Annotated in this window: 53 protein-coding genes (2 of these 53 running past the window's edge); 23 read left to right on the plus strand and 30 right to left on the minus strand. The window is 72.5% G+C overall.

The features are described from left to right. Window positions 1-1,308 carry the 3' portion of a putative bifunctional diguanylate cyclase/phosphodiesterase gene (locus ACIRU3_RS07940; RefSeq protein ID WP_404052910.1) on the plus strand. The gene continues 837 nt to the left of window position 1, outside the view, so the window shows 1,308 of its 2,145 coding nt (coding positions 838-2,145); the start codon falls outside the window, past its left edge; the stop codon is at window positions 1,306-1,308. A 131-nt stretch (window positions 1,309-1,439) separates the two neighbouring features. Here the strand turns inward: ACIRU3_RS07940 and ACIRU3_RS07945 are convergent, their stop codons facing one another. Beyond that, the gene (locus ACIRU3_RS07945; protein ID WP_404052913.1) at window positions 1,440-2,333 is read right to left on the minus strand and encodes a LysR family transcriptional regulator; all 894 of its coding nucleotides are present in this window, start codon (window positions 2,331-2,333) and stop codon (window positions 1,440-1,442) included. Between the two features lie 120 nt (window positions 2,334-2,453). On the opposite strand from ACIRU3_RS07945, the gene ACIRU3_RS07950 reads away from it, so the two are divergent. From ACIRU3_RS07950 to ACIRU3_RS07970, 5 genes are all read left to right on the plus strand, one after another. After that, on the plus strand, window positions 2,454-3,125 hold the full coding sequence (locus ACIRU3_RS07950) for a succinate dehydrogenase (RefSeq protein ID WP_404053211.1): 672 nt from the start codon (window positions 2,454-2,456) through the stop codon (window positions 3,123-3,125). Window positions 3,126-3,127: 2 nt separating this feature from the next. Continuing rightward, window positions 3,128-5,074 (plus strand): fumarate reductase/succinate dehydrogenase flavoprotein subunit, encoded by a 1,947-nt coding sequence (locus ACIRU3_RS07955; RefSeq protein WP_404052915.1) that lies wholly within the window; start codon window positions 3,128-3,130, stop codon window positions 5,072-5,074. After that, window positions 5,071-5,820: a succinate dehydrogenase/fumarate reductase iron-sulfur subunit gene (locus ACIRU3_RS07960; RefSeq protein WP_404052918.1), complete on the plus strand. Its 750-nt coding sequence runs from the start codon at window positions 5,071-5,073 to the stop codon at window positions 5,818-5,820. The genes ACIRU3_RS07955 and ACIRU3_RS07960 overlap by 4 nt, the downstream gene beginning before the upstream one ends. A gap of 235 nt (window positions 5,821-6,055) precedes the next feature. Beyond that, entirely contained in the window at window positions 6,056-6,850 is a 795-nt protein-coding gene (locus tag ACIRU3_RS07965) for a GNAT family N-acetyltransferase (protein ID WP_404052920.1), read from the plus strand. Continuing rightward, on the plus strand, window positions 6,850-7,719 hold the full coding sequence (locus ACIRU3_RS07970; RefSeq protein ID WP_404052923.1) for a lysophospholipid acyltransferase family protein: 870 nt from the start codon (window positions 6,850-6,852) through the stop codon (window positions 7,717-7,719). Before ACIRU3_RS07965 ends, ACIRU3_RS07970 begins: the two co-directional genes overlap by 1 nt. Here ACIRU3_RS07970 and ACIRU3_RS07975 read toward each other — a convergent pair. Then, window positions 7,695-10,034 carry an ATP-binding cassette domain-containing protein gene (locus ACIRU3_RS07975; RefSeq protein ID WP_404052925.1) on the minus strand — a complete coding sequence of 780 codons (2,340 nt, stop codon included), beginning with the start codon at window positions 10,032-10,034 and terminating at the stop codon, window positions 7,695-7,697. The genes ACIRU3_RS07970 and ACIRU3_RS07975 overlap by 25 nt on opposite strands. A 69-nt stretch (window positions 10,035-10,103) precedes the next feature. Next, window positions 10,104-10,295 (minus strand): antitoxin, encoded by a 192-nt coding sequence (locus ACIRU3_RS07980; protein ID WP_404052928.1) that lies wholly within the window; start codon window positions 10,293-10,295, stop codon window positions 10,104-10,106. A gap of 181 nt (window positions 10,296-10,476) precedes the next feature. Between ACIRU3_RS07980 and ACIRU3_RS07985 the strand changes: the two genes are divergently transcribed. Continuing rightward, window positions 10,477-12,951, plus strand: coding sequence for an ATP-dependent Clp protease ATP-binding subunit (locus ACIRU3_RS07985; protein ID WP_404052931.1), 2,475 nt, complete (start codon window positions 10,477-10,479; stop codon window positions 12,949-12,951). A gap of 4 nt (window positions 12,952-12,955) precedes the next feature. Here ACIRU3_RS07985 and ACIRU3_RS07990 read toward each other — a convergent pair whose 3' ends face one another. The 4 genes from ACIRU3_RS07990 to ACIRU3_RS08005 form a co-directional block, all read right to left on the minus strand. Next, on the minus strand, window positions 12,956-13,960 hold the full coding sequence (locus ACIRU3_RS07990; RefSeq protein ID WP_404052934.1) for an MsnO8 family LLM class oxidoreductase: 1,005 nt from the start codon (window positions 13,958-13,960) through the stop codon (window positions 12,956-12,958). Between the two features lie 34 nt (window positions 13,961-13,994). Continuing rightward, window positions 13,995-15,380, minus strand: coding sequence for an FAD-binding oxidoreductase (locus tag ACIRU3_RS07995; protein ID WP_404052937.1), 1,386 nt, complete (start codon window positions 15,378-15,380; stop codon window positions 13,995-13,997). A gap of 135 nt (window positions 15,381-15,515) precedes the next feature. After that, complete coding sequence (locus ACIRU3_RS08000) at window positions 15,516-17,186, minus strand: LuxR C-terminal-related transcriptional regulator (protein ID WP_404052939.1); 1,671 nt, start codon at window positions 17,184-17,186, stop codon at window positions 15,516-15,518. A gap of 52 nt (window positions 17,187-17,238) precedes the next feature. Beyond that, entirely contained in the window at window positions 17,239-17,598 is a 360-nt protein-coding gene (locus ACIRU3_RS08005) for a hypothetical protein (RefSeq protein ID WP_404052941.1), read from the minus strand. Window positions 17,599-17,727: 129 nt separating this feature from the next. Between ACIRU3_RS08005 and ACIRU3_RS08010 the strand changes: the two genes are divergently transcribed. After that, window positions 17,728-18,219 (plus strand): hypothetical protein, encoded by a 492-nt coding sequence (locus ACIRU3_RS08010; protein ID WP_404052944.1) that lies wholly within the window; start codon window positions 17,728-17,730, stop codon window positions 18,217-18,219. Between the two features lie 12 nt (window positions 18,220-18,231). On the opposite strand, the gene ACIRU3_RS08015 is transcribed toward ACIRU3_RS08010, so the two are convergent. Then, entirely contained in the window at window positions 18,232-18,447 is a 216-nt protein-coding gene (locus ACIRU3_RS08015) for a dodecin (protein WP_404052946.1), read from the minus strand. 262 nt (window positions 18,448-18,709) lie between these two features. Between ACIRU3_RS08015 and ACIRU3_RS08020 the strand changes: the two genes are divergently transcribed. After that, window positions 18,710-19,966 carry an extracellular solute-binding protein gene (locus tag ACIRU3_RS08020; RefSeq protein WP_404052949.1) on the plus strand — a complete coding sequence of 419 codons (1,257 nt, stop codon included), beginning with the start codon at window positions 18,710-18,712 and terminating at the stop codon, window positions 19,964-19,966. A 1-nt stretch (window position 19,967) separates the two neighbouring features. Here ACIRU3_RS08020 and egtD read toward each other — a convergent pair whose 3' ends face one another. The 4 genes from egtD to egtA are packed head-to-tail and all read right to left on the minus strand — an operon-like array spanning window position 19,968 to window position 24,389. After that, entirely contained in the window at window positions 19,968-20,930 is a 963-nt protein-coding gene (egtD, locus tag ACIRU3_RS08025; protein WP_404052952.1) for an L-histidine N(alpha)-methyltransferase, read from the minus strand. Beyond that, window positions 20,927-21,742: an ergothioneine biosynthesis protein EgtC gene (egtC, locus tag ACIRU3_RS08030; protein WP_404052955.1), complete on the minus strand. Its 816-nt coding sequence runs from the start codon at window positions 21,740-21,742 to the stop codon at window positions 20,927-20,929. Before egtC ends, egtD begins: the two co-directional genes overlap by 4 nt. Then, window positions 21,742-23,079, minus strand: a complete 1,338-nt coding sequence (egtB, locus tag ACIRU3_RS08035) for an ergothioneine biosynthesis protein EgtB (RefSeq protein WP_404052958.1) — start codon at window positions 23,077-23,079, stop codon at window positions 21,742-21,744. Before egtB ends, egtC begins: the two co-directional genes overlap by 1 nt. Then, window positions 23,076-24,389 (minus strand): ergothioneine biosynthesis glutamate--cysteine ligase EgtA, encoded by a 1,314-nt coding sequence (gene egtA, locus ACIRU3_RS08040; protein ID WP_404052960.1) that lies wholly within the window; start codon window positions 24,387-24,389, stop codon window positions 23,076-23,078. The genes egtB and egtA overlap by 4 nt, the downstream gene beginning before the upstream one ends. Before the next feature lie 276 nt (window positions 24,390-24,665). Here egtA and ACIRU3_RS08045 point away from each other — a divergent pair, with 276 nt between their 5' ends. Then, entirely contained in the window at window positions 24,666-25,496 is an 831-nt protein-coding gene (locus ACIRU3_RS08045) for a TIGR02452 family protein (RefSeq protein ID WP_404052963.1), read from the plus strand. 22 nt (window positions 25,497-25,518) lie between these two features. Here ACIRU3_RS08045 and ACIRU3_RS08050 read toward each other — a convergent pair whose 3' ends face one another. Beyond that, a complete protein-coding gene (locus ACIRU3_RS08050; protein WP_404052966.1) occupies window positions 25,519-25,965 on the minus strand; it encodes a type II toxin-antitoxin system PemK/MazF family toxin in 447 nt (148 codons plus the stop codon). 80 nt (window positions 25,966-26,045) lie between these two features. On the opposite strand from ACIRU3_RS08050, the gene ACIRU3_RS08055 reads away from it, so the two are divergent. After that, window positions 26,046-26,213, plus strand: coding sequence for a hypothetical protein (locus ACIRU3_RS08055; protein ID WP_404052968.1), 168 nt, complete (start codon window positions 26,046-26,048; stop codon window positions 26,211-26,213). A 75-nt stretch (window positions 26,214-26,288) separates the two neighbouring features. On the opposite strand, the gene ACIRU3_RS08060 is transcribed toward ACIRU3_RS08055, so the two are convergent. The 3 genes from ACIRU3_RS08060 to ACIRU3_RS08070 all read right to left on the minus strand — a co-directional run bounded on the left by ACIRU3_RS08060 (window position 26,289) and on the right by ACIRU3_RS08070 (window position 29,623). Continuing rightward, complete coding sequence (locus ACIRU3_RS08060; RefSeq protein WP_404052970.1) at window positions 26,289-27,776, minus strand: SPFH domain-containing protein; 1,488 nt, start codon at window positions 27,774-27,776, stop codon at window positions 26,289-26,291. Window positions 27,777-27,909: 133 nt separating this feature from the next. After that, entirely contained in the window at window positions 27,910-28,128 is a 219-nt protein-coding gene (locus ACIRU3_RS08065; protein WP_404052971.1) for a hypothetical protein, read from the minus strand. A gap of 73 nt (window positions 28,129-28,201) precedes the next feature. Next, a complete protein-coding gene (locus ACIRU3_RS08070) occupies window positions 28,202-29,623 on the minus strand; it encodes an amidase (protein WP_404052973.1) in 1,422 nt (473 codons plus the stop codon). 235 nt (window positions 29,624-29,858) lie between these two features. Between ACIRU3_RS08070 and ACIRU3_RS08075 the strand changes: the two genes are divergently transcribed. After that, window positions 29,859-31,097, plus strand: a complete 1,239-nt coding sequence (locus tag ACIRU3_RS08075; protein WP_404052976.1) for a hypothetical protein — start codon at window positions 29,859-29,861, stop codon at window positions 31,095-31,097. On the opposite strand, the gene ACIRU3_RS08080 is transcribed toward ACIRU3_RS08075, so the two are convergent. Continuing rightward, a complete protein-coding gene (locus ACIRU3_RS08080; RefSeq protein WP_404052979.1) occupies window positions 31,081-32,862 on the minus strand; it encodes an asparagine synthase-related protein in 1,782 nt (593 codons plus the stop codon). The genes ACIRU3_RS08075 and ACIRU3_RS08080 overlap by 17 nt on opposite strands. Window position 32,863: 1 nt before the next feature. Further along, complete coding sequence (locus ACIRU3_RS08085) at window positions 32,864-33,487, minus strand: lasso peptide biosynthesis B2 protein (RefSeq protein ID WP_404052981.1); 624 nt, start codon at window positions 33,485-33,487, stop codon at window positions 32,864-32,866. Between the two features lie 539 nt (window positions 33,488-34,026). Between ACIRU3_RS08085 and ACIRU3_RS08090 the strand changes: the two genes are divergently transcribed. After that, window positions 34,027-36,099, plus strand: a complete 2,073-nt coding sequence (locus tag ACIRU3_RS08090; protein ID WP_404053214.1) for a molybdopterin cofactor-binding domain-containing protein — start codon at window positions 34,027-34,029, stop codon at window positions 36,097-36,099. A gap of 63 nt (window positions 36,100-36,162) precedes the next feature. Beyond that, complete coding sequence (locus ACIRU3_RS08095) at window positions 36,163-36,621, plus strand: (2Fe-2S)-binding protein (RefSeq protein WP_404052984.1); 459 nt, start codon at window positions 36,163-36,165, stop codon at window positions 36,619-36,621. On the opposite strand, the gene ACIRU3_RS08100 is transcribed toward ACIRU3_RS08095, so the two are convergent. Together ACIRU3_RS08100 and ACIRU3_RS08105 are read right to left on the minus strand one after the other, a co-directional pair. After that, the gene (locus ACIRU3_RS08100; protein WP_404052986.1) at window positions 36,606-37,610 is read right to left on the minus strand and encodes an alpha/beta hydrolase; all 1,005 of its coding nucleotides are present in this window, start codon (window positions 37,608-37,610) and stop codon (window positions 36,606-36,608) included. The two genes, ACIRU3_RS08095 and ACIRU3_RS08100, sit on opposite strands and share 16 nt — an antisense overlap. Window positions 37,611-37,628: 18 nt before the next feature. Then, window positions 37,629-38,372, minus strand: a complete 744-nt coding sequence (locus tag ACIRU3_RS08105; RefSeq protein ID WP_404052989.1) for a hypothetical protein — start codon at window positions 38,370-38,372, stop codon at window positions 37,629-37,631. Window positions 38,373-38,406: 34 nt separating this feature from the next. On the opposite strand from ACIRU3_RS08105, the gene ACIRU3_RS08110 reads away from it, so the two are divergent. Then, on the plus strand, window positions 38,407-38,694 hold the full coding sequence (locus tag ACIRU3_RS08110) for an ArsR/SmtB family transcription factor (protein WP_404052991.1): 288 nt from the start codon (window positions 38,407-38,409) through the stop codon (window positions 38,692-38,694). Between the two features lie 102 nt (window positions 38,695-38,796). On the opposite strand, the gene ACIRU3_RS08115 is transcribed toward ACIRU3_RS08110, so the two are convergent. Continuing rightward, window positions 38,797-39,360 (minus strand): NAD(P)H-dependent oxidoreductase, encoded by a 564-nt coding sequence (locus ACIRU3_RS08115; protein ID WP_404052993.1) that lies wholly within the window; start codon window positions 39,358-39,360, stop codon window positions 38,797-38,799. 101 nt (window positions 39,361-39,461) lie between these two features. Between ACIRU3_RS08115 and ACIRU3_RS08120 the strand changes: the two genes are divergently transcribed. Continuing rightward, window positions 39,462-40,142, plus strand: a complete 681-nt coding sequence (locus ACIRU3_RS08120) for a TetR/AcrR family transcriptional regulator (RefSeq protein ID WP_404052996.1) — start codon at window positions 39,462-39,464, stop codon at window positions 40,140-40,142. 7 nt (window positions 40,143-40,149) lie between these two features. Here ACIRU3_RS08120 and ACIRU3_RS08125 read toward each other — a convergent pair whose 3' ends face one another. Beyond that, complete coding sequence (locus ACIRU3_RS08125; RefSeq protein ID WP_404052999.1) at window positions 40,150-41,304, minus strand: FAD-dependent oxidoreductase; 1,155 nt, start codon at window positions 41,302-41,304, stop codon at window positions 40,150-40,152. A 34-nt stretch (window positions 41,305-41,338) separates the two neighbouring features. Beyond that, complete coding sequence (locus ACIRU3_RS08130; RefSeq protein ID WP_404053002.1) at window positions 41,339-42,001, minus strand: TetR/AcrR family transcriptional regulator; 663 nt, start codon at window positions 41,999-42,001, stop codon at window positions 41,339-41,341. A 142-nt stretch (window positions 42,002-42,143) separates the two neighbouring features. On the opposite strand from ACIRU3_RS08130, the gene ACIRU3_RS08135 reads away from it, so the two are divergent. After that, window positions 42,144-43,190: a LacI family DNA-binding transcriptional regulator gene (locus ACIRU3_RS08135; RefSeq protein ID WP_404053005.1), complete on the plus strand. Its 1,047-nt coding sequence runs from the start codon at window positions 42,144-42,146 to the stop codon at window positions 43,188-43,190. Between the two features lie 150 nt (window positions 43,191-43,340). Then, on the plus strand, window positions 43,341-44,777 hold the full coding sequence (locus tag ACIRU3_RS08140) for an aldehyde dehydrogenase family protein (protein WP_404053217.1): 1,437 nt from the start codon (window positions 43,341-43,343) through the stop codon (window positions 44,775-44,777). 93 nt (window positions 44,778-44,870) lie between these two features. Here ACIRU3_RS08140 and trxA read toward each other — a convergent pair whose 3' ends face one another. Next, window positions 44,871-45,245: a thioredoxin gene (trxA, locus tag ACIRU3_RS08145; protein WP_404053008.1), complete on the minus strand. Its 375-nt coding sequence runs from the start codon at window positions 45,243-45,245 to the stop codon at window positions 44,871-44,873. Window positions 45,246-45,399: 154 nt separating this feature from the next. On the opposite strand from trxA, the gene ACIRU3_RS08150 reads away from it, so the two are divergent. After that, window positions 45,400-46,830, plus strand: a complete 1,431-nt coding sequence (locus ACIRU3_RS08150) for a dihydrolipoyl dehydrogenase family protein (protein ID WP_404053011.1) — start codon at window positions 45,400-45,402, stop codon at window positions 46,828-46,830. A 9-nt stretch (window positions 46,831-46,839) separates the two neighbouring features. On the opposite strand, the gene ACIRU3_RS08155 is transcribed toward ACIRU3_RS08150, so the two are convergent. Beyond that, on the minus strand, window positions 46,840-47,484 hold the full coding sequence (locus tag ACIRU3_RS08155) for a peptide deformylase (protein WP_404053014.1): 645 nt from the start codon (window positions 47,482-47,484) through the stop codon (window positions 46,840-46,842). 268 nt (window positions 47,485-47,752) lie between these two features. On the opposite strand from ACIRU3_RS08155, the gene ACIRU3_RS08160 reads away from it, so the two are divergent. Continuing rightward, window positions 47,753-48,184, plus strand: a complete 432-nt coding sequence (locus tag ACIRU3_RS08160) for a BlaI/MecI/CopY family transcriptional regulator (protein ID WP_404053017.1) — start codon at window positions 47,753-47,755, stop codon at window positions 48,182-48,184. Between the two features lie 6 nt (window positions 48,185-48,190). After that, window positions 48,191-49,333 (plus strand): M56 family metallopeptidase, encoded by a 1,143-nt coding sequence (locus ACIRU3_RS08165; RefSeq protein ID WP_404053020.1) that lies wholly within the window; start codon window positions 48,191-48,193, stop codon window positions 49,331-49,333. A 68-nt stretch (window positions 49,334-49,401) separates the two neighbouring features. Here the strand turns inward: ACIRU3_RS08165 and ACIRU3_RS08170 are convergent, their stop codons facing one another. Further along, the gene (locus ACIRU3_RS08170) at window positions 49,402-49,941 is read right to left on the minus strand and encodes a hypothetical protein (RefSeq protein WP_404053023.1); all 540 of its coding nucleotides are present in this window, start codon (window positions 49,939-49,941) and stop codon (window positions 49,402-49,404) included. Between the two features lie 571 nt (window positions 49,942-50,512). Here ACIRU3_RS08170 and ACIRU3_RS08175 point away from each other — a divergent pair. Beyond that, complete coding sequence (locus ACIRU3_RS08175; protein ID WP_404053026.1) at window positions 50,513-50,779, plus strand: hypothetical protein; 267 nt, start codon at window positions 50,513-50,515, stop codon at window positions 50,777-50,779. A 363-nt stretch (window positions 50,780-51,142) separates the two neighbouring features. Here the strand turns inward: ACIRU3_RS08175 and ACIRU3_RS08180 are convergent, their stop codons facing one another. Then, complete coding sequence (locus ACIRU3_RS08180) at window positions 51,143-51,490, minus strand: tetratricopeptide repeat protein (RefSeq protein ID WP_404053220.1); 348 nt, start codon at window positions 51,488-51,490, stop codon at window positions 51,143-51,145. A gap of 62 nt (window positions 51,491-51,552) precedes the next feature. Continuing rightward, a complete protein-coding gene (locus ACIRU3_RS08185) occupies window positions 51,553-52,032 on the minus strand; it encodes a MarR family winged helix-turn-helix transcriptional regulator (RefSeq protein ID WP_404053029.1) in 480 nt (159 codons plus the stop codon). 261 nt (window positions 52,033-52,293) lie between these two features. Between ACIRU3_RS08185 and ACIRU3_RS08190 the strand changes: the two genes are divergently transcribed. Next, entirely contained in the window at window positions 52,294-52,500 is a 207-nt protein-coding gene (locus ACIRU3_RS08190; RefSeq protein WP_404053032.1) for a hypothetical protein, read from the plus strand. Between the two features lie 437 nt (window positions 52,501-52,937). Here ACIRU3_RS08190 and ACIRU3_RS08195 read toward each other — a convergent pair whose 3' ends face one another. Further along, window positions 52,938-54,149, minus strand: a complete 1,212-nt coding sequence (locus ACIRU3_RS08195) for a bifunctional class I SAM-dependent methyltransferase/NUDIX hydrolase (protein ID WP_404053035.1) — start codon at window positions 54,147-54,149, stop codon at window positions 52,938-52,940. A gap of 142 nt (window positions 54,150-54,291) precedes the next feature. Then, window positions 54,292-54,769, minus strand: partial view of an ABC transporter ATP-binding protein gene (locus tag ACIRU3_RS08200; protein WP_404053038.1) — the final stretch only. The gene runs 1,511 nt beyond the window's last position; only the last 478 of its 1,989 coding nucleotides appear in the window; its start codon lies off the right edge, out of view; it ends in the stop codon at window positions 54,292-54,294.

The raw sequence follows: 54,769 nt of genomic DNA on the forward strand, positions 1-54,769 counted from the left end.
ACGCACGACGCGCTCACCGGTCTGCCCAACCGCACCCTGTTCTTCGAACGCCTGGAGAAGGTGCTCGGCGCGGGCACGGGACAGCGGTTCGGCCTGTGCTATCTCGACCTGGACGGCTTCAAGACCATCAACGACAGCCTCGGCCACGCGGCCGGCGACCGGCTGCTGGTGGAGGTCGCCGACCGGCTGCAGTCCTGCGCGACCGCGCCCGGCGAGATGGTCGCCCGGCTCGGCGGCGACGAGTTCGTGGCGCTGACCACCGGACCCGGCACCGAGCGCGAGGTCGACGAACTGGCCGAACGCATCATGAACGCGCTCATCAGCCCCATCAGCATCGACGGGCGTGACCTGCTGGTGCGCGGCAGCCTCGGCATCGTGGAGGGCCCGGCGAGCGAGCGCACCGCGGCGGAGGTCCTGCGCAGCGCGGACATCACCATGTACCGGGCCAAGTCGGCGGGCGGCAACCGCTCCGAACTGGCCGATCCGGAGGCCGACGCCCGCGCGATCACCCGGCACGGCCTCACCACCGCCCTGCCGACGGCCCTGGAACGCGGCGAGTTCTTCATCGAGTACCAGCCCCTGGTCCACCTCGGCGACGGCAGTGTCCGCGGTGCCGAGGCGCTCGTCCGCTGGCTGCATCCGCAGCACGGTGTCCTCGGCCCCGACCGTTTCATCCCGCTCGCCGAGCACACGGGCCTGATCGTCCCGCTCGGCCGCTGGGTCCTGGAGGAGTCCATCCGGCAGGCCCGCGAATGGCGAGAACGGTACGGCGAAAAGACGCCCGCGGGCCCCCTGCGCATCAACGTCAACCTCTCCCCGTGCCAGCTCAGCCATCCCGGCCTGGTCCAGGACACGGTGGACATCCTCGAACGGACGGGCGTCACTCCGGACGCCCTCTGCCTCGAGGTCACCGAGTCGGCGCTGATCGGCGCCGACGACGACCTCCTCAAGCCCCTGCGACGGCTCGCCGAGATGGGCGTCGACATCGCCCTCGACGACTTCGGCACGGGCTACTCCAACCTCGCCAACCTGCGCCGCCTCCCGGTGAGCATCCTCAAACTGGACCGCTCGTTCACCCAGGGCATGCAGCAGTTCCCGGCCGACCCCGTCGACCTGAAGATCGTCGAGGGCATCGTCTCCCTGGCGCACAGCCTCGACCTCGCGGTCACCGTCGAGGGCGTGGAAACCGGCGCCCAGGCCGAACAACTCCGGATACTGGGCTGCGACACGGCCCAGGGCTGGTACTACGCCAGGCCGGGCCCACCGGAGCGGCTGCACGACCTGGCGCTGGTGGACGCGACGGGCTGAGCCGACGCCGCGGGGGTGTGGGGGGGGCGCACAGCCCCCCACAAAGGGGCGCGGGGAACTGCGCGACCAGCCGCAGCGCACCCGCACCCCCGAACGGCGTCGGCGGGGCAGTCGCACCGAGCACCGGCCCCTCACCGCTCCAGCAGCATCCGCTGCAGCTCGCGAGCGGCCCGAGGCGGAGCCACATCGCTCCGGTGGGCCAGCGCAATGGTCCGATGCAGCCCCGGCCGGGCCAACGGAGTGACCCGCAGTCCCCGTCCGGCCCGGGTGGCCACCATCCGCGGCACCACAGCCATCCCCAGCCCTGCCCGCACGAACCCCAACACCGCGTCCATCTCGCCCCCTTCCACCGCGAAATCCGGCTCGAAGCCCTCCGCCCGGCACGCGGCGACGGTCAACTCCCTGAGGTCGTAGCCGTGCCGGAACATCACCAGACGCTCGCCCTCCAGGTCCGCGATGCGCACGACCCGCCCGCCCTCACCCGAGATGCCCGGCGCCGGCACCTCCGGTGAGGACACCACCACGAGATCCTCGCGCAGCAGCTCCACCGTGGTCAGGGCCGGCGCGGGCGTCGGCAGCGGCAGCACGACCAGGGCGAGGTCGAGAGCGCCCCGGGCCAGCTCCCGCACCAGGTCGTGCGAGCCGCCCTCCTCGATCAGCAGCTGGATGCCCGGGTAGCGGTCGTGGAAGGCGCGCAGGACGTCCGGCAGCAGGCCCGTGCAGAGGCTCGGCGTGGCGCCGAGGCGCACCCGCCCCCGGCGCAGCTGCACCAACTCCTGCACCTCGTGCCGGGCGGTGTCCGCGTCCGCGAGGATCCGCCGGGCCAGCGGCAGCAGCGCCTCGCCCGCGTCGGTCAGGGTGATGTTGCCCCGGGCGCGCAGGAACAGGTCGGCGCCCAGCTCCCGCTCCAGCGCCTTGATCTGCTGCGACAGCGACGGCTGGGCGACATGGACCAGCTCGGCGGCCCGGGTGAAGTGCCGGGTCTCGGCGACGGCCACGAAGTACTGGAGTTGCTGGAACTGCATTCTGCCAGGATAGTCCTTGCCTATGGAAACGAGCCGGACCATGTCTTGGACCGATCGGGTCTCCCGGCCCTAGCGTGCTGTGCCATGGCTCTGGCAACGCGGACGGACCGACGGCCGTCCTTGGCGCGCACCGTGTGGGACAGCTCCGTCGGCAAGAAGACGGTGATGGCCGTCAGCGGCGTGATCATGCTGCTGTACCTGGTCGCCCACATGATCGGGAACCTGAAGATCTACTTCGGGGCGGGCGAGTTCAACCACTACGCCCACTGGCTGCGCACGGTCGGTGAACCGTTCATGCACTACGAGTGGACGCTGTGGCTCATCCGCGTCGTCCTGGTCGTCGCCGTGGTCGCCCACGCCACGTCCGCCTACCAGCTCAGCCGCCGCGACATCAAGGCACGCCCCAGCAAGTACGTGCACAAGAAGCCACGGGCGAGCTATGCCACGCGGACCATGCGCTGGGGCGGGATCATCCTCGGCCTGTTCATCGTCTGGCACCTCCTGGACCTGACCACCGGCACCGTGCACCCCGGCGGCTTCCAGGAGGGCCACCCGTACCAGAACGTGGTGGACACCTTCTCCACCTGGTACGGCAACGTCATCTACATCGTGGCGATGCTCGCGCTCGGCCTGCACATCCGGCACGGCTTCTGGAGCGCCGCCCAGACCCTCGGCGTCGGCAGCCGTGCCCGGGACCGCGCCCTGAAGAGCGTCGCCGACGTCCTCGCGCTGCTGCTCACGGCCGGCTTCATCGCCGTACCCGTGGGCGTCATGACCGGAGTGGTGAGCTGACCATGACCTACACCGACTTTGCGACCGGGGACCCGGCCGTCGACCGCAAGGCACCGTCCGGGCCGATCCACGAGCGCTGGGACAAGCGCCGCTTCGAGGCCAAGCTGGTCAATCCCGCCAACCGCCGCAAGCACACCGTGATCGTGGTCGGCACCGGCCTGGCCGGCGGCGCCGCGGGCGCCACGCTCGCCGAACAGGGCTACCACGTCGTCCAGTTCTGCTACCAGGACTCCCCGCGCCGCGCCCACTCGATCGCCGCGCAGGGCGGCATCAACGCGGCGAAGAACTACCGCAACGACGGCGACTCGATCCACCGGCTCTTCTACGACACCGTCAAGGGCGGTGACTTCCGGGCCCGCGAGTCCAATGTGCACCGGCTCGCGCAGATCTCCGTGGAGATCATCGACCAGTGCGTGGCACAGGGTGTGCCCTTCGCCCGCGAGTACGGCGGTCTGCTCGACACCCGCTCCTTCGGCGGAGTCCAGGTCTCCCGCACGTTCTACGCCCGCGGCCAGACGGGGCAACAGCTGCTGCTGGGCGCCTACCAGGCGCTGTCCCGGCAGATCGCCGCGGGCAACGTGGAGATGCACCCGCGCACCGAGATGCTGGACCTGATCGTGGTGGACGGCCGGGCGCGCGGGATCGTGGCCCGGGACCTGATCACCGGGAAGATCTCCACCTGCTTCGCGGACGCCGTCGTCCTCGCGAGCGGCGGCTACGGCAACGTCTTCTACCTGTCCACGAACGCGATGAACTCCAACGCGACCGCCATCTGGCGGGCGCACCGGCGGGGCGCCCACTTCGCCAACCCCTGCTTCACCCAGATCCACCCGACCTGCATACCGCGCACCGGCGACCACCAGTCCAAGCTCACCCTGATGAGCGAGTCGCTGCGCAACGACGGCCGGATCTGGGTGCCCAAGGCCAAGGGTGACGACCGCCCGCCGAACCGGATCCCCGAGGACGAGCGCGACTACTACCTGGAGCGCATCTACCCCGCATTCGGCAACCTGGTCCCGCGCGACATCGCCTCCCGCGCCGCGAAGAACGTCTGCGACGAGGGCAGGGGGGTCGGCCCCGGCGGGCAGGGCGTCTACCTGGACTTCGCCGACGCGATCCAGCGGATGGGCCGGGGGGCCGTCGAGGCGAAGTACGGCAACCTCTTCGACATGTACCAGCGGATCACCGACGAGGATCCGTACGAGGTGCCGATGCGGATCTATCCGGCCGTGCACTACACGATGGGCGGCCTGTGGGTCGACTACGACCTGCAGACCACCGTCCCGGGCCTGTTCGCCGTCGGCGAGGCCAACTTCTCCGACCACGGAGCCAACCGCCTCGGCGCGTCCGCGCTGATGCAGGGTCTGGCCGACGGCTACTTCGTGCTGCCGGCCACCATCAACGACTACCTGGCGCGCCACCCGCACCAGGACCCGGTGACCGCCGCACACCCGGTGGTCCAGGAGGCGCTGGCCGAGACGGAGGACCGCGTCAACCTGCTCCTCGCCGTCGACGGCGACCGCACCCCCGACTCCTTCCACCGCGAACTCGGCGAACTGATGTGGGAGTTCTGCGGCATGGCCCGCACCGACTCCGGCCTGCGCAAGGCGCTGGAGCGCATCCCGCAGATCCGCGAGGAGTTCTGGCGGCGCATCAAGGTGCCCGGCACCGGCGAGGAGTTCAACCAGTCGCTGGAGAAGGCCAACCGCATCGTCGACTACCTGGAGCTGGCCGAGCTGATGTGCCTCGACGCGCTGAACCGCTCCGAGTCCTGCGGCGGCCACTTCCGCGAGGAGTCCCAGACCCCGGACGGCGAGGCCGCCCGCAGGGACGACGAGTTCGCCTACGCGGCGGCCTGGGAGTTCACGGGTACGGGCGAGGCCCCGATCCTGCACAAGGAAGACCTGGTCTTCGAGTACGTCCACCCCACCCAGCGGAGCTACGCATGAAGCTCACCCTGCGCGTCTGGCGGCAGCAGAACGCCGACGCCGACGGCGCCATGTCCACGTACGAGGTGGACGGCATCTCCTCCGACATGTCCTTCCTGGAGATGCTCGACACCCTCAACGAGGAGCTCATCCTCAAGGGCGAGGACCCGGTCGCCTTCGACCACGACTGCCGCGAGGGCATCTGCGGCGCCTGCTCGCTCGTCATCAACGGCGACGCACACGGCCCGGAGCGCACCACCACCTGCCAGCTGCACATGCGGTCCTTCAAGGACGGCGACACGATCGACATCGAGCCGTGGCGGGCCTCCGCCTTCCCGGTGATCAAGGACCTGGTGGTCGACCGGTCCGCCTTCGACCGGATCATCCAGGCCGGCGGGTACGTCACCGCGCCGACCGGCGCCGCGCCCGAGGCGCATGCGACGCCGGTGCCGAAGCCGGATGCGGACTTCGCCTTCGAGCACGCCGAGTGCATCGGCTGCGGGGCGTGTGTCGCCGCCTGTCCGAACGGCGCGGCGATGCTGTTCACCTCCGCCAAGGTCAACCACCTGAACGTGCTGCCCCAGGGCGCGCCCGAGCGGGAGACGCGGGTGCTGGACATGGTGACGCAGATGGACGCGGAGGGCTTCGGCGGGTGCACGCTGACCGGTGAGTGCGCGACCGCGTGCCCGAAGGGCATTCCGCTGGTGTCCATCACGAGCATGAACAAGGAGTGGCTGCGGGCCACCCGTAAGGCGGCCAGGCGCTAGCCGTACGAAGAGACGTTCGCCGTAGAAGGCGGACGGGCGGGGCCGGGAGAGGTGCTCCTTCCGGCCCCGTCTGGTTTTCCGGCGGCTGCCTCACCCACGCCGTTCAACAAGCCCACACCCGCTCTCCGGCCCTCGGTCACGCGTAGGCCAACCGGCATCGGAAGAACAGGACAGGCAGCCCGGACCGACGGTCTGCCGTCCCCGCCGACCCCGGCCCGTGACCATGGAGAGAGCCATGACCGGCGTCACCACGCTCGACCGTCCTCCGCAGCCCGAGGCACCCACCCGCTACACCGTCACCCTCGCCCGTGACGAGGCCGACGTCCGCGCCGCACAGCGGCTGCGGCACGACGTCTTCGCCGGGGAGATGGGCGCCCTGCTGGCCACCCCGCAGCCGGGCCTCGACATCGACCCGTTCGACGCGTACTGCGACCACCTGCTGGTCAACGACACCGTGACCGGACAGGTCGTCGGCACCTACCGGCTGCTGCCGCCGGACCGGGCCGCGGTCGCCGGCCGGCTCTACTCGGAGGGCGAGTTCGACCTGGCCGCGCTCGACGGGATCCGGCCCGGCCTGGTCGAGGTCGGCCGCTCCTGCGTGCACCCCGACCACCGGGACGGTGCGGTCATCGGCCTGATCTGGGCCGGCATAGCCCGCTACATGGTCGACCGGGGCCACGAGTGGCTGGCCGGCTGCTGCTCCGTGCCGCTCGCCGACGGCGGCGTGCTCGCCACCGGCACCTGGGAGCGGGTGCGGGCCAAGCACCTGGCTCCCGAGGAGTTCCGGGTACGGCCGCTGCTGCCGTGGGTCCCGAACGCCGAGGTCCCGGCCGGGCACGCACCCGTTACCCCGCCCGCCCGCCCTGAACTGCCGGCCCTGCTGCGCGGCTACCTGCGCCTCGGTGCCTGGGTGTGCGGGGAGCCCGCGCACGACCCGGACTTCGGGGTCGCCGACATGTATGTGCTGCTGTCGATGCGCCGGGTCAACCCGCGCTATCTGAAGCACTTCCTCTCCCTCGTGCCGGCCTGATGAGCGTCTGGCTGCCCAGCGCGCCCTGCACCCCGGGCGCCTGTGTGGAGCCGGCCGCACCCGCAGTGGGCGTACCCCGCGCCGTGCTGCGGATCACCGCGGTCGCGGTCCTGGTGCTGGCCGGGATCGTGCTGTCCCCCCTCGGCTGGGGGTCCTCCCGCTTGCGGGGGAGGATCCCCGCCGAGTGGGTCAGGCGGTGGTGCCGGACGATCGTGCGGGCCATAGGGGTCCAGGTCCGCCTCACCGGCACCGCCGCACCGGCCGGCGGGCTGCTGCTGGTCGCCAACCACGTCTCGTGGCTGGACATCCCGCTGCTGGCCGCCGTACGCCCCGCCCGGATGCTCGCCAAGACCGAGATCCGGCAGTGGCCCGTGGCCGGGGCGCTGGCCGCGCGCGGCGGGGCGCTGTTCATCGAGCGCGACCGGCTGCGAGCCCTGCCCGACACGGTCGCCCGGATCGCGCACGCCATGACGGAGGGCGCGGCCGTGGTCGCCTTTCCCGAGGGCAGCACCTGGTGCGGCCGGGCGCACGGCCGCTTCCACCGAGCCGTCTTCCAGGCCGCACTGGACGCGGGCGTACCGGTGCAGCCGGTCAGGCTGCGCTATCTGCAGGACGGGGGAGAGGCCGCGAGCACCGCGGCCGCGTTCGTCGGCGAGGACACCCTGCTCGCCTCCCTGTGGCGGGTCGCCCGCGCGCGGAACCTGGTGGCCGAGGTGGACGTACGGCCGGCGATACCGCCCGGTGCCCAGCCCGACCGGCGTTCCCTCGCCCGGGCCGCTCAGCCGGTCCCCTCCGAGCCCGGCTGGACCCATGCCGTACTGGTGGAGCCGCAGGTCTCCCCGAGTCAGGGCATGACCCGCGCCAGATAGCGCGCCGTGGCGCTCCCCTCCGCCCGCGCCACCCGCTCGGGCGGTCCGGCCGCCACGACGCGCCCGCCCCGGTCGCCGCCGCCCGGGCCCAGGTCGATCACCCAGTCCGCCTCGGCGACCACCGTCATGTCGTGCTCGACCACGACGACCGTGTGCCCGGCGTCGACCAGCCCGTGCAGCCGGTCCATCAGCACCTCGACGTCGGCCGGATGCAGGCCGGTCGTGGGCTCGTCCAGCAGGTACAGGGTGTGGGCGCGGCGGCCGCGCTGCAGCTCGCTCGCCAGCTTGATCCGCTGGGCCTCCCCGCCGGACAGTTCGGTGGCGGGCTGGCCCAGTCGCAGATAGCCGAGGCCCACGTCCAAGAGCGTGCCCAGGCTGCGGGCGGCGGCCGGGGTGTCGGCGAAGAACCCGGCCGCGTCCTCGACCGTGAGGTCGAGGACCTCGGCGATGTTCCGCCCCCGGTACGACACCTGGAGGGTCTCGGGGTTGTAGCGGGCACCGCCGCAGTCCGGGCAGGGCGTGTACGTGCTCGGCAGGAACAGCAGCTCGACGCTCACGAACCCCTCGCCCTGGCAGGTCTCGCAGCGCCCTCCCGCCACGTTGAAGGAGAACCGTCCGACGCCGTACGCGCGCTCCTGCGCCTCGGCGGTGGCGGCGAACACCTTCCGCACCACGTCGAACAGGCCGGTGTAGGTGGCCAGGTTGGAGCGAGGGGTGCGCCCGATCGGCTTCTGGTCCACCCGGACCAGGCGGCCGACGCCGTCCAGGTCCTCCGTCAACGCGCCGATGAGCGTGGACTTCCCGGAGCCGGAGACACCGGTGACGGCGGTGAACGAGCCGAGCGGGAACTCGGCCCGCACCCCGCGCAGGTTGTGCCGGGTCACCGGACCCACTTTCAACCAGCCGCCCGGCTCGCGGACTTCGCGCGCCGGGCCCGGGGCCTCGTCGAAGAGGTACCGGGCCGTGGCCGACTCCTCGACCGAGGCCAGCTCGGCCACCGGGCCGCTGTACAGCACCCGCCCGCCGTGCTCGCCCGCGCCGGGACCGACGTCCACCAGCCAGTCGGCACCGCGCACCACCTCCAGATGGTGCTCGACCACGAACACCGAGTTCCCGGCCGCCTTGAGCCGGTCCAGTACCGCGAGCAGGGCCTCGGTGTCGGCCGGGTGCAGGCCGGCCGACGGCTCGTCCAGCACGTACACCACACCGAACAGCCCCGAGCGCAACTGGGTGGCGAGCCGGAGCCGTTGCAGTTCGCCCGCCGAGAGGGTGGGGGCGGCCCGGTCCAGGCTGAGATAGCCGAGGCCCAGCTCGACGACCGGAGCGATCCGGGACTTCAGGTCCTCGGTGAGGACACGGGCGGTCTCGGTGCTGCCGTGGAGCAGTCCGGCCAGGTCGGTCAGCGGCAGCGCGGCCAGCTCGGCGATGGTCCGGCCGCCGAAGGTCACCCTCAGCGCCTCGGGCCGCAGCCTGCTGCCGTCGCACACCGGACAGGGGGCACTGGTGAGGAAGCGTTCCGCCTTCGCCCGCAGGGTCGGGGACTTGGTGTCGGAGAACGTCTTCATCACGTACCGGCGGGCACTCATGTAGGTGCCCTGGTAAGGACGTTGGATCCGGTCGGCGTCCCGCACCGGGTGGACGGTGACCACCGGCTGCTCGTCCGTGAAGAGGATCCATTCCCGCTGCTCGGCGGGCAGCTCGCGCCAGGGCCGGTCCACGTCGTACCCGAGCGTGTCGAGGATGTCGCGCAGGTTCTTGCCCTGCCAGGCGCCCGGCCACGCGGCGATCGCACCGTCGCGGACGGACAGCGAGGGATCGGGGACCAGCAGCTCCTCGGTCGTGCGGTGCACCCGGCCGAGGCCGTGGCAGTGCGGGCAGGCGCCGGCCGCCGTGTTGGGGGAGAAGGCGTCCGAGTCGAGCCGCTCGGCGCCGGGCGGGTGGTCACCGGCGCGCGAGAACAGCATGCGCAGGGAGTTGGAGAGATTGGTGACCGTGCCCACCGAGGAGCGTGAGGTGGGGGCCGAGCGCCGCTGCTGGAGGGAGACCGCCGGCGGCAGGCCGGTGATCTCACCGACCTTGGGAGCCCCGACCTGGTGGATCAGTCTGCGTGCGTACGGCGCCACCGACTCGAAGTAGCGTCGCTGCGCCTCGGCGTACACGGTGCCGAACGCCAGGGACGACTTCCCCGAGCCGGAGACGCCGGTGAACACGGTCAGTACGTCCCGCGGAATGTCCACGTCGACGCCCTTGAGGTTGTGCTCGCGGGCGCCGCGTACACGGACGTAGGGGTCGTACCGATCATGGGGGCTGTGCATCGGGGGAAACTCCGTACGGGCCTGCCGGGGCGAGGACAAACCCCGCGATTCTAGCCCGCCCGGTCCCGGCTACGGATGCGGAGGGGTGTCCCGCTCCTGGCTTCCGAGCTCGTCCTTCAGCTTCTGCTGGGCCGTGTCGACCTGCGACTGGTACTTGTTCCCGGTCCGCTGGTCGACGTAGTCGCCGCCCTTGTCGATGCCCTTGCCGGCCATGTCCTCATGGCCCTTGAGCATGCCCTTGATCTTTTCCATGAAGGACATGGCTGCCCTCCTCGTCGCTTGAGGCTTGCACTCCCAGCCTCCCCGGTCCGGGCCGGGAGCGCATCTCGGGCCCGGCGGGGCGGCCTCCGGTGCGAGGATGCCCTGTTTGTGACAGTTTGGGTAGCCGAGCGCCGGCCATGGCCGACACGGACGCCTGCCCGCTTCCAGAAAGGCCCGCCCCATGAGCACCCCCGGTTTCGGTTTCGGACGCAGCCCGTTCGAGGAGTTCGACGAGCTGATGTCCCGCTTCTTCAGCAGCGGCGGCCCGGCGCCCGCCCGGCGGCCGCAGCGCGTCGACATCGGCAGTCTGCTGTCCGAACGGGCCCGGGACCTGGTGGCCGAGGCCAGGGACATCGCCGCCGTCGAGGGCAGCGAGGAACTCGACGCCAGGCACCTGCTCGCCGCCGCCACCCACAACGACTCCACCCGGCGCCTGCTGGCCGAGGCCGGAGCCGACCCCGACCGGATCCGCGAACAGCTCGGCACCGGCGCGAACGGCGGTGAGAAGACCGAACCGAACACCCTCACCCCCTCCGCCAAGCGCGCCCTGCTCGACGCCTACCAGATCTCCCGCGCCGAGGGAGCCTCGTACATCGGCCCAGGTCACATCCTGCGCGCGCTCGCCGCCAACCCGGAATCGGCGGCCGGTCAGGTGCTCGGCGACGGCGGCTGGGAACCGGCCCGGCTGCCCACCGAGGGTGCGGGCGAGCGGAAGAAGCCCAGCAGCACGCCGACCGTCGACGAGTACGGCCGCGACCTCACCGAGGACGCCCGGGACGGCCGCCTCGACCCGGTGATCGGACGCGACGACGAGGTCGAGCAGACCATCGAGGTCCTCTCCCGCCGCAGCAAGAACAACCCCGTCCTGATCGGCGACCCGGGTGTCGGCAAGACGGCCGTGGTCGAGGGCATCGCCCAGCGCATCGTGGCCGGGGACGTGCCCAAGACCCTCGAAGGCAAGCGGCTGGTCTCACTGGACCTGGCCGGAATGGTGGCCGGCACCAAGTACCGGGGCGAGTTCGAGGAGCGGCTGAAGAAAGTGCTGGAAGAGGTCCGCGAGCACGCGGACGAACTGGTGCTGTTCCTGGACGAGTTGCACACCGTCGTCGGGGCCGGAGGCGGCGGCGAGGGCGCCATGGACGCGGGCAACATGCTCAAGCCCGCCCTGGCCCGCGGCGAGTTGCACCTGATCGGCGCGACGACCGTGGACGAGTACCGCAGGCACGTCGAGAAGGACGCGGCCCTGGAGCGCCGCTTCGCACCCATCCTGGTCGGCGAGCCCACCGTGGACGACACCATCGAGATCCTGCGCGGCCTGCGCGACCGGTACGAGGCCCACCACCAGGTCCGCATCACCGACGAGGCGGTCGTCGCCGCGGCCGAGCTGTCCGACCGGTACATCACCTCCCGCTTCCTGCCCGACAAGGCCATCGACCTGATGGACCAGGCCGCCGCCCGGGTCCGGCTGCGCGCCAAGACCCCGCTCGCCGACACCCGTGAGATCGAGGACCGCATCGCCGCCCTGAACCGGGAGAAGGACCAGGCGGTCGCCGACGAGGAGTACGAGCGCGCCAAGGACCTGCGCGACAGGATCAAGGGTGCCGAGGCCGAGCTGGCGGGCGCGGGCAAGGCGGAGGAACACGCCCCGAAGGTCACCGCCGAGGACATCGCGCAGGTCGTCTCGCGCACCACCGGCATCCCGGTCTCGCAGCTCACCGAGGAGGAGCGCGAGCGGCTGATGAAACTGGAGGAGCACCTGCACGAGCGGGTCGTCGGCCAGGACGAGGCGATCACCGCCGTGGCCCGCGCCGTGCGCCGCGCCCGGGCCGGCATGAGCGACCCCGACCGGCCCGTCGGCAGCTTCCTCTTCCTCGGCCCGACCGGCGTCGGCAAGACCGAACTGGCCCGTGCCCTCGCCGCCGCCCTCTTCGGGGACGAGAGCCGGATGATCCGGCTGGACATGAGCGAGTTCCAGGAGCGGCACACCGTCTCCCGCCTGGTCGGGGCCCCTCCCGGATACGTGGGCCACGAGGAGGCGGGCCAGCTCACCGAGGCGGTCCGCAGGCAGCCGTACGCCGTGCTGCTGCTGGACGAGGTGGAGAAGGCGCACCCGGACGTCTTCAACACCCTGCTGCAGCTCCTGGACGACGGTCGGCTCACCGACTCCCAGGGCCGCACGGTCGACTTCAAGAACACCGTCGTCATCATGACGTCGAACATCGGAGCCGACCGCATCCTGGCCGCCGGCACCGAGGACTACGCCAAGGTCCGCGACGCCGTCATGCCCGCCCTCCAGCAGCACTTCCGGCCCGAGTTCCTCAACCGCATCGACGAGATCATCGTCTTCCGCGGCCTGGACCGCACCCAGCTGCGCCAGATCGTCGATCTGCTGCTGGAGCACACCCGGCGCCGCCTGCACGCCCAGGACGTCACGATGGAGGTCACCGACGCGGCCGCCGGCCTGCTCGCGAACGTCGGCCACCAGCCCGACTTCGGCGCCCGGCCGCTGCGCCGCACCATCCAGCGCGAGGTGGACGACCGCCTCGCCGACATGCTGCTGTCCGGGCAGCTCGAAGCGGGCGACCACGCGGTGGTCGACGCGGCGGACGGCACCATCGTGATCCGTGCGGACAAGCCGGCCGACGTGGAGGGCTGAGCGCTCAGCCGCGCGGCGCGAACAGCCGGGCGAGGCGCCGGTGGGAGTCCAGCAGCGCCGTACGGTCGTACGTGCTCGTGGTGACGAGGACCTCGTCGGCGCCCGACTCCTTCAGGACCGTCTCCAGCTCGTGGGCGACCTGGTCCCCGGTGCCGGCGACATGGCCGGCGAGACCGGACTCGTAGAGGTCCCGTTCCTTCGCGGTCATGCTGCGGGCCAGGATCTCCTCGGCCGGGGCCAGGGGCGGGAAGGTGCCGTGGGTCCGCGAGTGCGCCATGGCCCAGGCCTCCGGGACCAGCAGCCGCCGCGCGGCTTCCGGGGTCCCGGCGACCGCCACAGTGCCGGAGATCACCACGTACGGCTCGGGCGCCCAGGGGGAGGGGCGGAACAGGGAGCGGTACTGGTCGATGCCGCGCAGCATCCTCTCGCGCCCCCGCAGGTCGCCGATGACCATCGGCAGGCCGGCCCGGGCCGCGATCCGCGCTCCCTCGCCCATGGCCAGCACGAACGGCGGCACCCCGAGGCCCTCCGCCGGACGGGCGTGCACCCCCGTCGGCGAGGTCCCCGCGAACCAGCCGAGCAGCTCGTCGAGCTGTGCAGCGAAGTCGTCGGCGTCGTCCTTGTCCCGCCCGAGGGCCTTGCGCACCCCGTCCGTGAAGCCCACGGAACGGCCGAGCCCCATGTCGATGCGCCCCGGGAAGAGCGACTCCAGCACGCCGAACTGCTCGGCCACCACGAGGGGTCGGTGGTTGGGCAGCATGACCCCGCCGGTGCCGACCCGGATCGTGCGGGTCGCGGCGGCCACCGCCGCGGCGAGCACGGTCGGCGCCGACCCGGCGACCCCGGGCACACCGTGGTGCTCCGACACCCAGAAGCGGTGGTAGCCGAGTTCCTCCGCCTCCCGCGCCAGCGCGACGGTCTCCCGCAGCGCCTCGGCGGGCGGGTGGCCCTCGCGGGTGCGGGAACGGTCCAGGACGGAGAAGCGGGCCGAGGCGATCACGGAACTCATACGACCTTCAACACACGGGAGCCCGCAGGATTCCTCACGGCGCGATGTTGTGGTTGAGCCGGAACAGGTTGCCCGGGTCGTAGCGTCGCTTCAGCTCCACCAGGCGGGCGTGGTTGCCGCGGTAGTTGGCGCGTACCCGGTCCTGGTCGTCGCCGTCCATGAAGTTCACATAGCCGCCCCCGGCCGAGTACGGCTCCAGCGCCCGGTGGAAGGCACGCACCCAGTCCTTGTGGGCCTCGCAGCCCTCACGGGTGGCGAGGGTGGGGCTGAGCGCGGTCGAGAAGCGGGCGTCCCGGTAGGAGAAGGCGGTGTCCCGCGGCCCGACCCGGTGGCAGGCGCCGTCTACGGGGAAGATCACCGTCGCGCTCTCGACGGAGGGCGTCGCGGCGGCGTACTCGACGTACGCGTCGATGGCCCCGTCCGGCAGATCACGGCTGAAGGTGCCCTTCCAGTAGTGGCACAGCCCGGCGGGCAGCAGCTCGTCGAAGAACGTGTTGACCAGCGGGTACGGCATGCGCTCGACGTACTGCCCCAGCACCGGACCCAGCCCGGCCAGCCGTGCGCGTACCCGGTCGTCCTCCTCCTCGGGGCCGCTCCAGCACAGGACCACCCCGCACAGCGGCCGCCCGTGCCGGCGTTCGGGCAGGAACGGCACCGGCGGTCCGAGCCCGAGGACGAACAGCGCGCCGAGCCGCCCGTCGGACTCGGCGATCAGCTCCCGGTAGCGGCGCATCACCTCGCCGTCGAGCGGGTAGAACGTGGGCCCGCCGAGGACGTCGGCCACGGGGTGCAGCCGGAACGCGAAGGACGTGACGACCCCGAAGTTCCCGCCGCCCCCGCGCACCGCCCACAGCAGGTCGGGGTGGAGTTCCTCGGTGCAGACGACGAAGGACCCGTCGGCCGTCACCAGGTCGACGGAGGCCAGGTTGTCGCAGGCCAGGCCGCAGCGACGGGCCAGATGCCCCATGCCTCCGCCGGTCGTCAGGCCGCCGACACCCGTCGTGGAGACGATTCCGCCGGTGGTGGCAAGACCGAAGGCGTGCGTGGCGTGGTCGACGTCCGCCCAGGTGCAGCCGCCCCCGACCCGGGCCGTGCGCCCGTCCGGGTCGACCCGGACGCCGCGCAGCCGGGCGAGGTCGAGGACGACGCCGTCGTCGCAGGTCCCGTAGCCGGGGACGCTGTGGCCGCCGCCGCGCACCGCGAGCGGCAGGCCCCGCTCGCGGGCGAAGTCCACCGTGGCGATCGCATCGCCCGCGTCGACGGCCCGGACGACGATCGCCGGGCGTTTGTCGTGCATCGCGTTGTAGACCTTGCGCGCCTCGTCGTAGCGAGGGTCGCCGGGCTCGACGATGTCGCCCCGTACGGCGCGGCGCAACGGTTCGAGGAGCCGGGCGTCCAGGGCCGGCGTGGAGATGGTCATGACCGCCACCCGCCTTCCGCTCGCGTGCCGGTGCAGTCCCGGTCTACGCGCCGGGCGGCGCACGCTCATCGCCCGAACGGCCCATCCCCGGCGGGGGCGCATGGGCAGAACGGCCCATGCGGACGAGGCTCCGGGTCACGCGAGACCGTGTGTGCAGGCGTACGCGGTCGCTGCCGCCCGCGAGGACACGTCGAGCTTGGCGAAGATGTTGCTGAGGTGCCGGGCCACGGTGTGCTCGCTGATCACCAGTTCCGCGGCGATGGACCGGTTCGTGCGGCCCGCCGCGACCAGCCGCAGCACCTGGATCTCCCGCCCGGTGAGCCCGCCCGGCGGTTCCCCGCGCAGACCGGCCAGAAGGGCGGCCGCCCGGCGGGCGTCCGGTGCCGCGCCCAGCTCCTGGAAGGCCTGTCGGGCGGCCCGCAGCTCCATCCGGGCGCCCTCGTCGTCGCCGGCGGTGCGGTCGGCGGCGGCCAGGGTCATCCGCACCCGGGCCGCCTCGTACGGCATCCCCAGCGCCAGCCAGACGGCCAGCGCCCGGTGCAGCAGAGGCAGCGCGCGGTCCAGGTCACGCGTCTCGTGGGCCAGCGCTCCACCCGCCGCGTCGGCACTCGCGTGCAGCAGGGTCGCCGCCGAGCCGCACCGCCGCTGCCACTCCACGGCCAGCGCGTCCAGCTCCGCCACCGCCGTGCGCGCCTCGTCGGTCCGGCCGAGCGCGAGACAGACCTCCACCTGGGCGGCGAGCAGCCGGCACCGCTCGACACGGCCGGCCGGCTCACCGGCAACGGCCAGCCGCAGCCCCGCCGCCGAGGCCGCCGCCCCGCCCTGGGCCAGGCGCAGCAGGGCGAGGCCGGGCTGCGGGTCGCGGCCGAGCCGGTGCGCCTTCCCGTACGCCTCCTCGGCCGCTGCCGTCTCACCGCGCCGGCGCCGGATCTCGCCGGTCAGGTAGCAGGCCTCGCCCGCCAACCGCCGCTCGTGGGGCAGCAGTTCCGCACAGGTGCGCGCGGCCTCCGTCAGCGCCAGGGGCCACCGGCCGCGCAGCTCGAGCACCTGCACCCGGTGCACCCGGCACAGCCCCCGGAAGGTGTTCTCCGCCGGCATCGACGTGCACCACCGCAGGGCCGCCTCGGTCCATTCCGCGGCGCGTTCCAGGTCGGCACAGGCCATGCACTGCTGCAGGCCCAGGCAGTAGATCCAGCCGGTGAAGAAGGAGCTGAGTTCGCCCGCCACGGCCGCGCACATCGCCTCGTCCAGAAGGTCGAGCCCCTCGGCGACCCGGCCCCGGGCCACCAGGACCCCCGCCTGCGCCTGGACGCCCATCGCGTACAGGTCGGCGCTCTCGCAGCGCCGCGCGATCGCCGCCATGCGCCGGGCCGAGGCCATCGCCTCGTCGAACGCGCCGCGCTCCTGCGCCTCCTCCGTGTCCATCCAGGCGAGGAAGCACTGTTCGACGCATTCGGGCTCGGTGCCCAGATGCCGCCGGGCCCGGCGCAGCCAGCCGGCGGCCACGGCCGTGTGTCCCGTCAGATGGTGCTCGTAGAAGAGCAGCCAGGCCATGTGTCCCGCCTGCCGGTCGGCGCCGGCCGCCGCGTACCCGGAGTAGGCCCGCATCCGCCCCGCGATCGACTCCTCGATGCGGCCCGTCCACCAGGCCGCGTCGGCGAGCGCGGCACAGTCGTCGGGGGTGAGCAGAGCGGCGTCCAGGCTGCGCAGGAGCGGGTAGGCGTCGGCCCATGCCTCCCGGACCACGGCGTCCCGTGCCCGCCGCAGTACGTCCGTCGCCGCCTCGTCGACCGTCCGCCCACTCACACGCGGCTCCCTTCTCGCCCGTCGCGAGAGGACCGCCCCCTCCTCAGGATAGTCAGGGCTCGCGGTCGCGGGTCTCGTCGATGCCGTACGTGTCCGGGGCCGGGAACGGGCCGGCCGGCGGGCCTCGCCGGCCGTCATGAGACAGCCGGTCGGGCCGCCCGGAGCGCATCGGCGTCCAGAGGGTTCCGATGAGGACCAGCTCCGGTGCCGACGGTGCCCCGCCCCGGTCACCCCCTGGGCGGCTCGCCGGAGTGAACAAGCTCTTCGAGCGCAGGATGTGTCCGTGGGCGCCGCTGTCGAGCCGCTCCGTCACCGAGGGCCACAACCGCTCCGGGGTGGAAGGGGAGTTCGCAACGGAAGGGAAACCGGACAGGATGGTGACGGGCAGCCGCCCGGACGGGTCGTGCGTCATGCGCCGTTCCGTCCTCGGGGCGCAGCAGACCGCGCTCGTACGCCTCGACCAGCCGCCGCGGCAGAAGGTGCCGCACCTCGTCGACCGTGCCCGGTGAGGGAGCCGGGCGGCCGTGGCTAGGGTGGCCCCGTGACAGACAGCAGCAGGCGCCCGGTTGCCGTGTTCGACATCGACAACACCCTTGCCGACACCGGCCATCGGCAGCACTTCCTGGAGGGCCGGCCGCGCGACTGGGCCGGGTTCTTCGCGGCCGCGCCCGCGGACCCGCCGCTCGCCGAGGGTGTGGCGCTCGCTCTGGACCAGGCTCGGGAGTGCGAGATCGTGTACCTCACCGGGCGGCCCGAACGGTGCCGGCGCGACACGCTGGACTGGCTCGCCGCCCACGGCCTGCCCGAGGGGCGGGTCCGGATGCGGAGCAACGCCGACCGCAGGCCCGCCCGGTTCACCAAGCTGGAGATCCTGCGCCGGCTCGCCCGCGACCGTCAGGTCCGGCTTCTCGTCGATGACGACGAACTCGTGTGCGACGACGCCGAGCGCGCCGGATTCACCGTGGTACGGGCCCGCTGGGCCGCGAAGTCCGCCGCGCTGGAGGACGCCCAGGAGCGGGAGGGCCGGACCTGACGCAGGGTCGGATCACTCCCCGTCCTCGATGCGGAAGCCCACCTTCAGGCCCACCTGGTAGTGCTCGATCCGCCCGTTCTCGATCTGGCCGCGCACCTGTGTCACCTCGAACCAGTCCAGGTTGCGCAGGGTCTGGCCGGCGCGCGCGACGCCGTTGCGGATGGCCTGGTCGAGGCCCTCGTGCGAGGTGCCGACGATCTCGGTGACCCGGTAGGTGTGGTTCGACATGCGGGTGCTCCTCTCCGCCGTGGGGCCGGGGTGGTGTGCCCGTGCCTCACGTATCCCGTGACCGGTGTGTCACGCCGTACTCCACCGTGCCGTATCCCCGCCCGGCGCGCGAGGCGTCGCCCGCGTACCTCCGGGTAGCGCTTGACCTACGCATTGGTCCATACCAAAATCCCGTACACCCGTACGAGCCTCTCGCTCGTCCCCCCACGTCGGGCCCCTTTCGCTGTCCGCACCGCCCATGCCAGACAGAACAGGACCCCTCGTGAGACGTCGTCTGCTCGCCCTCCTCTGCGTCACCGGCTCCCTCGTCAGCGGCTGCGGCCTCCTGCCCGGCGGACAGGACCGGCACACCGTCACCGTGTGGCTGATGAAGGACAGTGCCTCGAAGGAGTTCCTGCGGCGCTTCACCGAGGACTTCGAGCGCACCCACCAGGACCTGCGCCTCGACATCCGCATCCAGGAGTGGACCGGCATCGTGGAGAAGGTCCGCAAGGCGCTCAGGCGCGGTTCCGAGGACGGCCCCGACGTGATCGAGGTGGGCAACACCCAGGTTCCGCAGTACGTCGAGGACGGCCGGCTCGCCGACCTGACGCTGGAGTCGATGCGCGACTGGGGCAAGGAGCACTGGCTGCCCGGTCTCGCCGAACCCGGCAAGGAGGGCAACAAGCAGTACGGCGTGCCCTGGTATGCGGCCAATCGGGTGGTCATCTACCGCAAGGACCTCTTCGAACAGGCCAAGATCACCGCCCCGCCGAAGACCCGCGAGGAGTGGCTCGCGGACACCCGCAAGCTCGACTCCGGCGGCAACCAGGGCATCTACCTCGCCGGTCAGGACTGGTACACCCTCTCCGGCTTCATCTGGGACGAGGGCGGCGAGCTGGCCGAGAAGAAGGACTACGAGTGGCGGGGCACCCTGGACACACCGGCCGCGCTGCGCGGCATGGAGTTCTACCGGCAGCTCCAGGCGCTCGGCGCGGGGCCCATGGACGCGGACGAGGAACACCCGCCCCAGGCCGGGGTGTTCGCGGGCGGCAAGGTCGCACAGATCGTCGCCGTACCCGGGCTCGCCCAGTCCGTCGTGCAGCAGAACCCCGGCCTCGAGGACAAGCTCGGCTTCTTCCCGGTGCCCGGAAAGACCGCCGCCCGGCCCGGAACGGTCTTCACCGGCGGCTCCGACCTCGTCGTCCCGCAGAACACCGACGACCAGTTCGCCGCGACCGCCGTCATCGGAGCGCTCACCGGCGCCAAGTGGGACACCGAACTCGCCCGCACCATGAACTACGTACCCAACAAGACCACCCTGGCGAGCGCGGTCTCGGGTGAGGAGGGGGTCGCCGCCATGGCGGCGGGCGCCGCGCACGGCCGGGCGACCCCCAACACCCCTCAGTGGGCCGCGGTCGAGGCCGACAACCCGATCAAGGGGTACATGACCCGGGTGCTCGGCGGCGCGGACCCGGCCACCGAGGCCCGCCGGGCCGGCCGGAAGATCACCGAGGCCCTCACCCCGAACCTCGGATGACTCACCGCGCCACGCTCAGCGACAGCGCGAAGCGGCGATCGGCATCCGTCCACCAGTGGGTCAGCTCCAGGCCGACCGCCGCGAGTTCGGCGGTCACACCCTCCTTGCGGAACTTCGCCGACACCTCGGTGCGCAGCTCCTCGCCCGCCGCGAAGTCCACGGCGAGCTCCAGCGCGGGCACCTTCACGGTCTGCGTGGTGCGCGAGCGCAGCCGCATCTCGATCCACTCCTGCTCCGCGTCCCACAGCGCCACATGGTCGAACGCCCCGGGGTCGAAGTCGGCGCCCAGTTCCCGGTTCATCACGGCCAGGACGTTCTTGTTGAACGCGGCCGTCACCCCGGCCGCGTCGTCATACGCCCGGACCAGCACTCGCTCGTCCTTGACCAGGTCCGTGCCGAGCAGCAGCGCGTCGCCCGGCGCGAGCAGCCCGCGCACCGAGGACAGGAACTTCGCCCGTTCGGCGGGCAGCAGATTGCCGATCGTGCCGCCGAGGAACGCCACCAGCCGGGGTCCGGGCGTCTTCGGCAGGGTCAGCGGGGCGGTGAAGTCGGCGATCAGCGCGTGCACCTCGAGTGCGGGCCGCTCCTCGATGAGCGCCTGCCCGGCCTGGACGAGGGCGCTCTCGCTGACGTCGACGGGAACGTACGCCTCGAGGGCGGTGAGCGCGTCGATCAGGTAGCGGGTCTTCTCCGAGGAACCGGAACCCAGCTCCACCAGGGTGCGGGCGTGGCTCGCGGCGGCGATCTCGCCGGACCGGTCGGCGAGGATCTCGCGTTCGGCGCGCGTCGGGTAGTACTCGGGCAGCTCCGTGATCTGCTCGAACAGCTCACTGCCCCGGGCGTCGTAGAACCACTTGGGCGGCAGCGACTTGGGGTCGACGGTGAGGCCGTGCAGGACGTCGGCGCGCAGCGCCGCGTCCGTCGTGTCCTCGGGGAGGGTGCGGGTGACGTGCAGGGGACTCACGTACAGGGCTCCTTAGGTGATGGGGGCTCCCCCGCTCGAGCGGAGTCGAGAGTGGGGGAGGACGCCGGGTCCTCGAGCGGGGCGAGCAGCACGCCGGCGCGGCTCGCCGTGAGCACGGTGCGGTCGGGGACCTCCTGCCAGAGCGGGTCGTCGTCGTACGGCTCGGAGGCGACGACCGTGCCGCGGCCCGGCTCCGTGCGGTACCAGAGACTGTCGCCCCAGGCGGTGGCGGTGATGGTGGCGCCGTCGGTGAGCAGCAGGTTCAGCCGGGAGGCGGGGGCTGCCTCGGCCAGTTCTCGCACCGCTTCGCCGAGGGCACGGGCGGGGTCGGCACCGGTGCCCAGCCGGTGCAGGACCAGTGCCCAGACGAACGCCGAGTCGGTGCTCGCCTCACGCGACAGCAGCTCGACCGGGGGCAGGGCGGGCACCAGGGGTGCCGCCGAGTCCGGCCAGCCCGCGATCATGCCGTTGTGGCTGAACAGCCAGTGCCCGGAGGCGAAGGGCGCCGCCGCGGCCTCGCCGTCCGCGCCCGCGAGGGTCGCGTCGCGTACGGCGGCGAGCACGGCGCCGGAACGCACGACCCGGGCCAGGTCGGCGAAGGACAGGTCGGCCCAGATCGGCCCGGCCCGCCGGTAGCGGGCCGGGACCGGATCGTCCGCGGCGTACCAACCCACCCCGAAACCATCGGCGTTGACCGTGCCGTAGCGCTGCCGCCGGGGTGCCCAGGACTGCCGGTACAGGCTGTGCGCAGGTTCCACGAGGAGCCGGCCCAGCGGCTCCTCGGGCCCCAGATAGGCCAGGTGACGGCACATCAGACGGCCTCCGAGCGGGCGGTGCGGAACCCGGAGAAGATCTGCCGGCGGATGGGGTAGTCCCAGTTGCGGAACGTGCCCCGGCAGGCCACCGGGTCCACGGCGAACGAACCGCCGCGCAGCACCTTGTGGTCGGAGCCGAAGAACACGTCGGAGTACTCCTTGTACGGGAACGCCGTGAACCCCGGGTACGGCAGGAAGTCGCTCGCCGTCCACTCCCACACGTCCCCCATCAACTGCCGCACACCGAGCGGCGATTCACCGGCCGGGTAGCTGCCGGCGGGGGCGGGCCGCAGGTGCCGCTGGCCCAGGTTGGCGTGCTCGGGCGCCGGGTCGGCGTCGCCCCACGGGTAGCGGGTGGAGCGGCCGGTGGCCGGGTCGTAGCGGGCGGCCTTCTCCCACTCGGTCTCGGTCGGCAGCCGGCGTCCGGCCCAGCGGGCGTAGGCGTCCGCCTCGTACCAGCACACATGCAGCACCGGCTCGTCGGGCGGAACGACCTCGGTGATCCCGAAGCGGCGCCTGAGCCACTGGCTGCCGTCGCGGCGCCAGAAGAGCGGGGCGCTGAGCGAGTGCTGCCGGATGTGCGCCCAGCCCGCCGGCGTCCACCATCGCTCGGTGTCGTAGCCGCCGTCGTCGATGAACGCCTGGTACGCCGCATTGGTCACCGGGGTCGTGTCGATCCAGAACGGTGCCACGTCCACCCGGTGCGCCGGGCGTTCGTTGTCCAGCGCCCACGGTTCGGTGGAGGTGCCCATGGTGAACGGGCCACCGGGGACGAGGACTTCCGCCGGACCCGTGAAGGGCGGAGCAGGAGCGGGATCGGGGGCGGTCAGGGCCTGTGGCCCCCTGCGGAGCTGATGGGTGATCAGCATCGTCTCGTCGTGCTGCTGTTCGTGCTGCGCGATCATCCCGAAGGCGAACCCGGCCTCGGTCAGCCGGGTGCCCTGGAAGTCCGCGGCCTCCAGCAGGTCCAGGGCGCGGCCGCGCACCTCGGCCGCATAGCTCCGGGCCTCGGCGGGCGGCAGCAGCGGCAGCGACGGCCGCTCGGCACGCGGGTGCTCGAAGGCGTCGTACAGGCCGTCGATCTCGGGCCGCACGGCCTCCCGGCCGCCGACCGCCCGCAGCAGCCACAGCTCCTCCTGGTTGCCGATGTGCGCGAGGTCCCACACCAGCGGCGACATCAGCGGGGAGTGCTGGGCGGTCAGATCGGGGTCCTCGACGCAGCTGGTCAGCAGCGTGGTGCGGGCGCGGGCGGTGGTGAGCGAGGTGAGCGCACGCTCGCGCAGCGCCTCGGTGTCCGGCTCGGGTGGCGTGGCCTCGGTCTCGCGGGCGGTCATGTGCGGATGTCCTTCCTCCCGTGGGCGCGACGTTCGGCGTCGCGCACGCGGTCCAGCAGGTCGTCGGCCGGGCAGCGGCCCCGGGCGACATAGCGGTTCTGGTACGCCGCCACGGTGTCGACGACCGAGGGGGTTGCGCCGAGCCGGGGCAGGGCCTCGAGCGCCGCCGCGAAGCAGGCGACCGCGGCCTCGCGCAGCTCGGGGTCGGCGAGCCCGTGCCGGGCCGCGTCGGTCCACAGCGGATTGTGCGGGGCGGGCAGGTTCATGGTCCGCTCCGCCAGGGGTTTCACCGCCCGGTACGCCCTCTCGCTGGCCTCCGGGTCGTCGAACAGCGCCGCGGTCACCGCGAGCGGCACGATCCAGCCGTCCTCGCCCGGCTGCGCGTCGATCATGCGCAGCTCCAGATGCCCGCGCGGCCGGACCGGCGGGAACAGGGTGGTCAGGTGGTAGTCGAGATCCGCCCGGGTGGGCGGCCTGGGCGACCGCGAGCGGGTCCACTCACGGAAGGTCAGGCCCTCGGGCACGTCCCACGGGCCGCGGTCGCGGCGGACGCACATCACCGGGGCGTCCAGTACATGCCGGGCCCAGGCGTCCCGTGGCTCCCCGTCCGGCGCGGGAGCACCCGCCCGGCCGGGGCCGATCTCCATCCAGAGCAGCTGCCGCGTGGACAGCCAGCCCGTGGGCTCCAGACCCACCAGCGGGGAGTTCGCGAACGCCGCCACCAGCACCGCGCCCAGCCGGTGCGCCAGCTGCCAGCGCCGCTGGTGTCCGTGCGGTCCGGGCTCCTCGTAGCCGGCGTCCACACACACCTGGACGGACGCCGAGGAGCACATCATGTGCCGGCCGGCCGTGCCGGTGCGGTCGAGGCAGGCCTCCATGGCGTCATAGCGCGGTTCCTGCAGGAACCGGCGGGGTCTGTGCCAGGGGTCGTGGCCGGCGCCGACCAGTCCCAGATCGTCCTCGGCAAGGACCGAGCGGACGATGTCCAGGTCGGCGGAGACGGTGTCTACGCACTCCATCAGAGAGGAGGCGGGCGGCGAACTCAGCTCCAGCTGGCCGCCGGGTTCGATGGTCAGCGGCGACTTCAGGGGCACGTTCCGCAGGGTGGCGTAGGCCGCTTCGAGTCTTTCGGGTGTCACCGGGAGCTGCGGCAGCCGCAGCTCGTGGACGAGCCATTCCACTTCGACCCCGAGCGTGCGGGGCGGGCCGGTCTTGAAGCAGATCCCCCGGACCAGGGCCTCCACCTCGGCCTCGGTGACGGCTGTGCGGTGCTCCGTACAGTCGCCACCATCACTTATTGAATCGGACATGTCGGGATCCTCCTGCGATTCCACCATGTCGCCGGCCCGTATTTCGGTGAGCCGGACCGGCACTCGTCCTACCCAAGACCCTCGAAACGAATCGCACAAGGGTGCCCATCGGGACGTTCGGGATCGGTAATCTCCCTTTTCTTGCGCGTTTCCAGGCCGTTCCGGGGGCCGGGAAACTCCGTTGCACCGCATCACCAGCATCACCCAGGATGCGTGCATGAGCACGACGGGGGAGGCCGCGCGGGCCGCGGTCATGGCGCCCACGGGGGTGGCGCCGTGAGCGCGCGCCTGCGTGGCATCGCCACGGAGACCGAGCGGATCGTGGCGGCGGGGACGTACCGGGCACCGGACGGCCGGGGCGTGTCGATCGCCGCGGCGATCGAAGCCGCACGGGCGGGCACGCGGATGTACGGCCCCGGGCCGGTACCGGTCCCCGAGGCCGCGGACGTGGAGCCCTTCATCGAGGTCACCGGAGAGAGCAGCCTGGAGGCCGCCCGCCGGCTTTCCGGCGCCCCGGTCGCCGTCCTGAACTTCTCCTCGGCGCGCAATCCGGGCGGCGGCTATCTGAACGGCGCCCAGGCACAGGAAGAGGCCCTGTGCCGCGCCTGCGCGCTGTACACCTGCCTGCTCCAGGCCCGGGAGTTCTACGATCACCACCGCGCCCACCGGGACCCGTTCTACACGGACCGGGTGATCCACTCCCCGGCCGTACCGGTGTTCCGCGACGACCGGGGCCGGCTGCTGCCGGAGCCCTACCTCGCGGGTTTCCTGACCGCGGCCGCTCCCAACGCGGGCGTCGTACGTCGTACGGCACCGGAGCGTGCCGGCGAACTGCCTGCCGCCCTGGCCCGGCGGGCCGAGCGGGTCCTGCAGACCGCCGCCGCTCACGGCTACCGGCGGCTGGTGCTCGGCGCCTGGGGTTGCGGCGTCTTCCAGAACGACCCGGCGCAGGTCGCGGGCGCTTTCCGGGCGCTGCTCGGGCCCGGCGGCCGATTCGCGCACAGATTCGAGCACGTGGTGTTCGGCGTCCTGGACCGCACACCGGGAGCGACGGTCCGCGAGGCCTTTCGGCGGGCGTTCGCGGACCGCACACCGCCCGGCGCCTGACCTCCGTCGCGCCGGGCGCCCGTCAGGTCCAGCCGTACCGCTCGTGGAGCCGCCGGCGGACCAGGTCGAACCGCATCCGGTCGAGCGCGCAGGCCTCCCGGCGCATGCCCACCTCGTGCAGCCGCAGCACCCGGTCCACGTCCACCCACGAGTCGCGGCCCGACCGGTCCCAGGGGCCGCTGCCGATGGCGACCCACTCCCGGTCACCGTCGTGCCGCTTGCTCGACAACTGGACCGCGAGGAAGGTGCCCGCCGCTTCCCGGGCGACCACCAGCACCGGACGGTCCTTGCCGCGGCCGTCGTTCTCCTCGAACGGCACCCAGGTCCACACGATCTCGCCCGGGTCGGGGTCACCGTCGTGGGCGGGGGAGTACTCGGTGCGCACCTTGCCGACCACGCGCGGGTCGGCCTCGACGGTGGCGTGGGGGCCGTGGCGCCCCGGGACATTCTCATCGGTAAACGTGCTCACGCAGGCACCCTAGTGGTCTCATGCGCTCACGGATCAGGGGGCCTCGGGTGCCGGGAGCACAAACAGGGGGTTACCGGGGCATGCGCAGGCTCGAACGGATCCGGGACGACGCCGACCGGCCCACGCACCGGCTCGCCGGACCGGCACGCGACCCGTCCGCGTCGGAGAAGATCCTGCGGCTGCGGCTGCGGCTGCGGCTGCGGCTGCGGCTGCCGCTCGCCGAAGCCCGCCGGCCGTACGGCTGCTGACGACGGACGGCCGGGGCCCCTGGTGAGGGAACCCCGGCCGTACGAATCGGATCCGACTGAACCGGACCGGACCGGTCAGCCTTCCTGCTCCACCGGAACCCGCTGCGGCGGAGGTGTCACCGCACCGTTGAGGGACGGTGAAGTGCTGCTCTGCGCCTGCCCGTTCTGGTTCATCGACGAGAGCAGCTGGCGGGCGAGACCGAGGCCGGTGCCGCCCATGGTGAGTGCCTTGGCGAACAACTCGGCCATGCCGTCGGCGCCGTTGAGCAGCACCATGTTGTCCACGTTGCCGAAGGCGGACGCACCCGCCCGGACGATCTCCGGCCAGTTCTCGGCGAGTTGCTGGGCGACGACCGCCTCCTGGTTCTCGGCGAGGGCGGCGGCCCGGGCCTTGATGGCCTCCGCCTCCGCGAGACCCTGGGCCTTGGTCGCCTCGGCCCCGGCCAGACCCCTGGCCTGCGCGGCCGCGGCCTCCGCCTCACCGGTGGCCCGGGTCGCCGCGGCGGTGGCCGTACCCCGGGTCTTGGTGGCCTCCGCCTCGGCGCCCGCCGCCGTCTTGACCCGGGTGGCCTCGGCGGCCGCCGCGAGCTCCGTCTCCTTCGCCTTGGCCTGGGCCGCCGAGATCCGCGCGTCACGCTCGGCCTCGGCCAGCGTGCGCTTCTCGTAGGCCCTGGCGTCGGCCGGCTTGCGGACGTCCGCCTGGAGCTGCTGCTCCCGCCGGTGGGCCTCCAGTTCGGCGACCCGCGTCTCCTGGACCACGACCTCCTGCCGGGCGCCCGCGTCGGCGAGCGGGCCGGCCTGGCGAGCCCTGGCGGCCGCCTTGTCGCGCTCGGCCTGGTAGCCGGCCTGCAGGATCTCGCTGTCCCGGGTGGCCTCCGCCATCCGGGCGAACGACTGCTGCTCCGCTTCGGTGGCGAGACGGTTGGACTCCGCCTGTGCGATGCGCGCGTCCCGCTGGACCGCGGCCGCGTGCGGTGCGGCCAGGTTCTGGATGTACCCCGTCGGGTCCTCGATCTCGTGGATCTGCAGCGAGTCGACGATCAGGCCGAGCTTCTCCATCTCCGTACCGCAGGCCGCCCGGGTCTGCCCGGTCAGCTTCTCCCGGTCGCGGATCATGTCCTCGACCGTCAACCCGCCCACGATGGACCGCAGATGACCGGCGAAGACGTTGTGCACCCGCTCCGACATCATCCGCTGCTGGTCCAGGAAGCGGCGGGCCGCGTTGGCGATCGACACGAAGTCGTCGCCCACCTTGAAGATGACCACGCCCTGCACCTTCAGCGGGATGCCCTGGTGGGTCACGCAGTCCACTTGCAGCTCGGTCTCGTTCAGGTCCAGGGAGAGCTTGCGCACCGCCTGCACGCCGGGCAGCACGAGCGTGCCGCGGCCGGTGACGATGCGGAATCCCATGCCCTCCTCGATGCCCTCCGTGCGGTGCTTGGACCCGGAGATGATGAGCGCCTCGTTGGGTTCGGCGACCCGCCACATCATCTTGAACAGACCGATCAGAATGAGGACGGCAACGACGACCGCCCCCGCAACGACGCCGACAAGCATCGGCATTCGCCCCCTTTGGATGGTGCCCTTTCGGCACCGAACGAAGGGAGTGTGCGCCTGCGGGGAGACGCCGGGGAGACGCTGACGAATCCTTGTTGCAATCTTGACGCTCGCGCCCCTCACCTGGGGCGGAGTCCGCTCAACTGTCGTATGCGGACGTGACGTAGACCGTCCTCGGCGGCAGGTGCTCCACCACCATCACCACCGTGCCCCGCTCGATCCGGGCGGTGCCGTCGGCCGCGTAGGCGAGGAAGTGCTCCGCGCCGCCGCGCACCCGGACGATCACCTCGCCGACCAGCCCGGGTCCGATCGTCCCCGTCACCCGCCCCATGAGCCCGACCATCGAAGCATCCTCCATGGTCACAGCGTACGGGCGATACGCGCCCCTGCCGCCGGGGAATCCGTGTGCGCCTGCGTCCGCCGGCCGCGCCTCACGCCGCCGCGGAGTTCTTGTCCGCCCTCTGCGGCGGCCACAGCTCGTGCCAGCGCAGTTCCGCCTCCAGTTGGGCGGCGAGCGAGACCAGCAGCGGCTCGCTGTTGGCCGGGCCGAGCAGTTGGGCGCCCACCGGCAGGGGGCCCACGAACCCTGCGGGCACGTTCACACCGGGCCAGCCCAGGACGTTCCACGGCCAGGCGTAGGGACAGGCGGCGATCATGGCGCGGTCGGTGGCCAGCCCGCCCAGCCGGTACAGGGCGCCGATCGCGGGCGGGGGAGCGGCCGTCGTCGGGGCGAGGATCACGTCGTACGACCCGAAGAACCCGCCGATCCGCCGGTGCAGGACCGCCTCGGCACGCCGGGCCGCCCTGAGCGGTGCCCCGCCGAGCAGCCGGCCCAGCCTGGCCGCCTCCCGGGTGCGCGGGTCGAGCAGCGCGGGGTCGGGGGCCTCGCGGACGTGGTCGGCGATACCGGCGGTGGCGCGCGGCAGGAAGGTCAGCCCGATCTGGCCGTAGGGCGGGTCGGCCTCCTCGACCGTGTGCCCCAACGCAGCCAGTTTCTCGGCGAGTTCGAGGATCCGGGCCCGGATCTCCGGGCGCAGGCGCGCGGGTACCGCCGTGAACGGCGGCTTCATCGACAGGGCGATCCGCAGCCGGCCGGGGTCGCGGCCGACCGCCTCCGACACCGTGAGGGCCGGCGGCCGGTGCGGATCCCGGTCGTGGTTGCCGCTCGCCGCGTCCAGCAGCAGGGCGGCGTCGGCGACGGTACGGGCCAGGGTGCCGTTGACGGTGATGCCGTGAAAAGCCTCGCCGCGCGGCCAGGTCGAGATGCGCCCGCGCTGCGGCTTGATGCCGATCAGATGGGTCCAGGAGGCCGGGATGCGCACCGAACCGGCACCGTCCGAGCCGAGCGCCGCCGGGACCAGCCCGGCGGCGACGGCGGCCGCCGAGCCTCCGGAGGAGCCGCCCGGGGTGTGGCCGGTGTGCCACGGGTTGCGGGTCTCCCCGAACGCCGAACCTTCCGTGAACGGCCACTGCCCCAGCTCGCAGGTGTTCGTCTTGCCGACGATGACCGCCCCGGCCGCCCGCAGCCGCCGTACCGCCTCCCCGTCCTGCGCCACCGGCGGGAAGTCGCCGGGGCAGCCGAACGCGGTCGGCTCGCCCGCCACGTCCATGTCGTCCTTCACCGCCACCGGCACCCCGAGCAGCGGGCTGCGCACTCCGGCGGCCAACTCCCGGTCGGCGGCCTCCGCTTCGGCGAGCGCGGCCTCGGCGCGTACCACCCGGAAGGCGTTCAGGGTCGGCTGGGTGGCCTCGATCCGGGCCAGGGCCCGCTCCACCAGAGCGCGGGAGGTCACCTCCCCGTCGGCGAGCGCGCGAGCGGACTCCGCGAGGCCTGTGGCACGGTCGGGCGTCATTGCGGGGCACCTCCGGAGGCTGCGGGCACGATGTCTACTGAACGGTAACGTCACATGGGGTGCGTGCGTACGACTTTCGCACAGGCTCTTGGGCCGACCGGAGGCATGCGGTGGTGGGCGTGTGGATCACCGCGGACGATGGTGGTCGGATTCCGATGCGGTGTCAGGAGGTGATCAGGTGAAGCGTTCTCCCGGGCCCGACTCCGGCAGTCACCCACTGGGACGACGGAGCCTGATGAAGACCAAACAGGCAAGGGCGGAAATGGCAGGGGTCCTGCTGGTCCTGCTCCTCACGGCATTGCCGGTGGGCTGGTGGGGCATCGAGGACTTCACCGGGGCCCTGACCTTCACGGGGCGTATCACCGGAGCGGCCCTTATTTTGGTGTCGCTCATGACGTTGGCGGGCGCTCTCGCGGTCGTGGACCACTGGGCCCGGGGGACGATGCCCTATTCCGGATTGTTCGCGCTGATCTGTACCGGCGTGGCGTTTTTGGTGAACGCCATGCTCCTGCTTCAGGCATCGACGGACGGCGAGCGCATCATCTATCCGGTGCTGTTGGGCTTGCTCACGGTGGGTTCGGCATGGGCTGCCGTCATGGTGTGGCGGACAGTGAGCGACATGCCCGCTCCGAAGCTGGCCGCGGCACTGATCGTCTCCTCGGTTATCGCCATTGCCAATTTCAGCTATCAGAACCTCTACCAGCCGTTCCACCGCGGAGCCAGGCCTCTCATCACCATCGGCGTGGGCAAGCCCATGCTGAGCAAGGACCGCAAGAGATTTGCCGTGCCGGTCGACATCAGGCTGGAAAACCACAGCGACGTGGGCTTCTACGTGTTCGGCGCCGAGTTCCACGCCATGGGGGAGAAGGTTCCGCTGACCCCGGAGGACCGGCTCCGCACACAATGGCGTACCGATGCCGCGCAGACACGTCAATTCCGTGAGAGAAGCCCACTCTCCCGTCGGGAGGTCCACCAGCCGGGCCAATTGGTGGTCGCCCATCCGTGGATGGGTCCCGGAGACTGGATCGAGGCGAACGACAGCTTTGTCACCAGGGCAGTTGTGCAATTGCCCATCGATACGCCGTACGACCACCTGGCGTTCTACGCCACTGCGAACTTTGGGCGCAAGGACCGGGTAGGCCTGGATCGTTACGGCCGGGTCGAATACTCCTGGCGCGGCGGAAAGGTGGCCAAGTGGGCGAAGAGCAAGGACATCGATTGCGTCATCTACCATGCCAGGGTGAGCGAAAATAACGCCATCGACAAGCATACGAGGTATCCCCGGTACGTCACTGCCTATTGGCAGTTCGGCCAGCAGGGCGCAGGGGTGACGGTATCCATCGCGCGAAATGGCCAGGAAGACCGTACCCCTACGGATGCGGAAGTGCGCGATGTCAGCAGTCGGTACGGTCTTGTCGATGCCGGAGCGGGCCCGATCGAACGGACGCTCTGGGACATCAAGACCCAGCGCTGACCAGCCCCTCCAGCCACATCACCAGGGCGAGAGAGCTGTTCAGACGGTCCCAGGCGTATGAGTCCCCCATGCCGAGCCGAGCCTCCCTCACGGCCCGGCACAGTGTCTCGATGTCGAACATTTCCTCCACCAGGGGATGCCTCGCGGAGCGGCACAGGCCGATGAGATCGTCGCCGTGTGCGCGCAGGCCGCGGGCGTACAGCTCGTCGAAGGGGATCTTGACCACACGGCCGCGGATCCGGGACGGCAGCAGATCTGCCATGGCCTCGCGCAGAACGGCCTTCGGCCGGCCGGGACGGAAGGCCGCCTCGGCGGGGAGGCGGCGCATCGTGGCGACGACCTCGGGGTCGAGGAAGGGGTGCGAGAGGAAGAACCCGTCCTCGGGTGCACGGTGCCAGGACAACAGGTCCGGAGCGGCTAGGTAGTTGGCCGCGTCGTAGAGCGACTGCTCCGGCGCGCGTCCGAAGACGAAGCGGCTCTCCGCGATGCCGGCCTCCCGGTAGCCGTGAGCCCGCGCGAATCCGGATCGCAGCCACGGGGGACGGCCGAAGGGGCCGAGGCCGCCGAGCACCGTCCTGCGGCGCCCGAGAGCGGTGATCCGCTCGGTTGTCAGGGGAAGAGCCGGCTGTATGACGTAGGCGTGGACGATGTCACGCACGCCCCGCTCGCTGCCTTGCGCCCAGGCGCGTGCCTCCTGCGTCAGCTGCCGGAGCCGTCCCGTGCGGGCCAGCCGGTGCAGGTGAAACGGGTTGGCGTCCGCAATGGGATCGGCCCCGCACCCTGTCATGAGGGTGTCACAGCCCAGTTCCGCCGCAGCGGCGTGAAGCCTGCTCCAGAACGGGGCGCGGAAGGCGTGCGCATGCGGCTCGTCGGCGTCTCCGGCATGGTGCGAGAAGTCGTCGAAGTCGGCCACGTCGCCGGCATCGACGATCACCGGGCGGGCCGCGGGCGTGTGACGGCGGATCTCGTCCAGCGCCTCGTCGAGGTACGGCCGCTCCCCGGCCAGCTCTCCGTTGCCGAAACGCCCCGCGAGCAGGACGAGGTCGCGGGTGCGGCCGTCTCCCGTGGCCAGATGCCGTGCTGCAAGCAACGCGACGCTGGTGGAGTCGACGCCGCCGGAGACGTGGCATGCCGTCATGTTGCCCATACGGCGTCCGACGGCGTTCTCCAGCGCGAGGCGCAGGTCCTTCGCCGGCCCGCCGAGGCGGGTTCCGTCGGCCGTCGGCGCCACGGGGCCGCGAGCCTGGGAGACGCCCCCCGCCGCCCGGCCGCGCAGCTGCCCGCCGACCGAGAGCTCCACCACCTCGCCGCCGAGGATGCGGTGCACCCCGGTGAACGGGGTGAGGTCCGAGTGCGGTTGCGCCATGTTCCCGGTCAGGTACCGGCAGAAGTAGCGACGTTCCAGCTCCGCGCCCTCGCCGAGACGGCGTGCCGAGGTACTCACCGCGCTCACCCGGCCACCGGACTCCCTGAAGAACAGAGGGATACGTGCATGCTCGTCCCGTATCAGCAGAATGCGGTCGCAGTACACGAGGACAGCCGCATAATCGCCGTTCAGCAGACGCGGTGCGGCTCCCGGCCGGCCGAAGGTGTCCAGGAGGCGGTGCGCGCCCGCCACGCGGTCACGGACCGAACCGGCCCAGCCGACGACCGCCGCGACACCGGCATCGGAGGAGACCGTCGTCACGAGTCCCCTGCTCACCATGTCTTCGGCCGTCCGGAGTTTCGGCGCGGTCCCGGCCCACTCGAGGCGGACCGCTTCCACGTCAACTCCCTCGACGGTCGATGGAGAGAACCGGTGCGAACGCGTGCCCTCGCGGGTCCGCGTCAGGAATGCACAGCCCCGCAGCCGACGTCCAGGCGTGCAGGGCGAACGGGTGCTCGCGTACGCCGACGTGCAGTGCGGCCTGCAGGCCGGTCCGCCGCAGCAGGACGAAAGCTGTCACGGCCTCGGCCTTGCAGTCGTCGTTGACGAACCAGCTGGTGCGGCCTTGTGACTGCACTGCCCGTTTCAGCCGCGCGACATCCTCGGTCCTGGGAGGTTCCGCACGGGCGTACTCCGGGGCCGCCAAGGAGAGGAGCCGAAGGACGCGTCCGAATCCCACGGTCCGGATCAGCAGGTGCACTCCGCGGAGCCAGAACCCGACCTCGGCGTCCGCATACTCCCTCCGGCGGGGCGCCGCGCACCCGGCACGGACGAGAGCGGTGACGAGTTCCGCGCGTTCCTCGGCGCTTCCGCCAGCGAACTTCCGGAGGTCCGCCGTTGTCATGCCGAGAAAACGGGTCCGCCTCCAGTCCGCGATCAGCGCTCCGTCGGACAGGCTGATGACGCGGCAGTACGGCGACAGGATCCGCCGCACGGCCACCAGGGCCTCGGTGTCCTCTGCCACCGCACATCCTCCAGGGTCGGCCTGCCGCAGGGACGTTGTGACGAGTCCCGTACGACCGGGGGACGGTGTCAGGACTGGTACCCGTGTCCGTCGTACATGCCGCCGCTGAAGCCGCGAATCAGGCGGCCGTTGCCGAGAAGGAGAAGCCCCCGCGGCGTACGACGACGCCGCAGTAGTCGGAGAAACATCGCCTACCTCCAGGATCAGGCAGGAACCGTCGGATCCAGGCTACTCTGCCCCGAACCGCCCGCAACCGGAGATCCGGTACCCGCCCGGGGCGCCATGGGGCTCGCTGTTGAAGATGCGTCACATGACGTCCGATCGGAGTCACTTGCGCTCCATGGACCCCTGCGGGTCCCTGCCGGTCGGCCCGGAAGGCAACCGGCGCGGGGCTGCGCCCCTCCTACCTGTCGACCGATCCGTACCGGGACACGTGCCGCCCCACATGCCGTGTCCTGCCCGCCCCACGCGCCGACAGGAGCCCTCACGTGCACCGCTCCGAGCCCCCGCCCTCCGCGGGCCCGTCCCGTCGCGGATTCATGGTGTACACGGTGGCCGCGGCCACGCTGACCGTCGCCGCCCCGCTCGCCTGCGCCCCCGCGCGCGCGGACGGCGCCGAGCCCGCCCGTACCGGCTCCGACGTGCTGGTGACCGGCACCGACGAGGAGATGCTGGTCCTGGAGGTCACGGCGGCCAACCGCATCGTCGTACGGCTGCCCCGGGCCGAGGTCGGCCAGGGCATCACGACCGCGGTCGCCATGATGATCGCCGAGGAGCTGGACGCCCGCCTCGCCGACGTGAGCATTCCGCTCGCCGACGCCCGCGCCAAGGGCAACCAGTACACCGGGGGCTCCAGTTCGGTGAGTTCGCTGTACGGCCCGGCCCGGCAGCTCGCCGCCACCGCCCGGGCCAAGCTGGTGACCGCCGCCGCCCGGCGCTGGCACCTGCCCGCGTGGACCCTGCGCACCCGCGACACCATGGTGGTCGCCCCGGACGGGCGCACGGCCACCTTCGGCTCGCTGACCGCGAGCGCGGCCCGGATCCACCGCACCGCCGTCCCGAGCAGGCCGAAGCCCGCGTCCCGGCACCGGGTGATCGGCCGGCCGACGACCCGGATCGACGCGCGGGACATCGTCACCGGGCGGGCGAAGTATGCCGGGGACCTGGCGGTGGCCGGGGCGAAGCCCACCGTGGTGGCCCGGCCCCCGACGATCCGGGGCAAGCTTGTCTCGGTCGACGACCGGGCCGCCCGCGCCCTGCTGGGCGTGCACGCGGTCGTCCGGCTCCCCGGCGGGGTCGCCGTGGTCGCGGACACCTTCCACCAGGCCTTCCAAGCCCGGGACGCCCTCCGTCCCACCTGGGCGCCCGGCCCGCTCCACGCCCTGTCGGACGCGCAGATACGCTCCCGGCTCAAGGCCGCCGTGCCCCGGCTCGGCACTCTGCCGCACGGATCGACCCCGGTGGCGGGCGAGTTCGCGTTCGCCTTCGTCAGCCACGCCCCGATGGAGGTGCTCACCGCGGTGGCGGACGTCCGCGTCGACCGTGCGGAGCTGTGGTTCTCCTCGCAGACCCCCATGGACGCGCGGGACGCGGTCGCCCAAGCGGTCGGTCTGCGCCCGTCGGCGGTCCGGGTGCACGTCGTGCGGGCCGGCGGCTCGTTCGGCCGCCGTCTGAACTACGACGCGGCGATCGAGGCGGCACTGGTGTCCAAGGCGGCCCGACGCCCGGTGAAGCTGATGTGGAGCCGCGGGGACGACATCCGGCACGGCCGTATGCGCCCCGCGAGCCACCACAGGATCCGGGCCGGCGTGGCCGGCGGCCGGGTGGTGGCCTTCGAGCACGCGACGGCCTCGGTCTCGGAGTCGTACGACGACGCGGGACTGTCCGCGCAAGGCGGCGTCACCGCCCGGTCCGGCCCGCTGCCCAGCGACACCGGCCTCTACAACTTCGGCCGTGTGTCCGGCGATTCGGGCGGCATCGAACTGGCCATGCCGCTCGGCGCCTGGCGGTCGGTGGACTCCGGGACCGTGCGGACCGCCGAGGAGATCGTCGTGGACGAGATCGCCCGCAGCCTCGGCGAGGACCCGGTGGCCTTCCGCCGGAAGAACCTGCGGAGCAAGGCGGTCAAGGCCGTCCTCGCCAAGGCGGCGGCCGCCGGCCACTGGGGCCGCTCCATGCCCGCGGGATGCGCCCAGGGTGTCGCCGTGCACGAGGAGTACGGCTCCTGCGTGGCCTGTCTCGCCGAGATCGACGCGACCGACCCGAAGAATCCCCGGGTGACCAAGGTGGTGATGGCGGCCGACGTCGGCACCGCGGTCAACCCGCGTGGCCTGGAAGCCCAGTTGATGGGCACCGCGACCGACGGCATCTCCGTCGTCCTGCAGGCGGGCCTGCACATCGACCGGGGCGCCGTCCGCGAGAGCAGCTACGCCGACTTCCGCTACGCCCGCCAGCGCCACGCCCCGCTCGTCTTCGAGGCCCACATCCTGCCCTCGACCAGGGAACCCGGCGGCGCCGGCGAACTCGGTGTCCCCGCGGCATCCGGCGCGGTCGCCAACGCCTACGCCCGGGCGACCGGCACCGCACCCCGCAGCTTCCCGCTCACCTTCTGAACGACGGCCCGCGCTCCGGCTCTCAGGCTCTCCGACTCTCCGACCGACGACCCGAAGGCACCCATGCGTTCGTACTCCTTCACCCTCAACGGCAAACCGGTGACCGTGCAGGCGCCGGCCGACATGCCCCTCCTGTGGGTCCTGCGCGACCTCCTCGGCGTCACCGGCCCCAAGTACGGCTGCGGAGTGGGCGTCTGCCGCGCCTGCACCAGCCACCTGGACGGCGCCGAGATCCAGCCCTGTGTGGTCCCGCTCGCCGACTGCGCGGACCGCACGGTCACCACCATCGAGGGCCTCGCCGACGGCGACACCCTCCACCCGGTCCAACAGGCCTGGCTGGACCGCGACGTGGCCCAGTGCGGCTTCTGCCAGCCGGGCCAGATCATGGCCGCCGCGGCCCTCCTGAAACGCACCCCTCACCCCACGGACTCCGACATCGACTCCATCGAGAACATCTGCCGGTGCGGGACGTACGCCCGAATTCGGGAGGCGATCAAGGAGGCGGCTCAGAGCGGCAGTTGATCGCTGTTGGCCAGAAGCCTCCGCACCCAGTCCAATTGGGCCGCCCGAGCCGCCCGGGACAGGCTCGCCTGCGGGGCGAAGCTGTCGAAGCCGTGGAAGCCGCCCGGCCAGACGTGGAGTTCGGCGACGCCTCCGGACTGCCAGATGCGCGACGCGTAGTCGACGACCTCGTCGCGGAAGGTCTCGGCGGAGCCGACGTCCAGGAAGGCCGGGGGCAGGCCGGACAGGTCGCTCGCGCGGGCGGGGGCGGCGTAGGGGGAGACGTCGGGGCCGCCCCGGCGCTCGCCCAGCAGCGCCGTCCAGCCGGTCTCGTTGGCGGTGCGGTCCCAGAGGCCGATGCCCGCCATCTGGTGGCTGGAGACGGTGTCGTTGCGGTCGTCGAGCATCGGGCACGTCAGGATCTGGCCGATGACCCGCGGGCCCTGGCGGTCCCGCAGGAGGAGGGCGAGTGCCGCGGCCAGACCGCCGCCGGCGCTCGCGCCCGCGATGACGATCCGGTCCGGGTCGCCGCCGATCTCCCTGGCGTGCGCCGCCGTCCACAGCAGGCCGGTGTGCACGTCGTCGATCGGCGCCGGGTGCGGGTGTTCCGGCGCGAGCCGGTACTCCACCGACACGACGACCGCGCCCAGCTCGCGAGCCCAGGTCAACGGCACGTCCACGCCGGCCAGGTTGTTGCCGAGGACCATGCCGCCGCCGTGCACGTGGTAGATCACCGGCAGGGAGGCGGCGGGTTCTGCGGACGGGGGCCGGCAGATGAGGAGGGAGATGTCCGGGGCTCCCTCCGGGCCCGGCACCGTACGGTTCTCCGCCTCGAAGGCGCCGCCCATGGTGAGGTCGAACTGTCCGAGCAGGTCGATGCCGACGTCCTGGCGGGCGGCGGGGATCTCGTCCATGGTGAGGCCGGGCGAGATCACCTCCTCGACCGGCTTCAGCGCGGCGGCGAGCTCCGCATCGAACGGGGGCGGGGGCGGGGGCGGGACCGGGGGCATGGCTTCTCCTGACCTGACTCATACGGCTCTGACCGTCCGTCCCGGGCTGCGTGCGACTCGGGCGACCGGCTGCGGCTTCCACGGCCAGGATCCGCGCCGCCCGCGCAGCCCGGGGACAGGCGGACGGCGGAACCTGTCCGCCGGAGGACGGGTGCCCGGAGCCGTGCGGGCCGCACGCCCGGGTGCCGCAGCAGCCCCAGCACGGTGAGCACGGCGACCAGGGCGCACACCCCGGCAGCCGAGCCGCCCGTAGGCACGTGTGCCCAGCCACGACCCCAGGCTGCCACCCAGGTAGGCGCACGTCATGTACGCGGTGTTGAGGCGGCTGCGGACCTCCGCGCCGAGGGCGTAGATACGGACCTGGTCGGCGACCATGCGGGACTGCATGCCGACGTCCGGCAGCAGGAGCGTGCCCGCGACGAGGGCGACCAGTCCGGGTGTTCCGCCGAGGGAGCCCAGGCTCAGCACCCCCGCCGAGACGGCGACCGTCAGGAAGCACACCAGATTCACCGTGTCCGGGCCCCGCCGGTCCACCTGGCGTTCCGCGACCGGCGTGACGAACATCGTCGCCGCGTTGACCAGCGCCAGCAGCCCGACCGCGTCCGCGCCCGGGCCGTACACCGGGCCCGTGAGCAGCAGCGCCACGCCCGTCCACGCGGCGGAGAAGCCGGCGAACACCGTCGCCTGGTAGAGGCAGGAGCGGCGCAGGGCCGCTTCCGTGCGCAGCAGGCGCAGCGACTCGGCGTCCTTGTTCGCGCACAAGCCGGCACCCCCGATCAGCGCCGAGGAGCCCCCGATGCTGGACTATCCCGGCCGGGGCGCCGCCACCGTGTGGGAGCCGGAGCCCGGACCCGACGCCTCGGCGCTCGACTCGCTCCTCGGCGCACCCAGGACGACGGTCCCGCGGCTGCTCGCCGAACCGCTCCCCACCGTCGAACTCGCCCGGCGCCTCGGCGTGACGCCGAGCGCCGTCTCCCGGCATCTGCGGGTCCTGCACGCCACGGGCCTGGTCACCCGCGCCCGGGACGGACGGCACGTCCTCTACCGGCGCAGCCCGCTGGGCGAACAGCTGGCCGCCGCCTGACTTCGAGCGTGCTCCAAGATCTGGCGTCGGTACTCTCGGTGATCGTCCGCCACCACGCGAAAGAGGGCCGGAGCGGACTCCGGCCCCCCGTCGGCGCCTGGGTCAGGCGGCCACGACCTCGTCCACGTTGCCGTGCAGACGGGCGACGACCTCGGTCAGCTGCGCGGCGACCTCGGCGTCGTCGACCGGGTGGGTGTCGGCGAAGCGGGTCACGGAGCCGGGGATGGACAGCTTGATGTCCTCGATCACGTTGCCGCCGGCGATACCCACGGCCTTGCGGGCGTCGTCCTGCGCCCACACGCCGCCGTACTGGCCGAAGGCGGTGCCGATGACGGCGACGGGCTTGCCGGCGAAGGCGCCGGCGCCGTACGGGCGGGACAGCCAGTCGATGGCGTTCTTCAGGACGGCCGGGATGGTGCCGTTGTACTCCGGGGAGAAGAGCAGGAAGGCGTCGGCGGCCTGGGCGGCGGCACGGAGCCTGGCGGCGGCGGCCGGGACGTTGCCCTCGACGTCGATGTCCTCGTTGTAGAAGGGGATGTCGGCAAGGCCCTCGAAGACCTCCACCTCGGCGCCCTCGGGTGCGAGCTTGACGGCCGCCTCGGCGAGCTGACGGTTGTGCGAACCGGCGCGAAGGCTGCCGACGAGCGCGAGGATACGAACAGACATGGGGGTACTCCAAGGGGGCTGAAACATCGCTGTCACGATCCGGACCGAGGTCCGTTTAAATTTCTACCAGGCTAACCGGACCGCGGTCCAGTTTCTTCCCGATGCTTTACGCTGTCGTCATGTCCAGCGCCCTGCCGCCCTTCCCGAAGCCCCAGGAGCCGCTCGAAACCCCTCAGTTGCTGGAGGTCGAGTCGGCCCCGGACGAGCCGTGCCTGCGTGCCGACGCGGCCCGCAACCGGGCAAGGCTGCTGGAAGCCGCCACCCGCCTGATCGCGGAGCACGGCGTGGCCGGAGTGACGATGGAGGCGGTGGCCGCCGCGGCCCAGGTGGGCAAGGGGACGGTGTTCCGCCGCTTCGGCGACCGCACCGGGCTGCTGATGGCGCTGCTCGACCACTCGGCGCGGCAACTGCAGGCCGACTTCCTCGGCGGACCGCCGCCGCTGGGTCCCGGGGCGCCGCCCCTGGAGCGGCTGCAGGCGTTCGGTGTGGCGGTCCTGTACCGCTCGGCCGAGCAGCTGGATCTGCAGCTGGCCGCCCAGCCGGAGCCCACCCGCCGCTTCTCCCATCCCTCGTTGCAGGCCCTTCGCACGCACGTCGCGATGCTGCTGCGGCAGATCGTGCCGGTCGCCGACTGCGAGCTGCTCTCCCAGACGCTGATGGGGTATCTCGACCCCGCCCTGATCAACCATCTGACCCGGCAGTGCGGGATGCCCATGGAGCGCCTGGAGGCCGGCTGGCACGACCTCGTGGCACGGGTGGCGTGCCCGGAGCGGTCCGGCTGAGCCCTGTTCAGCCGTGGTCGGCGGCGAACATGTCGAGCAGTCCCTGCGGTGTGTCGGCGCGGAAGAGCAGGGAGGCGTTCTGTGCGGAGTCCGCCGCCGACGCCTCGCTGCGCGGGAACAGTCTCTCCTCGTAGACGGCCAGCGCGGCCTCGGTGTCGCCGGGGTGTGCGGCGAGCGCGAGGCCCAGTTCGGCGCCGTCTAGCAGCGCGAGGTTGGCGCCCTCGCCGGCGAACGGCGACATCAGGTGCGCCGCGTCGCCGAGCAGGGTGACCCCGGGGACCCGGCCCCAGCGGTGACCGGTGGGCAGGGCGTGGATCCGCCGCGGAACCAGCGCGCCGTCCGCGTCCGTGACCAGCGCCTTCAGGCTTTCGTCCCAGCCGTCGAACTCCTTCAGTACGGCCGCCTTGGCCGCCTCGGTGTCCGCGAAGTCGATGCCGTCCAGCCAGTCCTCCGGGGCCTCGACGGCCACGTAGATGTGCAGGCTGCCGTCGGCCTCGCGGTGTCCTAGGAAGCCCCGGCCGGTGCCGAGCGCGAACAGCATTCCGCCGCCGACCACCGCGGCGCCGTCGGGGTGGCGCACATCGGCCTCCAGCAGGTCCGCCTCGACGAACGACACACCGGTGTAGGCGGGCCGGGCGGGGGACAGCAGCGGCCGTATGCGGGACCAGGCGCCGTCCGCGCCGACCAGCAGGCCGGTGGTGAAGGCGTGGCCGTCCGCCAGCGTCACCTCGTGCCGGCCGTCGCCGAGGGGGCGTGCGCCGGTCACCTTCACGCCCCAGCGGACGGTGCCCTCCGGCAGCGAATCCAGCAGCAGGTCGCGCAGTTCGCCGCGGTCGATCTCGGGGCGCCCGCCGGCACCGTCGTCGGGCAGGTCGAGGCGGACGGTCCCGTCCTGGTCCAGGACCCGGGTCGCCTGACCGCCGGCATGGACCCGGGCCAGGAACTCCTCGTGCAGCCGGGCCGCGCGCAGCGCCTCCTGGCCCGAGTCGTCGTGGATGTCGAGCATGCCGCCCTGGGTGCGTGCGGCCGGCGAGGCGTCCAGGTCGAAGACGGCCGCCTCGATGCCGTGCACGTGCAGCACCCGGGCGAGCGTGAGCCCGCCCAGGCCACCGCCGACGACGGCGATGGGGTGGTGGGGGAGCGAGCGGGCAGAGGTGGTCATGGTGGCCTCCTGGAGGAGAGGGAGAAAGAGAGGGTCAGTCGGGTACGGCCGTGCGCTCGATGCCGTTGATCAGCGCCTGGAAGCCCCAGGACAGCCGGACTTCGGGGGCGCCCGACAGCAGGTCGCCGCCGGCGGCGACGATGTGCGGGTGGGTGTCCGCGGACGCCTCGCGCAAGGCGCGGTCCAGCGCCTGCCAGTCGCCCGGCGACTCCTCGCCGGCGTGCTCGGCGGCGGTCGCCGTGGCGTGCTGCAGCAACAGGTCCACGCCCCAGGCCGCCCGCTCGCGCGGCACCCCGCCCTCGTCGAGCAGGGCGAGCAGCGTCTCGATGAGGTTCAGGTAGTGCGGGCCGCTCGGCCGGGCGGTCAGCGCGGAGCGGGCGAGGCTCGGATGCTCCAGGAGCATCCGCGTGCAGGCGCCGAGCACCCGTTCGAGCCGCTCCCGCCAGGTGCCTTCGGCCGGAGCCGGTCCGACCGTGCCGAGCAGTTCGTCCAGAACGGCCGCATGCAGATCGTCGGTGCTGCGGACGTAGACGTACAGCGAGGCGGGACCCGTGTCGAACTCCTGCGCCAGCCGCCGCATGGTCACCTTGCGCAGCCCTTCGGCGCGCAGGATCGCCACCGCGGCGGCGACGATGCCCTCGCGGGTGAGGGCGGCCTTGGCGGGACGTTCGCGACGGGAGCGCGGGGATGCTGTCATGCGCCAAGGGTAACGAACATGTTCGTCACGAACAAGTTCGGAGCGAACGTGTTCGTAGGACTTCGCTCGGGAGGTCGACCGCTTTCGTTCAATCGCGAATGACCTTCCCCCGCCGTCCTTCCCCCTCCGCGCCTCTGCCAGGATGCGCTCTGTCATGGTGCAGATACCGAACACGCCCTCGTCCGCTGCGCCCGCACCGCACTCCGTTCCCACGAGTGCCGATGTGGCCCGGCTGGCCGGCGTCTCGCGCGCAACCGTCTCCTACGTCCTCAACAACACCAGCGCCGTGCGGATCAGTGAGCCGACGCGCCGCCGCGTCCACGACGCCGCGCGCGAACTGGGGTACGTACCCCACGCGGCCGCCCGCAGCCTGCGCGCCGGACACAGCCGCATGGTGCTGATGCCCGCCCCGACGTTCCCGGTGGGCCCCCTCTACAGCCGCTTCCTGAGCGAACTCCAGTCGGCCCTCGGCCGCCTCGACTACACGGTCGTGCAGTACGGCACCGTCGGGCTGCAGGGCGACGAAGCCGCCCGGGCCTGGGCCGAGTTGCGTCCCGTCGCCGTCCTGGTGCCCGGTGCGGGGCTCGGCCCGCAGGGTGTCGCCGTCCTCAAGCGCTCCGGTGCCCGGGCCGTGGTGACCCTCGGCCCCGAACGTGTCGACGGCGCGCACGCCCTGGTGATGGACCACGACGCCGTCGGCCACTGCGCCGGCGTCCATCTGTATGCCGCCGGCCGGCGCCGGATCGGAGTGATAGTCCCCGAGGAGCCGGGCCTGGAAGCGTTCTCCCGGCCCCGGCTCGCCGGTGTGCGCCAGGCCCTGCGGGGCACGGACGCGACCGTGACCGCGCTGCCGCTCGCGTACACGGAGCGGGGAGCCGCCGAGCTCGCCGCCCGGTGGCCCGGCTCCGGCGTGGACGCGGTGTTCGCCTACAACGACGAGTACGCGATGCTGCTGATGCGCGCCCTGCAGGACGAGGGTGTGCGCATCCCCGAGGACGTCGCTGTCGTGGGCGCCGACGACCTGATGCTCGGCCGGCTGCTGCGTCCCCGGCTCAGCACCGTCCACATCGAGCTGCCCTCCGGACGGGACCTCGCGGAACTGGTCGACCGTGCGGTGCGCGACCCCGGAGGCGAGCCCGAGGTGCGCAAGGTGCTGGGCGCATCGCTCGTCCGGCGCGACTCCAGCTGACCCGGCTCCCGGTGGTGGTTAGGGTTCCGGAAGGGCATGACCGCGATGCAGTTTCGCGCTCAACGAAATAGGTGGGGGCCTCGTCCCGTGTCCCCGGACGAGGCCCGCACCCCCGCGCCGAACCGCCCGGCCGTCGATCGGAGAGCCGACATGCCGCTGCTCGACCCGAAGTCCTGGCAGACCCGTACCGTGGCGGGCCCCGCGTACAGCGTCACCGAGCCGGCCACCGGCGACGCCCTCGGCGCACTCACCCTCGCCGCACCCGAGGACGTCGCCCCGGCGGCTCGGGACGCCCGCACCGCCCAGCGGGCGTGGGCCCGCGCCCCGCACCTCGTACGGGCCCAAGTGCTGCGCAGGGCGGGGGACTTGTTCACCGAGCACGCGGACGAACTGCGCACCTGGCTGGTCCGGGAGTCCGGGTCCGTCCCCGGCAAGGCGGACTTCGAACTTCATGTCGCCGCCCAGGAGTGCTACGAGGCCGCGGCCCTTGCCTCCCGCCCCGCCGGACAGGTGCTGCCCAGCGAGGTGCCCAGGCTGTCGTACACCCGCCGGGTTCCCGTCGGCGTGGTGGGCGTGATCGCACCGTTCAACGCCCCGCTGATCCTCTCCGTCCGCTCCCTGGCCCCGGCCCTCGCGCTGGGCAACGCGGTGGTGCTGAAGCCGGATCCGCGCACCGCGGTCTGCGGCGGCCTGGCCCTGGCCGCCGTCCTCGCCGAGGCGGGCCTGCCGGAGAACCTGCTGCATGTGCTGCCCGGCGGCGCCGACGTCGGGCAGGCGCTGGTCGCGGACCCGCTCGTACCCGTCGTCTCCTTCACCGGATCCACCGCGGCGGGCCGTGCCGTCGGCGAGAGCGCCGGCCGCCACCTCAAGCGCGCCCACCTCGAACTGGGCGGGAACTCGGCCCTGATCGTGCTGGAGGACGCCGACCTGGAGGCGGTGATCTCCACGGCGGCCTGGGGATCCTTCTTCCACCAGGGCCAGATCTGCATGACGACCGGCCGCCATCTGGTCCACGTCTCCCTGTACGACGAATACGTCGAACGGCTCGCCGCCAGGGCCGACTCGCTCGCCGTCGGCGACCCGCACCGCGACCGGGTGCACCTCGGCCCGGTCATCGACGCGGGCCAACTCGCCAAGATCCACGGCCTGGTGGAGACGAGTGTCGCCCGCGGCGCGAAACTCGCCGCGGGCGGCACCCATGACCGTCTTTTCTACCGGCCGACCGTGCTGGCGGGCGTGGACGACCACACTCCGGCCTACACCGAGGAGGTGTTCGGCCCGATCGCCCCGGTCCGCTCCTTCGGCACCGCCGCCGAGGCGGCCGCGCTCGCGGCGGACGGCCCCTACGGCCTGTCCCTCGGCATCGTCACCCGGGACCCGGCACGCGGCCTGGCGCTCGCCGAACGCATCCCGACCGGCATCGTCCACATCAACGACCAGACCGTGAACGACGAGGCGGTGGCCCCCTTCGGCGGCGTCGCCGCGTCCGGCACCGGCGCCCGCTTCGGCGGCGAGGCCAACCTGGAGGCCTTCACCGAGCTGCGCTGGACCACCGTACGCGCCGACGTGCCGCCGTACCCCTTCTGACGTGCCGCCGCACTCGCACTGCTCCTGACGTGCCGCCGTACTTCTCCTGACGCGGCGCCCCACCCCTCCCGCGGTCCTTCCGCCCCTCGGGGGCTACTCGCCCTGTGCCTGCTCGGCGGCGATGCTCTTGCGGACCTCGTCCATGTCCAGCTTCCGGGCCTGCCCGATGACGTCCGTCAGCGCGGCCTCGGGCAGGGCACCCGGCTGGGCGAAGATCGCGACCTGGTCGCGGACGATCATCAGCGTCGGGATCGACTGGATACCGAAGGCCTGGGCCAGCTCGGGCTGGGCCTCGGTGTCCACCTTGCCGAACACCAGGTCCGGGTTCTCCTCGGCGGCCTTCTCGTACACGGGCGCGAACTGACGGCACGGACCGCACCAGGACGCCCAGAAGTCGATGAGAACGAACTCGTTCTCGGTGACCGTCTGGTCGAAGTTCTCCTTGGTCAGCTCCACGGTGCTGCTCATGGCGTGATTCCCTCTTCCTGGTGTGGGGGTTGTGCCGTCGGCGGAAACACGGCATACCGCCCGCCTATTCCATATCTGTTCCGTGCGCGCACGGTCGTACGTCCGCGCGCGCACCCGTGTGGCCCCCGCGCCAACCACCCACCAGACTGACCCCATGACGGAATCGGAATCCATCGCGTACGACGTCGTGGTGCTCGGGGCCGGACCCGTGGGGGAGAACGTCGCCGACCGCACCCGTGCGGCCGGCCTGACCACCGCGGTCGTGGAGAGCGAGCTGGTCGGCGGCGAGTGCTCCTACTGGGCCTGCATGCCCAGCAAGGCTCTGCTCAGGCCGGTCATCACCCAGGCGGACGCCCGCCGGCTGCCCGGTCTGAGCCAGGACGTGCAGGGCCCCCTCGACACCCCCGCCGTCCTGGCCCGCCGGGACTACTTCACCTCGAACTGGCAGGACGACGGCCAGGTCCGCTGGCTGGACGGCATCGGCGCCGACCTGTACCGCGGCCACGGCCGCCTCGCCGGCCCCCGGACGGTCACCGTCACCGCCCCCGACGGCACCGTGACGACGCTCACCGCCACCCACGCCGTGGCCGTCAGCACCGGCACCCGCGCCCAGCTGCCCGACCTGCCCGGTCTGGCCGAGGTCAAGCCCTGGACCAGCCGCGAGGCCACCAGCGGCAAAGCGGCCCCAGGACGGCTGATCGTCGTCGGCGGCGGTGTCGTCGCCACCGAGATGGCCACCGCCTGGCAGGCCCTCGGCTCGCGGGTCATCCTGCTGGTCCGCGGCAAGGGCCTGCTCAACCGCATGGAGCCGTTCGCCGGGGAACTGGTCGCCGAGGCGCTCACCGAGGCCGGCGTCGACGTCCGCACCGGCACCGCCCTGGAGTCCGTCACCCGCGAGAACGGCACCGTCGTGGCCGTCACCGGCACCGGCGAGCGCCTCGAGGCCGACGAGATCCTCTTCGCCACCGGACGCGTCCCGCACACCGACGACATCGGCCTCGACACCGTCGGCCTGGCACCGGGCTCCTGGCTGGACGTCGACGACAGCCTCCGCGTCACCGGCACCGACTGGCTGTACGCGGTCGGTGACGTCAACCACCGCGCCCTCCTCACCCACCAGGGCAAGTACCAGGCACGCGTCGCCGGCGCTGCCATCGCCGCCCGCGCCGCGGGCAATCCCCTCCTGGACGAGCCCTGGGGCGCGCACGCCGCCACCGCCGACCACCACGCCGTACCCCAGGTCGTCTTCACCGACCCCGAGGCCGCCGCCGTGGGCCTCTCCCTCGCCGAGGCGGAACAGGCCGGCCACCGTGTCCGCGCCGTCGACGTCGAGTTCTCCTCCGTCGCCGGGGCCGGCCTCTACGGCGACGGCTACAAGGGCCGCGCCCGCATGGTGGTCGACCTGGAGCAGGAGATCCTGCGCGGCGTCACCTTCGTCGGCCCCGGCGTCGGCGAACTGATCCACTCCGCGACCGTCGCCGTGGCGGGCCGTGTCCCGGTCAGCCGGCTGTGGCACGCGGTGCCGTCATATCCGACGATCAGTGAGGTGTGGCTGCGGCTGCTTGAGGCGTACCGCGACAACTGACGGGTCCGCTCAGGGCAGTTCGAACCCCAGCGCCTCGGCGGCCGCCCCCGCCGTCGGCTGCGCCCACCGCTGTGCCACCGCCTCGTTGGTGGACAGGGAGCGCAGCTCGGCGCGGTCGAGGTAGAGGGTGCCGTCGAGGTGGTCCGTCTCGTGCTGGACGATACGGGCCGGCCAGCCCGTGAACACCTCGTCCAGCGTGCGGCCGTGCTCGTCCTGGCCGCGCAGCCGCACCTCGGCGTGCCGGGACACGACCGCCTGCCAGCCGGGCACGCTCAGGCAGCCCTCGAAGAACGCGGCCCGGGCGGTGCCGACGGGTTCGTAGGAAGGGTTGACCAGGACGCGGAACGGCTGGGGCACCCGGCCCCGGACCAGTGCCACCTCCTCGGGTACCGGCGCCGGATCCTCGATCACCGCGATCCGCAGCGGGACGCCGACCTGCGGGGCGGCGAGGCCCACGCCGGGGGCCGCGCGCATGGTGGCGCGCAGGGCCGCCACGAACCGGGCCAGCAGACCGGGGTCGAGCTGACCGTCGTACGGCTCGGTGCCGCGCCGCAGTACCGGGTCGCCGGCCGCGACGATGGGCAAGGGGCCGTCGGCCGCCAGGAGTTCCTCGACCCGCACGGTCAAAGACGCGCGATCACTGGGAGGTGCCATCGCGTCAGGATGCCATGCCCCCCCTGCCCCTCCCCGTGACGCAGGTCACCAACACCCCCGGGGAACCCGGCGCCTTCGCGCTCCGACCACTGGACCGCCGTCGCTTCCGCCCCGAGACCCGGAGAAGCCCGCCGCACCGGCGTGGACGCCGCACGTACGGGAGCACGGCCGGCGTGAAGTAGCGTGGTCCGACACGCCGGTTCCGGGCGGCGAGTGAGCCGAGGGGGCGCGTCGGAGCGAACAGGGCGAGAAAAGGGAGCGACGGGACATGGTGCGGGACGGCGGCCGGGCCCGGCGGCGCGGCCAGGGCGAACTGGAGGGCCAGGTCCTCGGCGCGCTGCGCGAGGCGGACGGACCGGTCACCGCCGCCTGGGTGCAGGAGCGCCTCGGCAGCGACCTCGCCTACACCACCGTCGTCACCATCCTCACCCGGCTGCTCGCCAAGGACGTCGTCGCCCGCGAACGGCAGGGCCGCTCCTTCCTGTGGACGCCCACCGCCGACGTGGCCCGGCTCGCCGCCCTGCGCATGCGCCGTCTGCTCGACGGCGAACGGGACCGCGAGGCCGTCCTGGCGAGCTTCGTCACCGCCCTGCCGCCCGGCGACGAACAGGTCCTGCGGGCGCTGCTGGACGCCGCCGAACCGGGCTCGGTGAACAACGGGAACACCTGCCGCACCGGCGACGGCGATACGGAAGACTGACCGCCCATGGGGGTCTTCGTCTTCCTGCCGCTGGTGCTTCCGCTGTCCGCCTGGCCGGTCGCGCGGCTCGCCGAAGTGCACCTGCACCCGCGCACCGCCACCCGGCTGCTGACGGCGTTCGCCGTGGTCATGGTCGTGTGCAGCACGCTCTGTCTGGCCCTGCTGATGGTCGTGGGCACCGCCCAGCTGCCCGGCAACCCGCTCCCGGACGGCTGGTCCGACCCCGAGGTGCGGGCGGCCGTCCCGCAGGACGAGGTCGCCGGCCGCGCCGCCGTCCCCGCCCTCTGCGTGGTCGCCGCCGCCTGCGCCCGCACTCTGTGGCGCCACCGCCGGGTCACCAGCCGGGCCCGCCGGGCTCTGGGGCCTGTCGGCACCACCCCGCAGACCCCACGGCGTCCGGCACGCCGGTTCGCCGCGCTGCCGAACCGCCCACACGGCTCTTCCCCCACGCCCGACTCCGCTCGCGCGGGGGGACCCTCGTCCAGGTCGTGGGGGCGCCTTGCGACCGCACGCACCGGCGGCCACGGGTCCCGTCCGTCGGGCGGGCGACCGGAACGCGATGCCGGGCCCCGTGCCGCACAGCCCGGCCCGGCGGTGGCCGTCCTGCCCGACCGCACACCCTATGCCTACGCCCTGCCCGGCGGCCGGGGCCGGATCGTCGTCACCACCGGGCTGCTGTCCGGGCTCGCCCCCGCCGAACGGCGCGCCCTGTTCGCCCATGAACGCGCCCACCTCGTAGCCCGCCACCACCGTCATCTGCTCGCCGTCCATCTGGCCGCCCGGGCCAACCCCTTCCTGCGCCCGCTGCGCACGGCCGTCGTGTACACGGCCGAGCGCTGGGCGGACGAGGAGGCGGCCCACGCGGTCGGCGACCGGCGTACGGTCGCCCGCGCGATCGGCAAGGCGGCGCTGCTGTCCCGTGGCACCCCGGCGCCCACGCTCGCCGCGCTCGCCTCGACCGGTCCCGTACCGCGCCGGGTGGCCGCCCTGTTGGCCCCCGCCCCGGTGGCCCGCACCTGGCCGTCGGCCTTCACCTCCGTCGGCCTCGCCGTCTGGTGCGCGGCCGCGGGCGCCCTGGTGTCGGCGATGTCCTCGGCGAACTCGGCCGTCACCCTGTTCCGGATTCTGCGCGCGGCGACCCCACTGTGACCCGGGGCCGGTGATCAGGCCGTCGCCATAGGGCACTGGTCCAGCGCGCGGCCCGTCACCCCTGTCGGTCAGGGGGCGGCGCCTGTCGAGCCGGCCTCCGACAGCGCCTGCTCGGACGCCGTGATACCCGTCGCGTGACGGCTGGACCAGGCCGGGGCTGCCGTTGCGGTCAGGGCGAGGAAGGGGACGGCGAAGCCGGCTCGCGTGCCGCCCGGACCGTCGACGAGTCGGCCGACCGCGGCGGCAGAGACGGCGATGCCCGCCGCGCTCGCGGAGTTCGTCCAGGTGAAGGCCTGGGTCAGCACCGACCGGTCCATGACCGACTCGACAAGCGTCGAGGAGACGATGACGCACGGAGCGACGCCCGCACCGGGGAGCAGGAGGGCCGGGCCGAGCTGCCAGGGGGCGTCGGCCAGGAGCGGCACCAGCGATGCGCAGGCCAGAAGGATCAGGATCACGGGCAGTTGGGTCTCGGGTGGGGTGTGCCCGCGGTGTCGTCCGTAGGCCAGACCGGCCGACAGGCTTGCCGCGCTCATCAGTCCGTACAGGAACCCGGCTGCCGCGGCGGCGTGGTGAACGGCGGCGAAGGCGCTCACCGAGACCTGCATCGAGCCGAAGAAGACGCCCAGGGCCAGATTGACCGCCAGTAGGGTGGCGAATCCGGGTCAGCAGAGTTCCCGGGCCCCGGGCGGCCCCGCGCTCCGGGGCGGGCGTTGCGGCGGGCACCGGGGCAGGGGCCGTACGACGCAGCGCCGCGAAGGCCAGTCCGGCGCCGACGACGAGCGCCCCCGCCGGCACCGTACCCGCGGCCGGGTGCAACTGGGTTGCCGTCAGCACCGCGAGGGCGGGACCGAGGAGGAAGGCGACATCGTTGCTGATCGTTTCGAGTGCGAAGGCCGGGGTGAGTTCGGCCCTGCCGTGCAGCAGGGCCGACCAGCGGGCCGCGGAGAGCGCACCGAACTGCGGAACGGTTGCCCCGGAGGCGAGACCGGCCGCCATCAGCGGCACCGCGGGCGCTCCCGTCACCGGCCGTATCCGCCGGCTGAAGGCAACGCAGGCGCGCCGTCACCAGCTCGCCGCCGGGCATCTGTCACCGCTGCCCGACCAGGTCGAGGCCCATCTGAAGCACCTGCCCCACTGGGGATTCACGCCCCGGTGGGTGGATCTGCAACGCGACCTGTGGATCCTCGTGTTCGCCACCCACCCGGACCGCGCGATCACACACTGTTTCACGACCAAGCCGAGACCCTGGCCGACTCCGCACTGCGGCAGCTGTTCCTCGACTACGACCACGCGCACGACCTGAGCGCCGACGATCCCCGCATCCACGACCTCGCCCGCCGGATCGCCGAGGCGACCCGGGAGCGCTACGGTCCCCATGCACTGCCCGAGCTGGATGCAGCCTCCGAGATTCCCGCCCTCATCGAGAGCACGGTCAACGCCTAGTCCCCGGCATGGCAGCGACTCGACACGCTCATTCGCGCACAACTGCGGGCGTGACTCAATGCGTGCGGACGCACGGCCCCGCTGCGCGCGGAGATCAGTCAGCGTGCGCCGCAAACCACCGGGCGATCGGTGTTCGGTGCGGCACTGGACTGTCTGCCGTGCAGCAGTCGCGGACGGTTGGCCCTCCGGTTCCGTTCACCGGGGTCCTGCCCCGGCCACGCATGGAGACGACGACCGGGGCGGTCCTGTGCACAAAGAGGGCAGCTACTCAGTTACCGGGTGGCACCGGGACGGTCCGTCCGCAGGGTTGAGACGCGACAAGGGCCCGGTCCCGCCGGGGTACCGGGCCCTGCTCATGCTGATTCAGGCCTTCGGGAAGTCACCCGCGAGCGCGGCGGCGATCCGCAGATGCTGTTCCGCTTCCTCGTGCAGCGCCTGCCGCTCGAGCGTGCGGCCCAGCATCAGCCGGGCGTAGTGCTCCACCGGGTCACGCTCCACGATGAGCCTCAACTCGGCCTCCGCGCGGCGCAGTTGGGCCGAGTGGTAGTAGGCGCGGGCCAGCAGCATCCGGGGGCCGGTCTGCTCGGGAACCTCCGCGACCAGTCCGGCCAGTACCCGCGCCGCGCCCGCGTAGTCCTGGGCGTCGAAGAACAGCTGCGCGCGCTCCCAGCGCTCGGCGGGGGTTCCCTGGTCGTAGTACGTGATCTCCACTTGCGTCTCCACTCGTGACCTCCTTCGGCAGCCACAACGGAACGGGATAGTTCAATATTCCACTACTGTGGCGGCGGGCCGGACGCGGAAGGGTCGAGGGGTGCGTCGAGCAGCGCCGTGAGGTCGCGGGTCAGCTCCCCGGTCCGGGTGCTGTCCGGACCACCGAGCGGCTCCAGCAGCTGGGCCAGCAGTCCCTGAACGATGCCGATCGCCCGGCGGGTGGTCTCGCGGCCCTCGTCGGTGAGTGCGAGCTGCACCGCGCGCGGGTCGCGCGGGTCCTTGGCGCGCTCCAGGAGCCCGGCGGACTCCAGGCTCCGGGCGAGTTTGGAGACGTACAGCGGTTCCAGCCCGGTGTGGTCGGCGAGGCGCCGCTGGCTCGGCCGCTCGCCCGCGCGCTGCATGCCGTACAGCGAGGCCACCAGTGAGTACTGGGCGTGGGTGAGGCCGAGAGGGGCCACCGCCCGGTCGACGGCGACCCGCCACTTCATCGACAGCCGCCACACCAGGAAACCGGGGGTGGCGCCTTCGGATGCCTTGCTCATGCCGGATACTGTACATGGCTACTATGGCGGGGTCGCCAGGGGCCCGCGGGTGCGGCCCGGCGGGCTCAGCGGTGTGGCCGGCAGCGCGGCTGATGCCGATTGTCGTTCCTGCGGCAGTGATGCAGTGATGCAGCGACCGTCCGCCGACTTGAAGTCGCTGGTCAAAGGGCTGGTGTATCCGGTGCTCGGGCAGTGACGTTCGGTGCCGCGCGATGTCGGCCCCTCACGGGAGGGCGGGTTCATGCCTGGCACCATGAGCGTATGTCCGAGGAGTCGAAAGGTGCGCCGTGCACCGGCCCCGAACACGTCGCCGAAGCCGGGCGAAGGGCCCAGCAGTTCGCACTGCGCCACGCCCGGCACCCGAAACTCCCCGCAATCACGGCCGCCTTCGAGGCCGTACCCACGGCCTCAGACGGCGCACAGATCACGGCCGTGCTCAGATCGCTGGTACCCGTGTACTGCGCCTGACCCTGCACCGGCTGCCCTGGCCGGGTCGGCACTCGCCAGGTCCGCGGCCGGCCGGAGCGGCTGGACGCGAGGCGCGGCCCTCACGCTGCTCGGCGCGCATGCCGAAGCCCTGCTGTGGATCGCCGTGCGGCCCGGCGCCCTGCAGGAGACCGCGCAGACCCTCAGCGTCCACCCGCAGGTCCGGTTCTGCGCCGCCACCACCGGTCCCGCCAACCTCGCGTCGCTCTCGCCGCAGCCGAACTCGACGCCCCGTACGCCTTGCTCACCGACTCCATCGGCCCCCTGGACGGGAGCACCGCCGTCGACGCCACCCCCCTCCTGGCGACCACCAGACGCACCGGCCTGATCCGCCACTCCAGTCAGCATTCCGGACCCCTGTAGCGGCTTGCCACGCGTCGACCTCCAAGTGTCCGGTGAACGGAGCCCGCCCTCGCGGGTCAAACGGATGCGGCGCCGTCCAGCGCGGTCGCCGAGGGTGCCGTGCGACAGGCGTACGGGGTGAAATGGGCCGGGGTGTGGTCGATGGGCAGATCGGGACGCCAGGCGGTGAGGATCTGGGCGCTGCACACGAACAGACCCTGCGGGAGCTGGTCGAGAGGCCACCAACCCCAGTCGCCGACACTCTCGTCCGGCTGCGTGACCGGCCGGCCCTGCCAGGCGTCGACGATGGCGCCGACGGTGACCCGCACGACGTCACCGACGTGGTCGACGAGCGTGCCCAGGAGCGTGACGTCGTCGGGCCGGGCGATCAGACCGGTCTCCTCGGCGAGTTCTCGGACCACGGTCGTTTCGAGGGATTCCCCGGCCTCCACGGTTCCCCCCGGCAGTTCGAGGGTGCCGCTACGGTGGCGGCCGAGCAGGACGCCCTCGTCGCTCAGGACAATGGCGCCGACACCGATGGCCGCGTGCGGCACAGGCGGCCGCGTGGTGCGCGGGCGGCTGGAGATGCGTGCGGTGCGGTCCGGGAGGCGGCGGGCGCGGATGAGCTGGTGCACGACGGGGTTGTTCTCGTCGGACGGTCGCAGGAGGTCGATGGCCTCGACCCGGAAGCCGTGCTCGGTGAGCAGGTCCTCCCACAGTTGTGGTGCCAGGACCCACATCCGGGTGGGCAGTGGCGGGTCGTCCCGGAGCCTGATCATCTGCTCGCGCGGTGCGACGGTCGTGGACGGACCGCGGTCGTGCAGGTCGGTGTGGAGGAGTGAGAGGACCAGTGGTGCGCCGGGAAGCAGGCCCTCGCGCAGCGCGGGCAGGGAACGGTACGGGTCGGTGAAGGCGAGGCTGCCGATGGCGTACGCGGCGTCGAAAGGGTCGGCGTCGCGGAGGTACTCGATCACCTCGCCGTGCACGAACCGGACACCGGGAGTGCCTGCGTGTGAACCAGTGGCGCGTTGGTGCTGGGTGCGGGACAGCTCGATCGCGGTGACCTGCGCACCGTGGGTACGGGCCAGGTGCACGGCATGGTGGCCGACGCCGGAGCCGATGTCCAGGACGCGTTTGCCGGTGACCTCCCCGAGGATCTCCGCACCGGGACCGACTCCCTGCCACGGACCCCACTCCAGCCGTTCGGGGACGGGTGGCATGTACCCACGATCCAGCTGACGTCGGCCGTAGACGGTCCAGGCTTCGGCGTTGAGGTCCTCGACGGACACGGGAACTCCTGAGAGCAGAGAGGGAAGGGAGGGGAGGGGCGGTAACTGGGCGAATTCGTCGCGGGGTTGGGAGTCAGGGGCCGGTCACGAGGTAGGGCGGACCCTGACCCTGTCGCGCGCGTTCTACGGCATCGAGGGGCGGTCATGCGGGATCCGTGACGGTGGGCGAGGTCGGGTGCGGAATGGGATGTGCGGGGGCGTACTGGGCGGCCTGGGCGTCGAACATCGCGGCGTAGCGGCCCTGTGCGGCCATCAGGTCGTCGTGGATTCCCTGCTCTTCCAGCCGGCCCTGGTGCAGGACGTAGATGCGGTCGGCGTGACGGACGCCGGACATGCGGTGGGTGACCAGCACGACGGCCCTGCCGGGGGCGGCGAGCCGGCGGATGCGGTCGAAGGCGGCGATCTCGGCCTCCGGATCGAGCGCGGAGGTGGGCTCGTCCACGATGAGGACGCTGTCCGCCGTGGATGTGGAGCTGCGCCAGTGGGTGCGGGCAAGGCCGACCTTCTGCCATTCCCCACCCGACAGTTCGCTGGCTCCGCGGAACATCCGGGCCAGCAGGCTCTGCAGGCCGGCCGGGAGTTTCGCGATGACCGGACCGGCGCCCGCGTGGTCGACGGAC

The sequence above is a fragment of the Streptomyces sp. NPDC101151 genome (assembly GCF_044768335.1).
In the GTDB taxonomy this organism is placed as follows: Bacteria; Actinomycetota; Actinomycetes; order Streptomycetales; family Streptomycetaceae; genus Streptomyces.

What these genes read in the sequence shown, in the direction of transcription:
- ACIRU3_RS07945 (WP_404052913.1), bottom strand. Translation starts at nt 2,333, where the DNA reads ATGCAGTTCCAGCAACTCCAGTACTTCGTGGCCGTCGCCGAGACCCGG.
- ACIRU3_RS07955 (WP_404052915.1), top strand. Translation starts at nt 3,128, where the DNA reads ATGACCTACACCGACTTTGCGACCGGGGACCCGGCCGTCGACCGCAAG.
- ACIRU3_RS07960 (WP_404052918.1), top strand. Translation starts at nt 5,071, where the DNA reads ATGAAGCTCACCCTGCGCGTCTGGCGGCAGCAGAACGCCGACGCCGAC.
- ACIRU3_RS07965 (WP_404052920.1), top strand. Translation starts at nt 6,056, where the DNA reads ATGACCGGCGTCACCACGCTCGACCGTCCTCCGCAGCCCGAGGCACCC.
- ACIRU3_RS07970 (WP_404052923.1), top strand. Translation starts at nt 6,850, where the DNA reads ATGAGCGTCTGGCTGCCCAGCGCGCCCTGCACCCCGGGCGCCTGTGTG.
- ACIRU3_RS07975 (WP_404052925.1), bottom strand. Translation starts at nt 10,034, where the DNA reads ATGCACAGCCCCCATGATCGGTACGACCCCTACGTCCGTGTACGCGGC.
- ACIRU3_RS07980 (WP_404052928.1), bottom strand. Translation starts at nt 10,295, where the DNA reads ATGTCCTTCATGGAAAAGATCAAGGGCATGCTCAAGGGCCATGAGGAC.
- ACIRU3_RS07985 (WP_404052931.1), top strand. Translation starts at nt 10,477, where the DNA reads ATGAGCACCCCCGGTTTCGGTTTCGGACGCAGCCCGTTCGAGGAGTTC.
- ACIRU3_RS07990 (WP_404052934.1), bottom strand. Translation starts at nt 13,960, where the DNA reads ATGAGTTCCGTGATCGCCTCGGCCCGCTTCTCCGTCCTGGACCGTTCC.
- ACIRU3_RS07995 (WP_404052937.1), bottom strand. Translation starts at nt 15,380, where the DNA reads ATGACCATCTCCACGCCGGCCCTGGACGCCCGGCTCCTCGAACCGTTG.
- ACIRU3_RS08005 (WP_404052941.1), bottom strand. Translation starts at nt 17,598, where the DNA reads ATGACGCACGACCCGTCCGGGCGGCTGCCCGTCACCATCCTGTCCGGT.
- ACIRU3_RS08015 (WP_404052946.1), bottom strand. Translation starts at nt 18,447, where the DNA reads ATGTCGAACCACACCTACCGGGTCACCGAGATCGTCGGCACCTCGCAC.
- egtC (WP_404052955.1), bottom strand. Translation starts at nt 21,742, where the DNA reads ATGTGCCGTCACCTGGCCTATCTGGGGCCCGAGGAGCCGCTGGGCCGG.
- egtB (WP_404052958.1), bottom strand. Translation starts at nt 23,079, where the DNA reads ATGACCGCCCGCGAGACCGAGGCCACGCCACCCGAGCCGGACACCGAG.
- egtA (WP_404052960.1), bottom strand. Translation starts at nt 24,389, where the DNA reads ATGTCCGATTCAATAAGTGATGGTGGCGACTGTACGGAGCACCGCACA.
- ACIRU3_RS08055 (WP_404052968.1), top strand. Translation starts at nt 26,046, where the DNA reads ATGCGCAGGCTCGAACGGATCCGGGACGACGCCGACCGGCCCACGCAC.
- ACIRU3_RS08060 (WP_404052970.1), bottom strand. Translation starts at nt 27,776, where the DNA reads ATGCCGATGCTTGTCGGCGTCGTTGCGGGGGCGGTCGTCGTTGCCGTC.
- ACIRU3_RS08065 (WP_404052971.1), bottom strand. Translation starts at nt 28,128, where the DNA reads ATGGAGGATGCTTCGATGGTCGGGCTCATGGGGCGGGTGACGGGGACG.
- ACIRU3_RS08070 (WP_404052973.1), bottom strand. Translation starts at nt 29,623, where the DNA reads ATGACGCCCGACCGTGCCACAGGCCTCGCGGAGTCCGCTCGCGCGCTC.
- ACIRU3_RS08075 (WP_404052976.1), top strand. Translation starts at nt 29,859, where the DNA reads ATGAAGACCAAACAGGCAAGGGCGGAAATGGCAGGGGTCCTGCTGGTC.
- ACIRU3_RS08090 (WP_404053214.1), top strand. Translation starts at nt 34,027, where the DNA reads ATGGTGTACACGGTGGCCGCGGCCACGCTGACCGTCGCCGCCCCGCTC.
- ACIRU3_RS08095 (WP_404052984.1), top strand. Translation starts at nt 36,163, where the DNA reads ATGCGTTCGTACTCCTTCACCCTCAACGGCAAACCGGTGACCGTGCAG.
- ACIRU3_RS08100 (WP_404052986.1), bottom strand. Translation starts at nt 37,610, where the DNA reads ATGCCCCCGGTCCCGCCCCCGCCCCCGCCCCCGTTCGATGCGGAGCTC.
- ACIRU3_RS08110 (WP_404052991.1), top strand. Translation starts at nt 38,407, where the DNA reads ATGCTGGACTATCCCGGCCGGGGCGCCGCCACCGTGTGGGAGCCGGAG.
- ACIRU3_RS08115 (WP_404052993.1), bottom strand. Translation starts at nt 39,360, where the DNA reads ATGTCTGTTCGTATCCTCGCGCTCGTCGGCAGCCTTCGCGCCGGTTCG.
- ACIRU3_RS08120 (WP_404052996.1), top strand. Translation starts at nt 39,462, where the DNA reads ATGCTTTACGCTGTCGTCATGTCCAGCGCCCTGCCGCCCTTCCCGAAG.
- ACIRU3_RS08125 (WP_404052999.1), bottom strand. Translation starts at nt 41,304, where the DNA reads ATGACCACCTCTGCCCGCTCGCTCCCCCACCACCCCATCGCCGTCGTC.
- ACIRU3_RS08130 (WP_404053002.1), bottom strand. Translation starts at nt 42,001, where the DNA reads ATGACAGCATCCCCGCGCTCCCGTCGCGAACGTCCCGCCAAGGCCGCC.
- ACIRU3_RS08135 (WP_404053005.1), top strand. Translation starts at nt 42,144, where the DNA reads ATGCGCTCTGTCATGGTGCAGATACCGAACACGCCCTCGTCCGCTGCG.
- ACIRU3_RS08140 (WP_404053217.1), top strand. Translation starts at nt 43,341, where the DNA reads ATGCCGCTGCTCGACCCGAAGTCCTGGCAGACCCGTACCGTGGCGGGC.
- trxA (WP_404053008.1), bottom strand. Translation starts at nt 45,245, where the DNA reads ATGAGCAGCACCGTGGAGCTGACCAAGGAGAACTTCGACCAGACGGTC.
- ACIRU3_RS08150 (WP_404053011.1), top strand. Translation starts at nt 45,400, where the DNA reads ATGACGGAATCGGAATCCATCGCGTACGACGTCGTGGTGCTCGGGGCC.
- ACIRU3_RS08155 (WP_404053014.1), bottom strand. Translation starts at nt 47,484, where the DNA reads ATGGCACCTCCCAGTGATCGCGCGTCTTTGACCGTGCGGGTCGAGGAA.
- ACIRU3_RS08160 (WP_404053017.1), top strand. Translation starts at nt 47,753, where the DNA reads ATGGTGCGGGACGGCGGCCGGGCCCGGCGGCGCGGCCAGGGCGAACTG.
- ACIRU3_RS08165 (WP_404053020.1), top strand. Translation starts at nt 48,191, where the DNA reads ATGGGGGTCTTCGTCTTCCTGCCGCTGGTGCTTCCGCTGTCCGCCTGG.
- ACIRU3_RS08170 (WP_404053023.1), bottom strand. Translation starts at nt 49,941, where the DNA reads ATGCAGGTCTCGGTGAGCGCCTTCGCCGCCGTTCACCACGCCGCCGCG.
- ACIRU3_RS08185 (WP_404053029.1), bottom strand. Translation starts at nt 52,032, where the DNA reads ATGAGCAAGGCATCCGAAGGCGCCACCCCCGGTTTCCTGGTGTGGCGG.
- ACIRU3_RS08190 (WP_404053032.1), top strand. Translation starts at nt 52,294, where the DNA reads ATGTCCGAGGAGTCGAAAGGTGCGCCGTGCACCGGCCCCGAACACGTC.